The following is a 56,277-nucleotide window of genomic DNA, read 5'->3' as shown; positions in this document are numbered from 1 at the left end:
GCCGCACCATCGAGGGGATCCTGCGCGTGGCCGCCGCCGAACGGGGCACAGGGCAGGGCGAGTTGGACGGCCCGCTGCCGGTCAACCTGCCGGGCCTGAGTATCTCGGTCGCCGACATGCTGGCGACCCTGCGCGAGGTGGCCGGGGACACGGTGGCGGACCGGGTGACCGTCGCCCCCGATCCGGCGATCGAGGCCATCGTCGGCTCCTGGCCCGCCGCCTTCGACTACGGGCGGGCCGCGACGCTCGGCCTGCGGCCCGACGCGGACTTCGCGGCGGTGCTGCGGGACCATCTCGCCGCGCGGCCCGGGGAGTTCAGGCCCGGCTCTCCCTGAGGTTGTCGCGTACGAGTCCCACGACCTCGTCCTCGGTGAGGCCGAGGGAGCGTGCCTGGTCCACGAGCGAGCGCACGTGCTCCAGGAGGCGGGCGCGAGCCGGAGTACCAGCGAGCACCACCGCCCCGCGCCCGCGTCGCAGTTCGATGAGCCCCTCGTCGCGCAGTTGCCGGTAGCCGCGGAGCACGGTGTGCAGGTTGACGCCCAGCGACTGGGCCAGCGCCCGAGCCGCCGGCAGCCGCTCGCCCGGCGCCGCCTCCCCGTCGGCGATGGCCCGCCGGACCTGCGCGGCGATCTGGTCGCCGAGCGGCAGGGCCGAGCCGGTGTCGACACGCAGCAGCACGTCAGTGCGCCTTTCGCCGGGCGATGAGGGTGTTGAGCAGGGCGGCCGCGGTGGCCGCGTCGTCGACGGTGACGGCGAACGCGCGCCCGCCGGTGCGCCGCACGACGAGCGCGGGACCGGAGTGCAGGATCACTCCCGAGGCACCCGGCCGGATGCGATAGCCCCAGCCGCCGAACTCCCCGATCGCATCGACACTGCGCGAGGGCGCGTCGGTCATCGACTCCAACGGCACGTGGATGCGCGGCCAGGGCAGCCGTCCCGGGGTCACGGTCAGCCCCTGGCGGCCCACGGTGACGTACAGACGGGCGAAGGCGAGACACAGCGCGCCGGCCAGGAGGAGCGCGCAGAAGACGGGCAGCCCGGCGAAGGGGAACACCGCGAGGGACACGGCGGTCAGCGTCAGGCCCACGGCGCCGAGCGGCCGGGAACCGGTGGCGTGCGCCCAGGCGGCGAGCTCACCGTCGGCCAGCGCGAGACGGGCACGCTCCTCGGTAACCGACGGCAGCGGGGGGAGGGGTCCGAGTGCGCGGGCGGCCAGACGCCCGACCCCGGCGGCCACCACGGCCACGCCGAGCGCGACCGCGAGGTGCCACACGGGCAGTCGTACGGCGGAGACGTCGTCGGATACGTTGACCACCTGCACGGAGACGAGCACCGAGCCCACGAACCCGGCGATCGCGTACGCGCTCACCAGCAGCCGGACGCGGCCGATCCGCGCCCGGCCGAGGACGACGGCCATCGTGGCGGCGGCCACGGCGAGGACCAGCACGCTCGAAGCGACGAACACACCCCGCCCGGCGAACCGGTCCGCCTCCCCACCGAGCGCGAAGTGCACCGCCATCCGCCCGGGCGTACGGCCGCGCAGCACGACCGAGAGGGCGACGACGACCACCAGAGCGCCTTTCGAGAGCACAGGGCATCCAGCAGGCCGCCGGACCGGCCTTGTTCTGTGGCTGTGTCAGTCGTCCAGCACGGCCAGGGCGTCGATCTCCACGAGGAGTCCCGGCGGGAGCTGCATGTAGACGGTGGTGCGGGCGGGGAAGGGCTCGCCGACGGCTGCCGCGTACGCCTCGTTCAGCTCGGGCAGGTGGGCGGGGTCGGTGAGGTAGACGCGGAGCATCACGACGTCTTCCAGGCCCGCGCCGGCTGCCTTGAGGACGGCGGTGACGTTGCGCAGGACCTGAGCGGTCTGCTCGGCGACCGTCGTGCCGACGACCTCGCCGGTGGTCGGGTCGAACGGGAGCTGTCCGGATACCTGCAGGACGGGACCCTTGCGGATGCCCTGGGACAGCGGGGCCGGGAGAGAGGGGGCGTGCTCGGTGGTGATGACGGTTCTGGTCACGGTGTTCCTTGAAGCGGTGGTGGTCCTTGGAGGGGGTGAGCAGGCGAAACCCGTGCGGGCGTCAGCTCCAGGCCTGTCGTTCCCGGCTGCGGGGGTCGTCGACCTGGGTCCACTCGGCGTCGATGTGCATCGTGGCCCTGCGGTCGGTGTCGTAGGGGTCCCAGCCGGGGTCGCCGGTGGCGGCGAACCGGATCCAGGTCTCGTGCACACGGTCCGCGAGATCCGCCGGGGGCTTGTCGGGGCCGAGCAGGGCGGCGGGGCCGTTCAGCTCGGGCCGGTCCGCGAGGTCGAAGACGAAGGGCAGCTCGACGGCGTGGGTGGCGCCGAGCTCTCCGTCCAGGGCCTGGGAACGCCAGGCGAACTCATACGCGTAGGTGACGGACTTCGGATGGGTGGCATGGGCGCCGGCCAGAGCGCGGGTGCCCGCGCCGAACAGGGCGTCGGCCATGACGGCCGAGCGCAGTTCCGCGAAGGAGGCTTTGGGGCGGGACTTGCGGTAGGTCTCCACGAGCCGCGCCGGAACCGGGTGCGAGCGCGCCGCCGCGTCGTCGACGTCGGCCGCGGTCGAGGTGGCGTACTTGCCCACCGGGACCAGGTAGAGGTTGCCCTCTTCGGTGTTGGTGCCGATGAGCAGGTCGACGTCGGCGGCGAGGCCCGCGGCGACGGCTTCGGCGGGCTGGGTGTCCAGGACCAGGCTGAAGGGGCTGAGGCCGATCAGCGGGTCGTGGTGGGTGGCGGTCTGCAGGTCGATGCCCGCGAGCTTGGAGGCGGCCTCCACCAGACGCTCGTCGGAGATCTCCGCGAAGGCCTCCACGTGCGGCTCGACACCCAGGATCTCGGCGGCCGCGGTGGTGACGCGGGCGGCCTGCTCGGTGCTGAACGCGCCCAGGCCGCTGCCGCTCTGCACGATCGCCCGGCGGAACAGACCCGTGGCCTCCGCGGTGGCGAGGACGCCGCCGACGACGGTGGCCCCGGCCGACTGGCCGAAGAGCGTCACGTTGTCCGGGTCACCACCGAACCCGGCGATGTTCTCCCTCACCCAGCGCAGCGCGGCGACGACGTCGAGCAGACCACGGTTGGCCGGGGCGCCGGGCAGGTCCAGGAACCCGGCGATGCCGAGCCGGTAGTTGAGCGTGACGAGGACGACGCCGTCGCGGGCGAAGGCGGAACCGTCGTACATCGCGGACCGCGTCGATCCGGCGACGAAGCCGCCGCCGTGCACGAACACCATGACCGGCAGGCCGCTCTGCGCGACGGCGGGCGTCCAGACGTTGACGGTGAGGTAGTCCTCGCCCCGGCTCCAGCCGGTGCCGAAGTAGGGGGCCATGTCGATGCTGCCGAGCCTGCGCTCGGACTGCGGCGCGTTGGGTCCGGGGGCGGTGGCGTCGCGTACGCCGTCCCACGGCTCGTGCGGCTCGGGCGGCGCGAACCGGCCCGCGCCCAGGGGCGGGGCGGCATAGGGGATGTTCAGGAAGACGGCGGTGCCGTCCTCCTGGCGCAGACCGCGCACGGCTCCCTGCGCGGTGGTCACGACGGGTTCGGGGTGGTGGTTCATCTCTGGTGCCTTTCCGCGGGCTTCAGCCCTGCGCGGTGTACGGGGCGAAGGGCGCCCAGCCCTGCACGGCGAAGGTGCTTCCCTCGCGTACGACTTCGGTGGCGCCGTGGCCGCCCAGATGTGCCGGGATCACGAGCGCGTTGTTGTCGGCGGCCCAGCCCAGCACCTTGCGGCGGGTGGCACGGGCTTCGGCGGGGTTCTCGCAGAAGCAGCTGTTGGCGTCCGGCTCCAGGATCTGCACCGGGCTGTGCAGCATGTCGCCGACGAACACCGCGCGGTCCGTGCCGGAGGTGAGGGTCAGCACGGAGGAGCCGGGGGTGTGCCCGGAAGCGGCGTCCAGGCGCAGGTTCGCGTCGATCTGGTGGCTGTTCTCCCACAGCTGCGTCAGGCCGGCCTGGTGCACCGGGGCGACGCTGTCCTCGAAGACGTTCTGGTTGCCGCGGCCGATCAGCGGCTGGTGGCCGTTCTCGGGGTTCCAGAAGTCGAAGTCGTCCTTCGACATCAGGTAGGTGGCATTGGGGAATGTCGGCACCCACTGCCGCCCGTCCAGGTAGGTGTTCCAGCCGACGTGGTCGATATGGAGATGCGTGTTGATCACGATGTCCACGTCCTCCGGCTGGACCCCGGCCCGGGCGAGGTTGGCCAGGAAGTCCGTTTCGAGCCGGTTCCAGACCGGGGCGTAGGGACGGTCCTTGTGGTTGCCCACGCCGGTGTCGACCAGGATGGTCTTGCCCTCGCTGCGTAGCAGCCAGGTCTGGATCGCCGAATTCACCATATTGGTCTCGGAATCCAGGAAATGCGGGACAAGCCAGTCGGAACCGTTCTCCCAGACTTCCTTCGTGCTTTCCGGGAAGAAGGTGTCGGGCGTCATTTCGACGGATCCGTAGTATTCCCAGACCCGGGTGATGGAGACATTGCCGAGGGTGATCTGGTCCATGGTATTTCCTTGGAATTCGGGGGATTTACTCAACCGTACGAGCGGCCCCGGTAGGTGCGGTATCCGTCACGTGACTGCAAGGACAGGGGGCTTCGGGGTGGTCACGGTCACTCTCACCGGCACCTGAACACCACTGCCTGGCTGTAGTCGGCCGGCTTGCGGTCGGGGTCCGAGGCAAGTGGGCCCAAGGCTCGTGCGAGCGCGGTCAGGGTCGCGTCGAGGCGATCGATGTGCAGCAGCAGGCGGTGCTCCGGCGACGGCCAGGTGCGGCTCACGCGTTGCTCCTCCGAGAGCAGGGTCAGTGCCCTGATGACCGTGGGGTGTGCCGTTCGTGAGGCGCTTTCGGGCCGATGGCCGGTGACGTGGATCAGGTGGGTCACGGTCTCGTGCGCTCGGTCGGCCGCGGCGGTGAGGCGGGCGGTGCACTCCGGGACGTGGCCCGCCGGGAGTCGTTCGGCCGTGGCGGCCAGGCTCCGTGCGTGGTAAGCGCCGGTCTCGAGGAGTTCCAGCAGGTGCCGGGCGCGGTGGCGGCGCCGGCGTTGCGGAGCAAACGGATGAGTGAGAGGCAGACTGGCCTTGCGGAAGGATTCCAGTGCCTGATCGAGGTCATGTGCCGCGCGGACCCAGGTCGTCGGGGGTTTCGTCTCCGCGCTTCCCGACGCGACGGCCCGCAGGATGCGGTCGAGGACGCGCAGGAGGCCGACCAGTTCCTCGTCGCTGGCGCGGCGGACCGTGGTGGGGAGTACGAGGACGGTTGCAAGGATCCCGCAGGACACTCCCAGTGCGGTCTCCTGGACGCGCAGGAGCAGCACTTGCGTCGAGAAGGTGTCCATCAGCGCGAGCAGCATGCTGAGCGTGCCGGTGATGAAGAACGTCACGGCCCAGTAGGCCTGCGACGGGGTGGAGAACATCCCGAACATGCACAGCAGGAGCAGGGCCAGGAGGACGGGGCCGTCTCCGCCGACCAGGGCGGCGAGGCCGTAGCCGAACACCACGCCGAGGACGGTGCCCGCCAGCCGCCGGAGGCTCTGCAGCAGTACCTCGCCGGTGCTCTCGTTCTTGATGAAGACGACCCATGCGGCCGCGACGGCCCAGTACCACAGGTGCGGCGACAGGAGATGACCGACCGCGACGGCGAGGGCCGAGGCAGCCGTCACCTGAAACGCCTGACGGGTGGCTCTCCGCTTCAGGCTCTCGGTGTCCGTGTCCCTGCGCGGCAGCGCCCCGAAGGTGGGTGAAGCGGGCTTGCGCGGAGGTGTCCGGCGTGCTGCCGGGCGGTCGCGTGGGCCGAGAACCCGCAGGGCTTCGGCGAGTTCGTCGACCGCGGGAAAGCAGTCCAGCACGAGTGCGGAGCCGGTCGGCCGGTTCGGCGGGCCACCTTCGTACCCCTCTGCGCACCGCTCGGCCGCGCAGGCCCTTCCGGCGATGGGCTGGTGCCGGAGAGCCCGGATCCGCTGGGCGAGCCGCTGTCGCGCCGTCCGTTCCGCCAGATCGCTGCGGGCCGTCGGGGTGCGGACCGCGCGGACCGCCAGTACGGCCAGGCGCTGCGCGGCCACCTCCACCCGGCTGAGGTGCGGCAGCAGGGCCTCGGTGTCCTCGTCCACGGCGCGCTCGTCGAGAAAGTCCTCGATCAGCAGCACTGACGCGTGCAGTCTGTCGAGACGGTCCTGCAACGACCGGCTCCGGGTGTCGATGTCCTGCCCGGCGGCAACCATCGCGGCCGTGTCCCGGAGGACGTCGTGCAGACGTACGTCGAATGCGTGGCGCAGCCGCCTCAGGGCCCGGGACGCCGTGACGGGACCGACGCAGCACCACACGGCCGTGACGGCCCCGAACGCGACCAGTACCGATACCCCGAGCTCCGGAAGGCGGTCTGCCCGGGCCTGGGTGAACTGGGACAGCAGGAAGGCCATGAAACCGAAGATCCCCAGGCCCAGCCCTCGCGGGCCGAACCGGCGGGCCTGAACGGCGAGGTGGATCACCGCCAGGAAGACCAGCTGGGCTGCTGTCGGGTACGGCGTCAGCGCGGCTCCGGCGGCCAGGGACGCGAGGGAGAGCGGAACGCCGAGTCCGAGCATGATGAGCTGGTTGCGCGGGTGCAGGTCGCTGACGGCCAGTGACGTCGTCATCGCGGTGAAGCCACCGACCACGAGCGCCGTCTCGGGCGCGCGCAGCGCTGTCAGCACGGCCAGGGTCGCGGCGGTGCCGAGCACGGCGCGTATCGCGGACGTCAGACGTACGAGTCCAGGGTCGAAGGCCGCTAACCGGTCCCACAACGATGTCGTTGTCCTTGGCGCCATGGGGATCTCCGGAGGTCCTTTCGCGTGTGCACGGCCGTGCGGGACCCTTCGGGTGCTGACCGGCCACAGCCCGCGTGACCAGTCTCGGCATGCGCGGTTCCGTCCGGTATGCGTCACGTGACTGCATCGGTGCTGGTCGGCCACCGACGGTGCGGACTGCGTGTCGCCGGCAGACTGCGCTCGGATGCGCTTCTGGCCGCCTTCGATGCTGCTCCCGCAGGCCCTGGCCGCGCTTCTCCCACGCTAGTATCTGGGCTATCTCAATTCCCTGGAGCATCCGTGGAAAACGATGGAAGGGCTCGTGGGGACCGGCGCTCGACGCGGAATTCCGGTCTGGCGCTGGTGGGCCGGGAAAGCGAGACCGCAGAAATAGTCCGGCGGGTCGGCGCCGATCGCTCCCACAGCGACGTGTTGGTCATCACGGGTGACCCCGGTGCCGGAAAGAGCACACTCCTCGGCGTGGCGGCCGATCGCGCACGGAGTGTCGGTGGCCGAGTGCTGCGAGCGGTGGGGAGCGAATCCGAGGCGCACCTCGGATTCGCGGGACTTCACCAGATGCTGCGCCCGGTTCTCGGCGAGGCGGAGGATCTGCCCTCGCGGCAGCGCTCTGCGCTCCGTGCGGTCCTGGGGCTCGACGAGTGTGCCGAGGCCCCCGACGGGATGACCGTGGGTCTGGCGGTTCTGACCTTGTTGTCGGACCTGGCGGAGACCGCCCCGATGCTGGTCGTGGTCGACGACGCCCAGTGGATCGACCGCGCGTCCCTGGACGTGCTCTCCTTCGTGGCGCGGCGCATGGACAGCGAGCCCGTCACGCTGCTGCTCGGAGTCCGCACCGCGGCCGTACTGCCCGGCTTCGACAAGGGATACGAGCGCCTCGAACTCGGCCCGCTGAACGGTGCTGCCGCGGGCCGTCTGCTCGACCGGCAGCCCACACCGCCCACCGGCCGAACCCGCGTGCGGATCCTCGAGGAAGCGGCCGGCAACCCGCTGGCCCTGGTGGAACTCGCCCACGCCACCGCGATCCGCAACGCCGAGGGCAGCAGCGTGGAGGGCCCGCTGCCGGTCACCGACCGACTGGAGCGGATCTTCGCGGGGCACGCGGCGGACCTGCCGGGACCGACCCGCCGCATCCTGCTGCTGCTCGCGGCCGCCGACGCGGCGGACGCGCAGGCAGCCGCCGTGGGACTGCCCGAGGCGGACGACCAGGCATGGGAGCCCGCGGACCGGGCCGGTCTCGTACGCCAGGACGGAACCGGGATCGTCTTCCGTCACCCGCTCGTCCGCTCCGCCGTCTACCATGCCGCATCCTTCGAGGAACGCCGCAGGGCACACCTGGCTCTCGCGGAACTGCTGCGCAAGGAGCCCGACCGCCGCGCCTGGCATCTGGCCGCCGCGACCGTACGCCCCGACCAGGACGTGTCGGCCGCCTTGCAGCAGACGGCCGACCGGGCCCGGCGCCGAGGTGGCTTTGCGGCCGCCGCCGCAGCCCAGGAGCGCGCCGCGGAACTCAGCCCGCACCGCGAGGACCGGGCAAAACTGCTCGCCGAAGCCGCCGCCAGCGCCGTCTTCACCGGTCAGCTCGGCTGGGTGGAGCACCTGGCCACAGCGGTCCGCGAGAGCACCGACGACCCGGCACTGCGGGGCAAAGCCGCGCTGGCCACCGGCCGGCTCATGTCTCTCGGCCCCCATCACACAGCAGCCTTCGCCCTGCTCATGCGCGTCGCCGACGAAGCAGCGAACACCCGGTCACCCCTCGTGCTCGACGCGCTGGCCGCAGCAGCGGTGGTCCGCTACTACTCGGGCGAGGAGTCCCAGCAGCGACAGATCCAGAGCCTGCTCTCCGCCATGCCCGAGGACGCCGCCGGAGCGGCGCTGCACGCCTGGGTCATGGCCGTCTCCGACCCCGGCGGCGCGGGAGCGTCGCTCGCACCGGTGCTGCCCGGGCTCATCGCCGGGGCCAAGGGCGACGCCGAGCGTCTGACCGCGCTCGCCATCGTCGCCTGGCTGCTCGACCGCACCACCCTCGCCGCGCAAACCTTCGACGAGGCCTTCGACCAGTGGCAGGCGCATGGCCCGCTCCCGGACGGACTGGGATGTGCGGTCGGCTGGACCCGCCTGGAGCAGGGCCGATGGGCCGAGGCCCGCTCGGTGGCGGCCGACATCGCGGCCATGGCGTCATCGGCCGGGCTCGACCACGCCGAGGCGTGTGCCCGGGCACTCGACGCCACGGCGGTCGCACTGTTCGGCGACGCGCCCGCCGCACGCCGGCTCGCCGAGCGGGCCCTGTCTCTCGTCGACCCGCTGGAGAGCCGCTCCGTGGCGGTCTTCGCACGCCGGGCCCTGGGAATGGCCGCCGTGGCCGAGGGCGACTACGACACCGCGTACACACAGTTCCGCTCCGCGTTCACCGACGACGGCGATCCGGTCCACTACCACGTCTCCTACACCGTCCTGGCCGACCTCGCGGCGGCAGCAGTCCGCAGAGGACAGCAGGAGCACGCCGCACAGCTGCTGGAACGGTCGGCGAAGCGCCTCGGTACGGGCATGTCGGCACGGGTGGCCGCACTGATCGACCGGGGCCGCGCCCTGCTGGCGGATCCTGAGCATGCGGAGCCGTTCTTCCAGGCGGCGCTCGCGCAGCCCGCGGGTGAGCAGTGGCCGTTCGAACGGGCGCAGACCCGGCTCGACTACGGGGAATGGCTCCGGCGCAGGCGCCGTATCGCCGAGGCCCGTCCGCTGCTGAGCGCCGCGCTGGAAACCTTCCAGCGCCTCGGCGCGCGGCCGTGGGCCGAGCGGGCACAGACAGAACTGCGCGCCGCGGGCATCGAGGCGACCGACGTCGTGCCCAGTGCCTTCACCGAACTCAGCCCTCAGCAGCAGCAGATCGTCCAGCTGGCGGCCCGGGGTCTGACGAACCGTGAGATCGGGGAAAAACTGTTCCTCTCACCGCGCACGGTCGGCTCCCCGCGCAGCGCGTGGACCGGGTGGGCCCCGCGCGCCTCCGGCGGGGCCGGCGGCCGACCGCGCCGCCGCCTGCTGCGTAGCCTGCTGATTTGCCTTGTCGTCGCCGTGCTCGCTCTGGTCGGGCTGGCCGCCGGTGGCTTCTGGTGGGCCACCGACCACTACGGCGACCAGGTCACGCGCATACCGCACTCCTTCCCGGACGGTCCACGGCCCAAGTCCACCGAAGGAGCCACCTTCCTGCTGGTCGGCCTGGACAGCCGTTCCGAGAAGCCGACGACCGGCAGCGATGCCGAAGCCACCCTGTGGAAGTACGGGGCGCAGCGTGGCGACACACTGATGCTGATGCACCTTGATCCCGGCGAGAAGGCGGCGTACATCGTCTCGATACCGCGGGACAGCTGGGTCCCCATCCCCGGCCACGGCTCCGCGAAGATCAACGCGGCGTTCTCCTGGGGCGGACCGGCACTCCTCGTACAAACGGTAGAACAGCTCACCGGTGTCAGGGTCGATCACTTCGGGATCATCGACTGGCACGGATTCAGGTCCCTGACCGACGCGGTCGGCGGTGTGCGGATCACCGTCGGGGAGAACTCCTACGACTCCGCGCAGCACAAGCACTTCAAGGCCGGCACCTACACCATGAACGGCGAGGAGGCGCTGATCTACGTTCGGCAGCGGCATGGACTGCCCGGCGGCGACCTCGATCGGATCAAGCGGCAGCAGCAGTATCTGCGGAGCCTCGTCGGCGAGATCCGCGGCGGTGTGAGCGTCACCCAGCCGCTGAAGACCGACCGCACCCTCGACGCGCTCACCGGTGCCGTGAGCGTCGACGACCGGATGTCCAACGCGGACCTGCGTGACTTCGTCCTCGGTCTGCGCCACTTGGACTCGGACGACGCCCACTTCACCACTGCGCCGGTCGTGCGGTCGGACATGATCGACCGCCAGTCCGTGCTGATTCTCGACCGGGCAGGTCTGCGGAGTCTGTGCCGCGGTATGGAGAAGGGGCACTTTCCCGGCACCGGCGGGTGAGAAAGCCCCGTGAACGACGTCGGGCTGCTGTCGGTCGAGACGGCGTTCGCCCTGTCCTTTCGGTTCCTCAGCACTCCTTGGGTTTGGGCCGCCGGTCCGAACCCGCATAGCCACGTGGATTCAGCCGCTGGAACCGCCAGGCGTCCCGGCACATGTCCGCCAAGGTCAGTGCGGGGCGCCAGCCCCAGGCGCGGGTCACCGCCGTGGCGTCGGCGACGAGTTCCGCGACGTCGCCGGGCCGCCTCGGCGCCATCGCGTACGGCACGGTCCTGCCCGCGGCCTCGGAGAACGCTGCGAGGACCTCGAGGACCGAACTGCCCCTGCCGAGACCGAGGTTGTAGACGTGCATGCCCGGTGCGTCGGTGAGGTGGTCGAGGGCGAGGCGGTGTGCCTCGACCGTGTCCATGACGTGGAGGTAGTCGCGGATCGCGGTCCCGTCACGGGTGGGATAGTCGTCGCCGAAGACGCGCAGGAACTCCTGGTGTCCGGCGGCGACCTGCGCCAGACGGGGCATCAGGTTGTCGGGCGTGCCACGCGGATCCTCGCCGAGCAGCCCGCTCGGGTGGGCCCCGGCCGGGTTGAAGTACCGCAGACACACCACGGTGTACTCGGGCCGACGACGGCAGACGTCGGCCAGGACCTCCTCGCAGAGCCGCTTGGACGCGGCGTAGGGGTTCGCGGGCCTCGGCACGGTGGTCTCGTCGAGGGGGCCCGGGCCCGCCTCGCCGTAGACCGCACAGGAGGAGGAGAACACCAGCCGGTGCACGCCGTGCTCGTGCATGGCACGCAGCAGTGCCGTGGTGCCGCCGACGTTGGTGTCGTAGTACTCGACCGGCCTGCGCAAGGAATCGCTGACCGACTTCAGTGCCGCGAAGTGCACGACGGCGTCCACGTCATGCCGGTCGAAGACCGCCGACAGGGCGCGCCGGTCCCGGATGTCCAGTTCGTACACCGCGCCGACGAACCGCCCCGCGATCCGCTCCACCCGGGTCAGGACCTGGGGTGCGCTGTTGGAGTAGTTGTCGACCACGATCACCTCGTAGCCGTGGTCCAGGAGTTCCACGCAGGCGTGACTGCCGATGAAACCGGCCCCGCCGGTGACGAGGACGGTCGATGGGACAGGGTCGTTCCGTGCCATGGCAGAACGCTCCGGCGCGTACGGTACGGCGTATGTTTACGTCGTATATACGACTGTGCGTCCTGCCCGGGCCCGCGTCAAGCCGTGTCCGTCAAGGCCGTACCAGCAACTGGAAGTCGAAGGCGTACCGCGACGCTCGGTAGATGTGGGTGCCGTATTCGACGGGGCGGCCTGTGTCGTCGTATGCCGTGCGTTGCATCGTGAGGACTGCTGCGCCCTCGTGTTCGTCGAGGCGGGTGGCTTCCTCTGGGGTGGCGGAGCGGGCGCCGATGGACTGGTGGGCGCTGTGGAGGGTGATGCCGGCCGTGCGGAGCAGGCGGTAGAGGCCGGTGGATTCGAGGCGGGTGCTGTCGAGGTCGAGGAGGTGTGCGGGGAGGTAGTTGCAGAGCAGGGCGACCGGCTGGCCGTGGGTCAGGCGCAGGCGCTCCAGCAGCACGACCTCGGTGCCCTCCGCCACGGCGAGGGCCGCGGCCACATCCGTCGGCGCCGGAACCGGCTCGTTGCGGACGACCCGGGTCTGCGGGCCCTGTCCGGCCGCCTCCAGGTCGTCGTAGAGGCTGCTGAGTTCCAGGGGGCGCTTGACCTGGCTGTGCACCACCTGTGTGCCCACCCCGCGGCGGCGGACCAGGAGGCCCTTCTCGACCAGGGTCTGGATGGCCTGGCGGACTGTCGGGCGGGAAAGGCCCAGGCGTACGGAGAGGTCGATCTCGTTGCCCAGGAGGTTGCCCGGGGCGAGCGCCCCGTGCTCGATCGCCGCCTCCAGCTGCCGGGCGAGCTGGTAGTAGAGCGGGACCGGGCTGCCCCGGTCCAGGGCGAAGTCCAGCGAGTCGAGCGCGGGGGCGGACGCGGCACGTGCGGTGTCGCGGGTCTTCGCCATGGACGTACCTCCCTCGGGGGCGGATGTCAGAGGTGGGTGCGGCGGGCGGCCACCTCGCGGTCGTACTCCTCGCGCGCCCGCAGGGCCGCCTCCCGGGACGCGGTCTCGGCCACCGGCACGTCCCACCAGGCCTCGACCGGGGGCGCGGTCAAGGTCGCCGTGTCCGTCTCGACGTAGACGCAGGTCGGACGGTCCGAGGCGCGGGCCTGGGCCAGAGCCTCGCGCAGCTCCCGTACGGTCTTGGCGCGCAGTACGTCCATGCCGAGGCTCGCCGCGTTGGCGGCCAGGTCGACCGGGAGCGGGGCGCCGGAGAACGTGCCGTCGGCGGCGCGGTAGCGGTAGGCCGTGCCGAACCGCTCGCCGCCCACCGACTCGGACAGGCCGCCGATCGAGGCGTAACCGTGGTTCTGGATCAGGACCAGGTTGATCGGGAGGCCCTCCTGGACCGCGGTGACGATCTCCGTCGGCATCATCAGATACGTCCCGTCGCCGACCAGCGCCCACACCGGGGTGTCGGGGGTCGCCTGCTGGACGCCGATCGCGGCCGGGATCTCGTAGCCCATGCAGGAGTAGCCGTACTCCAGGTGGTACTGGCGCGGGCCGCGGGTCCGCCAGAGCTTGTGCAGGTCGCCGGGGAGGGAGCCGGCCGCGTTGATGATCACGTCGGACTCGTCGACGACCGCCTCCAGCGCACCCAGGAGCTGGGTCTGGGTGGGGACGGCGTTCTCGTCGTCGACCCGGTAGGACTCCTCGACGACCGCGTCCCACTGCTCCTGGCCGAAGGTGTACTCGGCGATGTACGACGGCTCCGCAAGGTGGCCGGACAGCGCCTCCGTGAGAGCCGAGAGCCCGGCCCGCGCGTCGCAGACCAGGGTCCGGGCCGCCAGCTTGTGCGCGTCGAAAGCGGTGATGTTGAGGTTCACGAAGCGGACGTCCGGGTGCTGGAAGAGCGTGCCGGACGCGGTGGTGAAGTCCGTGTACCGGGTGCCGACGCCGATCACCAGGTCCGCCGAGCGCGCGATGTCGTCGCTGACCGCCGTGCCCGTGTGGCCGATGCCGCCGAGGTCGCAGGGGTGGTCGTGGCGCAGCGAGCCCTTGCCGGCCTGGGTGGAGGCGACCGGGATGCCGGTGGCCTCCACCAGCGTCTTCAGCGCCTCCTCGGCCTCGCTGTGGTGGACGCCGCCGCCCGCGACGATCAGCGGACGCCGGGCGGCCCGGATCGCCGCGGCCGCCTCCGCCAGCTCCACCGGGTCGGGCGCGGGACGCCGTACCCGCCACACGCGCTCGGCGAAGAACTCCTCCGGCCAGTCGTACGCCTCCGCCTGGACGTCCTGCGGCAGGGCGAGGGTGACGGCGCCGGTCTCGGCCGGGTCGGCGAGGATCCGCATCGCCTGGAGGGCGGACGGGATCAGGGCCTCGGGGCGGTGGATGCGGTCGAAGTAGCGGGAGACCGGGCGCAGGGTGTCGTTGACCGAGACGTCGGCCTCCGTCGGGTGCTCCAGCTGCTGCAGGAGCGGGTCGGCGGCACGGGTGGCGAAGTAGTCGCCGGGCAGGAGCAGGACCGGCAGGCGGTTGATGGTGGCGAGGGCCGCGCCGGTGACGAGGTTCGTGGCGCCGGGGCCGATCGACGTCGTGACGGCCTGCGCGGAGAGCCGGTTGAGCTGGCGGGCGTGGCCGACCGCCGCGTGCACCATCGCCTGCTCGTTGCGGCCCTGGTGGAACGGCATCGCGTCCTCGCCGGCCTCCAGGAGGGCCTGGCCCAGCCCCGCGACGTTGCCGTGGCCGAAGATGCCCCAGGTCCCGGCGATCAGCCGGTGCCGGACGCCGTCCCGCTCGGTGTACTGGACGGACAGGAACCGCACCAGGGCCTGGGCGACGGTGAGGCGGCGGGTGGGGGTGCTCATCAGGACTTCTCCGGGGCCGTGTAGAGGGGGAGGCGGGGGTGGGGCGGCCGATGGGGCCGAGGGGCGCGGATCTGCGTGCGATCGGGGTGGTCGGGGTGGTCGGGGGTCGGTCGGGCTCGCCCGGGCGGCGGGGCGGCCGTTATGTCGAGGAGGGGCGGGTGGTGGCCAGGCAGGGGTGTGGACGGCCCGTGCCGACTGTCGGGAGCGGAGGGCCGGCCGCCACCCGGGGTGCCGAGGTCGTCGACCTGGCGGGATCGGTTTCCGACGGCGCGCTGTGCCAGGCGTACGGCGGAGGGTTCCGGGCGTACGGCGGAGGCGGGGGCGTGAGCTGCGGGCAGCCGTGGGGCGGGGCGCGTGCCGGTGAGGGCGGGGTGCGTGCCGGTGAGGGTGAGTCGTGGGGCGGGGTGCGCGCCGGTGAGGGGGAACCGTCCGCCGTCGCGTGCCCTTCCCGCAGGGAGGGGGCGGGTCATCGAGTGCCTCCGGGGAGCACGTGGGCGGCGGTCGGGTGGGCCGCCTCCTCCACACTGCTCCGGGTCACGGAGAGCGGCGACCGGCGAAGCGACGACGTCAGCGGGGTGCGGGTCACGGACGGGTCCTGTTCGGGGAGGGGACGTCGGCCGCCTGCGTGGGCAGCGCGGAGGCGGCACCGGCCGCGGCGGCGTACCGCACGATCCTCTCCAGCTCCCAGCCGGACAGCAGGCCGTGGCAGAGCCGACCACCGAAGGAATCGCCGGCGCCGAGACCGTCACCTCCGGCGAGGCTTTCGCTCTCGCTGGAGCCCTCGCTGAAGCTCTCGCGGAGGCCCTCGCCCGAGCCGAGTTCGCAGCCGACGCCGACGCCGCCAGAGTCGCTCGCGCCAGACCCGTCGACCCCCTCCGCCGCGTCCACCCCCACCTCGGCGACCGTGCCGTCGCGGTGCGCCGCGAGCACGCCCCGGCCCTGGCGGCCCAGCCGCACCACCGCCACCTCCACACCCGCCGCCAGCAGCGCCTCGGCGCAGGCGTGGGCCCCACGGGCCCCAGTGACGGCCTCGCACGCGTCGAGGTGGCCGACGGCGACCGTCGCGTGCCGCAGGGCCTCGGCGTAGTAGGGGCGGGCCTCGTCCGAGGACAGGGGATGCTGCGGATGCCGGTCGAGGTCGAGGACGGTCGTACGCGCCCTGTCGCGGGCCTTGAGCGCGGCGAGGGTCGCCGAGCGGCACGGCTCCCCGCTCAGACCCGTGCCGGCGATCCACAGGATCCGGGCCGCGCGGATGGCGAAGTAGTCCAGGTCGTCGGTGTGGAAGCCCAGGTCGGGGGCCTCGCTCACCCAGCGGCTGTCGACGCCGGACGCCGTGAGGGTGTCGTGGAGATATGCGGCGAAGGAGTCGCCCGCGGTGCGGGTGATGACCGCGCTGGAACGGCCCAGCCGGGCCGCCGCGAGCGCGACGTGCGCCACCGAACCGCCCGGCAGCCGCTCAAGGGGATCCACCTGCTGCAGGGGCCCGTCCGACTGCATAAGGTGGAGATCAACTCCGATCCTGCCCATAGTGATCAGATCGAAGGGCTGGGCTGATACGGCCATGCGCAACGCTCCTCGAACTGGACGGGGGAGGCGGCTCCAGGGGGCGCCGCCTCCCAGGTGTAGGACGCGGAGGGTGACCCTGTCAATACTTTGTACTTACATTCGGACCTTGATGTGAAATGATGTCTTAACAAAGTATTGACAGCGCGCCCGCCACGGGATTGGATCCCGTCCCAACGCAACTGCCGTGATTTCGCCCCCTTTCCCGACGTTCTCCCCGTCGCACAGTGAGGTGCAAGGAAAGATGGACCGCTCTTCTCTCTCCCGCAGAATCGCTCCCGCCGTGGCCCTGGCCGCGGCCGCAGCGCTGACCCTTGCGGGTTGCTCCAGCAGCTCGGGTGGCAAGAAGGCCGAGGAGAGCGCGGACGGCGCCTCCGCGGGCAAGGCCACCACCCCGCGCATGACCATCGCGCTGGTCACCCACCAGTCCCCCGGCGACACGTTCTGGGACATCGTCCGCAAGGGCGCCCAGGCCGCCGCCGACAAGGACAACGTCAAGCTGATCTACTCCGCCGACCCGAGCGCGGCCGCCCAGTCCAACCTGGTGCAGAACGCGATCGACCAGAAGGTCGACGGCATCGCGGTCACCCTCGCCAAGCCGGACGCCCTCAAGGACGTCATCGCCAAGGCCAAGGCCGCGAACATACCGGTGGTCGGCCTCAACTCCGGTGTCAGCGAGTGGAAGAAGCTCGGCCTGCTGGAGTTCTTCGGCCAGGACGAGACGGTGGCCGGTGAGGGCCTCGGCAACAAGCTGAACACCCTCGGCTCCAAGAAGGCCGTCTGTGTCATCCAGGAGCAGGGCAACATCGGCCTGGAGCAGCGCTGCGCCGGTGTGAAGAAGACGTACGGCGGTTCCGTCGAGAACCTCTACGTCAACGGCACCGACATGCCGTCCGTGAAGTCGACGATCACCGCCAAGCTCAAGCAGGACTCCTCGATCGACCGCGTCATCACGCTCGGCGCCCCGATCGCGCTGACCGCCGCGCAGTCCGTCTCGGAGTCCGGCGCCAAGGCCAAGGTCGACACCTTCGACCTCAACAAGGACCTGACCGGCGCCATCAGCAAGGGCACCGTCGAACTCGCGGTCGACCAGCAGCCGTACCTCCAGGGCTACCTGTCGATCGACTCCCTGTGGCTGTACAAGACCAACGGCAACTACATGGGCGGCGGCGAGCAGCCGGTGCTCACCGGCCCGGCCTTCGTGGACAAGTCCAACGTCGAGGCGGTCGCCAAGTTCGCCTCGAAGGGCACCAGGTGATGAGCATGACCCAGCACGCCGAGCCGGCGGTGTCCGCACCGCCGGCCTCCGGCCCGGGCCGCGAGACCGACGGTCGGACCGCCGAACGCCCGCTCGCCCTGCGGCTGTTGGCCCGCCCCGACGTCGGTGTCTTCCTGGGCGCCATGGCGGTGTGGGTGTTCTTCCTGATCACCGCGCCCCCGGTCCGCGACGGCGGCTCGATGGCGAACATCCTGTACCAGTCGTCCACCATCGGCCTGATGGCCCTGCCGGTCGCGCTGCTGATGATCGGCGGCGAGTTCGACCTGTCGTCCGGTGTCGCCGTGATCTCCTCGGCGCTGACCGCGGCCATGCTCAGCTACCAGCTCACCCTGAACGTCTGGGCGGGCGTGATCGTCGCGCTGATCGTGTCGCTGGCGATCGGCTTCCTCAACGGCTGGCTGGTGGTCAAGACCGGCCTGCCCAGCTTCCTGATCACCCTGGGCACGTTCCTGATCCTGCAGGGCGTGAACCTGGCGGTCACCAAGCTGGTCACCGGCAACGTCGCCACCGACGACGTCAGCGACATGGACGGCTTCGCCGGCGCCAAGAAGGTCTTCGCCTCCTCCTTCGAGGTCGGCGGCGTCCAGATCAAGATCACCATCGTGTACTGGCTGGTCTTCGCCGCGCTCGCCACCTGGGTCCTGCTGCGCACCAAGTACGGCAACTGGATCTTCGCCGTCGGCGGCAACAAGGACTCCGCGCGCGCCGTCGGCGTCCCGGTGACCTTCACCAAGATCTCGCTGTTCATGCTGGTCGGCCTCGGCGCCTGGTTCGTGGGCATGCACAACCTGTTCTCCTTCAACACCGTGCAGTCCGGCGAGGGCGTGGGCCAGGAGCTCATCTACATCTCCGCGGCCGTCATCGGCGGCTGTCTGCTCACCGGCGGTGCCGGCTCGGCGATCGGCCCGGTCTTCGGGGCGTTCATGTTCGGCATGGTGCAGCAGGGCATCGTCTACGCCGGCTGGAACCCGGACTGGTTCAAGGCCTTCCTCGGCGTGATGCTGCTCGGCGCCGTCCTGATCAATCTGTGGGTCAGCCGTACGGCGACCCGGAGGTGACCCCCATGACAGACACCAACGAAGGCACCCACGGCGCCATCCTCGCCGACGAGCCCCCCGCCGACGGCGACGGAGTGATCGTCGAACTGCGCGACGCGGGCAAGTCCTACGGCAACATCCGCGCCCTGCACGGCGTGAGCCTCCAGGTCCGCCCCAGCCAGGTCACCTGCGTCCTGGGCGACAACGGCGCCGGCAAGTCCACCCTCATCAAGATCATCTCCGGGCTGCACCAGCACACCGAGGGCGAGTTCCTCGTCGACGGCGCCCCGGTGCGCTTCTCCACCCCGCGCGAGGCGCTCGACAAGGGCATCGCCACGGTCTACCAGGACCTCGCGGTCGTCCCGCTGATGCCGGTGTGGCGCAACTTCTTCCTCGGTTCCGAGATGACGAAGGGTCCCTGGCCCTTCAGGCGGCTCGACATCGAGGGGATGAAGAAGACCGCGGACGAGGAACTGCGGAACATGGGCATCGTCCTGGACAACCTGGACCAGCCCATCGGCACCCTCTCCGGCGGCCAGCGCCAGTGCGTGGCGATCGCCCGCGCCGTCTACTTCGGCGCCCGCGTCCTCATCCTGGACGAGCCCACCGCCGCGCTCGGCGTCAAGCAGTCCGGTGTGGTGCTGAAGTACGTCGCCGCCGCCCGCGACCGCGGACTCGGCGTCATCTTCATCACCCACAACCCGCACCACGCCTACATGGTCGGCGACCACTTCAGCGTGCTGCGTCTGGGCACCATGGAACTCTCCGCCTCGCGTGACCGGATCACGCTGGAGGAGCTGACCAACCACATGGCGGGCGGTGCCGAACTCGCGGCCCTCAAGCACGAGTTGTCGCAGGTCCGGGGTGTCGACACCGAGGCCCTGCCGGAGGAGGAAGAGCTCACGGTGGCGGCGCCCGGTGAGGGGAAGGCCTGACATGGCCGCCGCCCTGGACCGCATCCGGGTCGGATCGGCGCCCGACTCCTGGGGCGTCTGGTTCCCCGACGACCCGGCGCAGGTTCCGTGGGAACGCTTCCTGGACGAGGTCGCCGAGGCCGGTTACGCGTGGATCGAGCTGGGTCCGTACGGCTATCTGCCGACCGACCCGGCCCGGCTCACCGACGAGATCGCCCGGCGCGATCTCAGGGTGTCCGCGGGCACGGTCTTCACCGGCCTGCACCGCGGCCCCGCCGTCTGGGAGTCCACCTGGGAGCACGTCAGCCAGGTCGCCGCGCTCACCCAGGCCATGGGCGCGCGGCACCTGGTGGTCATCCCCTCCTTCTGGCGGGACGACAAGACCGCCGAGATCCTGGAGCCCCCGGAGCTGAGCCACGAGCAGTGGGCCCACCTCACCAAGGGCATGGAGCGCCTCGGGCACGAGGTCAAGGAGGCGTACGGGCTCGACATCGTCGTCCATCCGCACGCCGACACCCATATCGACACCGAGGACCACGTCGAGCGGTTCCTCGACTCGACGGACTCCGAACTCGTCAACCTCTGCCTGGACACCGGGCATTACGCCTACTGCGGCGGGGACAGCGTCAAGCTCATCGAGACCTACGGCGAGCGCATCGGCTATCTCCACCTCAAGCAGGTCGACCCGGCGGTCCTCGCGGACGTCGTCGCGAACGAGGTCCCCTTCGGACCGGCCGTCCAGCGCGGGGTGATGTGCGAACCACCGTCCGGCGTACCGGAGTTGGAGCCGGTGCTGGTGGCCGCACAGCGGCTCGGCGTGGAGCTGTTCGCCATCGTCGAGCAGGACATGTACCCCTGCGAGCCGGACCGGCCCCTGCCGATCGCGGTGCGCACCCGCAACTTCCTGAGGTCCTGCGGCGCTTGAGAGGATGACCATGACCGGGCGAGGCACCCTGGGCATCGCCGTCGTCGGCACCGGCAAGATGGGTGCCGACCATGTCCGCCGAATCCACGAGACCGTCAGCGGCGCCCGGGTGAGCGCCGTCGTCGACGTCGACGCGGAACGCGCGAAGCAGATCGCCGCCCGCGTCGACGGCTGCACCGCGTACACCGATCCTGCCTCCGCGATGGGGTCGGCCGACGTCGACGCCGTACTGATCGCCTCCCCGGGGCCCGCCCACGAGGCGGCCCTGCTCCAGGCCTTCGAGCACGGCCTTCCGGTGCTCTGCGAGAAGCCGCTCACCCCGGACGCGGCCTCCGCGCTGCGGGTGTTGGAGGCGGAGGTGCGGCTCGGGCGGCGGCGGGTGCAGGTCGGCTTCATGCGGCGCTACGACGCCGAGTACGCGAAGCTCAAGTCCCTGCTGGGGACCGGCCAGTTGGGGCGGCCGCTCATGCTGCACAACCGGCACCGCAACGTCGCGAGCCCGCCCTTCTTCACCAGCTCCATGCTGATCAGCGACTCCGTGGCCCACGAGGCCGACGTGACCCGCTGGCTGCTGGGGCAGGAGATCACCGCGGTCACCGTGCTGCGCCCGCGGCCCTCGGCGAACGCCCCCGAAGACCTCCAGGACCCGCAGTTCGTCGTCTTCGAGACCGACGGCGGCGCGCTCTCGGATGTGGAGATCTTCGTCAACTGCGGCTTCGGGTACCAGGTCCAGGCGGAGGCGGTCTGCGAACGCGGCACCGCGCGCATCGGCGACGGGCACGCCATGGTCACGAACATGGCCGGCCGTTGGGGAGGCACCATCTCCCAGGACTTCGTCGACCGCTTCGCCGACGCCTACGACCGCGAGATCCAGTCCTGGGTCGACGCGACCCGCCGGGGCGAGGTGACCGGGCCGAGCGTGTGGGACGGGTACGCGGCGGCCGCGGTGTGCGAGGCGGGGGTGCGGTCGTTGGAGGACGGCGGGCGGGTGACGGTGGAGCTGGTGGAGCGGCCGGCACTTTACGACTGACCTGAGCTTCGCAAGTGACCGTGGAGCGACCTGAGTTGCCCGAGTGACCTCCCCGAGTGGCCCGACGGCCGTCTGTCCCGGCTTCCGCCCGAAGTTCCCCCGTGCTCGCTACGTACCCCGCGAACCGCCCGAGCGGCGGGCCCCCTTGTGCCACCATGGCGCGGTTCCGGCCCGCCGACGGGGGCCGGCTAGGGGGTGCGTATGGGGCTCGTACGACTGCTGCTGCCGTTGCCGCGCGCGGCGGCCCGGCTGGTACCGGAGCGGGGCGGAGCGCTGCTCGGTGCCAGCCTGCTGCACTGTGTCACACCCTCGTGGGTGGCGTTACGGCCTCCCACGGCCGCCCGCCGCCTGGCATGGGCGGAGGAGGCGGTGGCCGTGTACAGCACGGGGTCCGACAAGGACGCCGACGGTCTGAGCCGCGCCCTCGCCCTGCGCTCCTACGCCCTCCTGCTGTCCGAGCGCTACGCCGAGGCCGGTGAGGCGGCCGACGCCTCCCTCGCCGTACCGGACGCGCGACCGTCCTCCGCGCTGACCGCGTTCACCGTGCATCTGCGGGCGCAGGCGCTGGCGGGCGCGGGGCGGATCGACGAAGCGATCATCGCGGCCGGGGAGTGCGTGGAGCTGTACCGGCAAAGCCCCGCCCCCGAACGCCGGGAGCGCGCGCTCGGCAACCTCCCGGCAGCGCTGCGTACTTACGGGCTGGTGCTCGGCGTGGGCGGCCGTACGCAGGAGTCCGTCGCCGTGTACGAGGAGTGCGCCGCGCTCCTGGCCGCCATGTCCCTGCGGGAGTTGGCGCACGTCGAGCTGGTCCGCCCGCGGGTACTGGCCGAACTGGTCGGCGGACTCAGGGTGTTGGAGCGGTACGAGGACGCGCTGGGCCTGGGCTCCGAGGCCAGGGAGGCGCTGCGCGGGCCCATAGCCTGGTCCGTGCCCGGGATCGTACTGCCGCTCAGGGTACGGCTGTTGGTGGACCTCGCCCACTGCCACCGCGCCACCGGCGACCCGGTCGAGGCGCGCGCCTGCGCCGAGGAGGCGGTCGGCGACGCCCGCAAGCTCCCGACGGGCAGCGGGCTGCCGGAAGCCCTGGACTGTCTCGCCGGGATATTCGGCGAACTCGGCGATTCTGAAAGGGAGTCGACCCTACGGCGCGAACTCGCCGACCTCGACATGGTCGGCGGGGCCGCACCGTAGCAGCCGTAGCAGGCGTAACAAACGCCTAGCGGACCGACCGCGGCCGCGGTTCGAACCCGGCCGCTCGGTAGCACGCGTCGATCAGTGTCATCGTCGTCAGCGCGTCGTCCCCGTCCAGTGGTAGCGGCGCGCCCCCGCGGATCCGGTCCGCGAACGCCTCCAGCTGGTAGGTGTATGACGAGCGGGTGCCGAGGCGCTCCTCGCGCTCGCCGTCCGGAGTCCGCACCACCACCCGGTCGTCCCGGTGCGGGAGGACGAAGTTCGGTGCGTACGCCTCGCCGCGGGAGCCGGTGATCCGGCAGCTCATCTCCAGCCGGTCGTACGCCATGTGGCAGCGCGCGGACCCGGTCGCACCGCTGGGGAAGGCGAGGTCGGCGTCCAGCCACTCGTCGACCCCCGGGGCGGCCGCGCGCTCCCCGCCCCGGGCGGAGACCAGCCGGGGCGCGCCGCCCGCCCAGGGCGCCAGCATGCGCACAGCGTGCAGGCTGTAGCAGCCGAGGTCCATCACGGCGCCGCCCGCGAGCGGCAGCGACCAGCGCGGGTCGGTGTCGGCGGGCGCCTGGATCGCGACCAGCGTCTCGACGTGCCGCAGCTCGCCGATCTCGCCGCTCTCCAGGATCTCGTGCAGCCGCCTGGTGACCGGGTGGAAGAGGTAGTGGAAGCCCTCCATGAAGACCGTCCCGGCCTTCGCCGCGGCCTCCCGGACCTCGACCGCCTCCTCGGCGTTGCTCGCCGACGGCTTCTCCGTGAGGACGTGCTTGCCCGCGGCGAGGGCGGCGAGGTTCCACGGCCCGTGCAGACCGTTGGCGAGCGGGTTGTAGACGGCCTCCACCTCGGGGTCGGCGATCAGCTCCGCGTAGGAGCCCAGCACCCGTTCCACGCCGTGCGCGGCGGCGAACTCCTCGGCGCGCGAGCGGTCGCGGGCGGCCACCGCGACCACGCGGTGGCCGAGCGAGCGGGCCGGGCCGATCAGCGCGGCCTCGGTGATGCGTGCGGCTCCGAGTACGCCGATGCGCAGCGGCTCCCGGCCCTGATCGGTCATGCTTCCCGGACCTCCTGGATCGTGACGGGGCGGTGCTCGTGCAGGGACAGTGTGCACGCCTCGGCGATCCAGCCCGCCTCCAGGGCGTCCGCGACCGTGCACGGCGAGGGCCGGGTGCCCGCGACGACCTCGGTGAACGCGGTCAGCTCGGCGCGGTAGGCGGCGGTGAAGCGGTCCATGAAGAAGTCGTGCGGGGTGCCCGCCGGGAAGGTCACGCCCGGCTCGACGGAGCGCAGCGGCAGCTTGTCCTCCAGGCCCACGGCGATGGAGTCGGCGAAGCCGTGGATCTCCATGCGGACGTCGTAACCCCGCGCGTTGTGGCGGGAGTTGGAGACCACCGCGATGGTGCCGTCGTCCAGGGTGAGGATCGCGCCGGTGGTGTCGGCGTCGCCCGCGTCCTTGATGTAGTCGGCACCCCGGTTGCCGCCGACGGCGTACACCTCGACGACCTCGCGGCCGGTCACCCAGCGGATGATGTCGAAGTCGTGCACCGAGCAGTCCCGGAAGATGCCCCCGGAGGCGGCCACGTACGCGGCCGGCGGCGGCGCCGGGTCCAGGGTGGTCGAGCGCACGGTGTGCAGCTTGCCCAGCTCACCGCTCTGCACGGCGGCGCGCGCGTTGACGAAACCGGTGTCGAAGCGGCGGTTGTAGCCGATCTGGATCGGCACCGAGCTGCCCTCGATGGCCTTGAGGACCTTGACGCCCTCGCTCATGTGCTTGGCGACGGGCTTCTCGCAGAAGACGGGGATGCCCGCCTCGACACCGGCCAGGATCAGCCCGGGGTGGGCGTCGGTCGCCGCCGCGACGACGATGCCGTCCACACCGGCCGCCAGCAGCGCCTCGGGCGAGTCCACGACCTCGCCGCCGAACTTCTCGGCGGCCGACTTGGCGGCGTCCGCGAACGGGTCGGTGAGCACGAGCGACTCGACCGCGTCGAGTCCGGAGAGGGTCTCGGCGTGGAAGGCGCCGATGCGGCCGAGGCCGAGGATTCCGATACGCATGGGGTGACTCCTTGAGACGGGGTGCGCCCGAAGGGGCGCGGGGAACTGCGCGACCAGCCACAGGGGCGCCGCAGCCGACAAACGACAAACCGTGGCAAATCCTTAGTCGAGACCCCCCAGTACGTTCTGGTCCCAGTCGATCACGGAACCCGTGACCACGCCCGACCGGTCGGACAGCAGGAAGACCACGAAGTCGGCGATCTCGTCGGGCTGGCCGAGCTTGCCCATCGGCAGCCGCGCGGCGGCCTCCTCGCGCCAGTCGTCCCCGGCACCGTGGAAGGCCTTCTGGGTGGCGTCCTCGCCCTCGGTGGCGGTCCAGCCGATGTTGAGGCCGTTGATCCGGACCCGGTCGAAGCGGTGCGCGTGCGCCGCGTTGCGGGTCAGGCCGATGAGACCGGCCTTGGCGGAGACGTACGGCGCGAGGAAGGGCTGTCCGCCGTGCGCCGAGGAGGTGATGATGTTGACGATCGTGCCGGGCGCCCCCCGGCCCACCATGTCCGCGACGGCGGCCTGCATGGCGAAGAACGGCGCCTTGAGGTTGATCGCGATGTGCTGGTCGAACAGTTCGGGCGTGGTGTCGAGGAGGGTGCCCCGGGAGGTGAGCCCGGCGGAGTTCACCAGGCAGTCGATCCGGCCGTACGCCTCCACGACCCGGGTCACCGAGGATCCGGCCTGCTCGGCGTCGGCCAGGTCGGCGCGGACGAACAGCGCCTTGCCGCCGGCCGCCTCCAGCTCGGCCACCAGTGCCGCGCCCGGTTCCGGGCGCCGGCCGGTCACGGCGACGACCGCGCCCTCGCGGACGGCGGCCCGGGCGATGGCGGCGCCGACGCCCTGGCTGCCGCCGTTGACGAGGACGACCTTGTCGTCGAGAAGTCCCATGGATGTGCAGTCCTTTCCGCTGGTACGCCGACTCGGCACACGCCGACTCAGCTGGTGCGCCGGTCCGCGGCCGCCCGCAGCCGGTCCCGCAGGACCCTGGGGAGCAGCCCCTCGGCGAGGGCCTGGCGTACGACGTCCGCCTGGGAGGGCGGGGCGAGGCCGTCGACCGGCGGGTCGCTGTCGAGGTTGGTGGGGAAGGGGTAGCCCTCGGCGCTCGCGGCGATCACGTTCTCCAGCCACTCCTCGGAGAAGCCGTCCGCCTTGCGCCGCAGCAGCACCGGGTAGACCGCGTTGGCCACGGCCTCCCGGTCCACGGTCTCCATGGCGCGTCCGAAGGCGGAGGACACCTGGAGCAGGTTGGCCGTGCGCCGCACGTCGGTGGTGCGGTTGGTGCCGGCCGCGTGGAACAGCGCGGGGTTGAAGAAGGCCGCGTCGCCCTTGGCGAGCGGGAGCTGGACGTGGTGCTCCTTGAAGTACGCCTGGAACTCCGGCCGCCGCCAGGCGAGGTAGCCGGGCACGTACGCCTGCGAGAAGGGCAGGTACAGCGTCGGGCCCGACTCCTCCGGCATGTCGCAGTGCGCGACCGCGCCCTGGAGGGTGAGGACGGGGGAGAGCCGGTGCACGTGGCGCGGGTAGGCGGCCGCGGTCTCGTCGGAGAGGAAGCCGAGGTGGTAGTCGCGGTGCACGGTCTGCGCGAGGCCGCCCGGGTTGACCACGTTGACCTGCGAGGTCACCTGGTAGCCGGGGCCGAGCCAGGCCTCGGAGACCAGGGCGAGGACCGGGTTGGCGTAGTAGTCGGCGAAGGCCGAGGGGTCGTAGAGGGCCGCCTTCTCCAGCGCGTTCCACACCCGCTCGTTGGCGCCGGGCTTGGCGAAGTGGTCACCGGCCGTCGTACCCGCCGCGTACTGCTCGCGGATCAGCGAGTCGAACACCTGGGTGGCCCGGTCGACCACCGCGTGGTCGGGGAACGCGCCCCGGAAGACCACCACACCGGGCCCGTCGGTCAGGGCCCGCACCAGCTCCTCCTGGACGTCCCGGCGGTCCTTCGCGGCGAGGACCCGCTCGGTGTCGTACAGCAGGACGTTCCGCTCCACGGCGGACGCGTGCGGGTACTCGGCGGGATCGGCCGTCCGCTCGACGAGGGCGCGGAACGAGTCGAGGTCGCAGTCCTGCGCGGACAGCCAGGCACGGTGTTGTACGGCGGTGAAGGACATCGGCGTCCTCTCGGTGACAGGGGCGACTCAGCGCTGTCATTCTTGTCATGACAAAGGCGTCGAACAACCAGCAGGCGGCCATCAAAAACCCCTCAAGGAGCAGTCAGGTGGGACACCCGTTCCCGATCCGGGAAATCGCACGTCAGGCGGGCCTCAGCGAGGCCACCGTCGACCGGGTCCTGAACGGCCGCGGCGGGGTCCGGGAGAGCACAGCGCGCGAGGTCCAGCAGGCGATCGCCGACCTGGACCGGCAGCGCACCCAGGTCCGGCTGGTCGGCCGCACCTTCATGATCGACATCGTGATGCAGACGCCGGAACGCTTCTCCACGGCCGTGCGCGCCGCCCTGGAGGCCGAGCTGCCCGCCCTGCACCCCGCCGTCGTGCGCTCCCGTTTCCACTTCCGGGAGACCGGACCGGTCGAGGAGCTGACCCGCACTCTGGACCGGATCGCCAGGCGCGGCTCCCAGGGCGTGATCCTCAAGGCGCCGGACGTCCCCGAGGTCACCGCCGCGGTCGGCCGGCTCGCGGAGGCGGGCATCCCGGTCGTCACCCTGGTGACCGACCTGCCCTCCACCGCCCGGCTCGCCTATGTCGGCATCGACAACCGGGCCGCCGGCGCGACGGCGGCGTACCTGATGGGGCAGTGGCTGGGGGACCGGCCCGGCAATGTGCTGACCAGCCTCAGCAGCGGGTTCTTCCGCAACGAGGAGGAGCGGGAGATGGGCTTCCGCGGCGCCATGCGCACCCGGCACCCCGAGCGCGCGGTCGTCGAGATCGCCGAGGGACAGGGGCTGGACGCCACCCAGTACGACCTCGTCCGGGCCGCGCTGGAGCGGGACCCGGAGATCCGCGCGGTCTACTCCATCGGCGGCGGCAATATCGCCACACTGCGGGCCTTCGCGGACCTGGACCGCGAGTGCGCGGTGTTCGTGGCGCACGACCTGGACCACGACAACGACCGGCTGTTGCGCGAGCACCGGCTGTCCGCCGTGCTCCACCACGACCTCAGGCAGGACATGCGCGAGGCCTGCCACATCGTGATGCGGGCGCACGGCGCGCTGCCGCCCGCCGGTCCTACGACGCCGTCGGCGATCCAGGTGGTCACGCCGTACAACATGCCGTACTGAAGGCCGAGTTGCTGGTGGCCTGCCGACAACGGGGTCGGCAGGCCGGTGGGGTGACACAGGGTCAGGTCGTGATGTCCCACTGCTGGCAGGTGTTGTCGAGCTGCGCCCACTCGCGGACCACGGTCCCGTTGGTCGTACCGCAGTTCTTCACGTCCAGCGCCTCTCCGTTGCCGACGTTGGTGATCGTGTAGTGACTGCCGACCTGGGTGACGTCCCACTCCTGGCAGACGTTGCCCAGCGCGGCCCACAGATCGATGGCGGCGCCGTTGTACGCCTTGCAGTTCACGGTGTCGAGGACGGTCCCGCTGTTGACGTTGGTCAGGGTGTAGTGGCCGTTGCCCGCACTGGTGAACTTCCACTGCTGGCAGGTGTTGCCGAGCGAGGCCCACTGGTCGATCGAAGTGCCGTTCGCCGTACCGCAGTTGACCGCGTCGAGGACCTTTCCGCTGTTGACGTTGGTCAGGTGGTACGCGGTGCCGGTGACCGGGAAGGTCGCGGTGGGCGTGGTGTAGCCGACCGAAGTGACGTTGGCCTGTACGGCGTTGTCGGTGGCGTCGCTCGGGTAGCCCGAGGTCATGACGCCCTCGAAGAAGGAGCCGTCCGACCCGTTGCTGTTGTCGCCGCCGGTACCGAGGACGATGGCGCCCTCCTTCTGCATCGGGGCGTATCCGCTGGTGGTCGGCAGTGCCCCGTCGTAGAACGTACTCAGCGATCCCGACTGGGCGTTGCCGCCCTTGAGGGCATAGGTCGTCGTGCCGTTGTTCTTCTCCATGGCCGTGACGTACTCGCTGGAGATACCGGTGTTGCCGGAGTAGGCGCCGTTGGCCCCGAAGAACAGGCCGTTCTCCAGGTCCGCCTCGACCCACGGCCCGGTCCCGGTGCAGGTGAACCAGCACTCCGTACCGAAGTTGAGGGCGTCCATGTGGCCGTTGCCGGTGTCGTCGCCGGAGGTCTCGGCGTTGCCGTAGTCGAAGCAGCAGCGGTTGTTGACGTGGTGGCCGCTGGTCACCATGTAGGTGCCCTCCGGCTGGCTGCCGGTGGCGATGCCCGTGGTGCTGTTGTCGCGGTAGCCGACGCCCGCGGAGACCCAGACGCCGTAGACGTGGTGGCCGCCGGCCGTGACCGGCAGGGCGGTCGCGATCGCGCCGACGTCCTGGCCGCCGTTGCCGCCGGGCCCCTCGATGGTCAGGTCGTTGTGGTTCGCGCTCTGGTCGTAGATCTTGGTGATGACGCAGGTCGTGCCGGAGCAGAAGGAGTCCTGCGCCGCCGCGTTGGCGTAGCCGCCCGCGGTGAGCGTGCCGATGTCGGTGGTGGCGGAGTCCGAGGCGCGTTTCACCTGGTAGAGCGCGCCGCTGTAGGAGGCGTAGAGCGCCCGGGTGGTGCTGTGCGCCGCGGCGCACGGGGTCCCGGCGGCGGCGTAGATGTCGCAGGGCAGCGACGAGGCGGCCTGGGCGGCGCCGGCCGTGCCGACCACCGCGGCCAGGATGCCGGCGAGCAGGGTGAGGACGGCGCCCACGGCGAGTGGGAGCCCCCTCGGATGTCTACGTATCACTGTGAACCTCTTCCGAGCGGGGGGAGGAAATGTGAGCGCTCACACTGTGCGTCGGCATGCCGACGATGATCGTCCGCCGTCGCGGCCCTGACTGTTGTACGGCTCGGCGGCAGGCCGGTCAACACGGTGGGACGGTCAAGGAATTGTTTGCGATCTGTAGAGAACGGCTTGCCTTGTCCCCTCGAAATGTGTGCGTTAACAATTTCTCCATCGGAAGGGGTGAACCATGGATCGCCTGCCAGTGATGGCGGATGTGGCCCGACGGGCGGGTGTCTCGCACCAGACCGTCTCGCGGGTCCTCAACGACCACCCGAACGTGAAGCCCGCCACCCGGGACCGCGTTCTCGCCGCCGTCCGCGAGCTCGGCTACCGCCCCAACGCCGCGGCCCGCAACCTGGTGACCCGGCGCACCCGCACCCTGGGTGTGATCAGCTTCAACACCACGCTGTACGGCCCGGCCTCGATGCTCTACGGCATCGAACAGGCGGCCAGACAGCACGAGTACTTCGTCACGGTGGCCGCCCTCGACGCCCTGGACCGGCGTTCGGTCCTGGACGCCGTGGACCGGCTCCGGGACCAGGGCGTCGAGGGGATCATCGTGGTCGCCCCGCAGAACACGGCCGTCGCCGCGCTGGCGAACGTACCGCCGGACGTGGCCCTGGTCGCGGTCGGCTGCGGCACGCACACCACGCTGCCCTCGGTCGCCGTGGACAACGAGGCCGGTGCCGAGCAGGCCACCGCCTACCTGCTGGACCTCGGCCACCGCACCGTGCACCACCTGGTCGGGCCGCGCTCCTGGCTCGACGCGCAGGAGCGCGAGTCGGGCTGGCGGCGCGCCCTGGAGAAGCGGGGCGCGCCGGTGCCCGAGCCGCTGGTCGCCGGCGACTGGACGGCCCGTACCGGATTCGAGCACGGCCGGCGGATCGCGTCCGACCCCGACGTCACCGCCGTGTTCTGCGCCAACGACCACATGGCGCTCGGTCTGCTGCGGGCCCTTCAGCAGGCCGGGCACCGGGTGCCCGAGGACATCAGTGTCATCGGCTTCGACGACATCCCCGAGGCGGAGTACTTCGGTCCGCCGCTGACGACCGTCCGCCAGGACTTCGACGAACTCGGCCGGCGCGCCCTGCGCGCGCTGATCGGGATCATCGGCGACCCGGCGACGGCCACCCCGGCGCCCGCCGAGACGCCGTACGCCACCATCCAGCCCAGCCTGGTCGTCCGGGCCTCGGCAGCCCGGCCCCGGGCCTGACCTCTCCGTACGACGAACACGGCCGGTCGGCGCCTCGCGTCCGCCTCCGGTCGATGACACGGCCACCGCCTGACCCGGCCCCCACCGGCGGTCCGACGAGCGGCTGACGGTTCGCCATGCGCCAAGCCCGGCACGCCCTTTGTGCACCGACAGCCCGAACTCACCTTCACCGTCCACCACTTGCACACCCGTGCGTCCCGACACCGGTCGGGCACGCCTCCGTCCGCCCTGCCTGAAAGGCGCTGATCCCTCATGTTCGGAACGAAACGAGCCCGCACGGTGGCCGTCGCGGGCACGGTACTCATCGCGCTCACGGCCGTCGGCTGCTCCAAGAACTCCACCGGCTCCGACGCGGGCTCCAGTTCGGCGGGTTCCAGTGCGGCACCGGTCGCGCTCGCCGGGTCGGTCACCTTCAACCAGAAGAACCTCGCCAAGCTCGACGCGGCCCTGAAGTCGGCGCTGGCCGGCAAGGACCTCTCCAAGGTCGACATCGCGATGGTCGTGAACGTGGCCGCCGACTACTGGAAGGCGGGCCAGGTCGGCTTCCTCAAGGGCTGCTCCGACCTCGGCCTCGCGAAGAGCAAGTGCACCTACTTCGCGCCGCCCAACGGCAAGTTGACGGAGCAGAACTCCGAGCTGGAGACCCTGCGTTCGCAGGGCATCACCGGCTACTCGATCTCGGCGATCGACCCGACCTCGGCCGCCGGGACCATCCACACCGACGTCCAGAAGGGCATCGACGTCCTCGCGATCGACTCCCCGCTGCCCGGCACCGACGCCGCCTCGCTCTACCTGGGCACCCCGAACTACACCGCGGGCTTCCAGGCCGGCACCGCGATGAAGCAGGTGCTGGACGGCAAGGGCAAGGTGGCCATCCTGGTCGGCTCGCTCACCGCCTCCAACGCCACGCAGCGGATCGCCGGCTTCGAGGCCGCGCTCAAGGGCACGAAGATCACGGTCGCGCAGAAGGTCAACGACAACCTCCAGGCCAGCACGGCGACTTCGGACGCCGAGACCATCCTGGCCAACAACCCGGACGTCAACGGCCTCTACGGCGTCTACTCCTACGACGGCCCCGCGCTGGCCCAGGCGGTGACCTCGGCGGGCAAGACGGCCTCGGTGCACATCGTCTCCGACGACTCCGACGCCCAGACGCTGAAGTTCATCCAGTCCGGCGTCATCTCCGGCACGGTCGTGCAGATGCCGTACGCCCAGGGCTACACCGGGGCGTACCTCCTGGCCGCGGAGAAGGTGCTGGGCAAGGCCGCCACGATGGCGATCGTCAAGCCCTATCTGGAGAAGGACGGTTCGACGCTCAACTCGGGCGTGGGCCTGGTCACCAAGTCCGACCTGAGCGCCTACCAGTCGCTCCAGTCGCAGCTCGGGATCGGCTGAGCATGACGGGCACACCGAACGCCCCCGGCCGCGCGGTCACCGCGCGGCTGCGGGGGGTGCACAAGTCCTACGGTCCCGTCCGCGTCCTCGACCTGCCCGAACTCGACCTCTACGCCGGGCAGGTGGTCGGCGTCGTCGGCGAGAACGGGGCCGGGAAGTCCACCCTGATGGGCACGCTCGCCGGGTCGGTCCACCGGGACGCCGGCGAGATCCTGATCGGCGGCGAGCCGCTGGCCGCCGGATCCACCGAGGCGGCCGGGCAGCTCGGAGTCGCCATGGTCTCCCAGGAGTTCCCCCTCGTCGGCCAGCTCTCGGTGGCGGAGAACCTCCTGCTGGGCCGCCGGCCGCGGCAGTCGAAGCGGCGGTTCCTGGTGGACGGCGCGTCCCAACGGGCCGAGGCGGAGGCCATGTTGGCGGAGATCGGCCTGTCCGCCGCGACGATCCCGGTGAGCCGGGAGGTGCGCACCCTTCCGGTGCCGACCCGGCAGATGATCGAGATCGCCAAGGCCTGGGGCCGCGAGCCCAAGCTGCTGATCCTGGACGAGCCGACCTCCTCGCTGGGCCCCGTCGAGGCCGCGATGGTGCTGGGCCTGGCCCGCCGGCTCGCCGAGGGCGGCGGCACGGTGCTGTTCATCGGCCACCGCCTCGACGAGGTGCGGGAGATCAGCGACCGCGTCCTGGTCCTGCGCAACGGCAGGCTGGTGGCCGACCTCGAACCGGCCGAGGCCACCGAGGAACGGCTGATCCGGGAGATGGTCGGCGGCGAGGTCGCCCAGGGCGACCCCAAGGCGCCACCGGCCACGAGCCCGGTCCTGCTGCAGGCCGAGGAACTGACCGCGGACGGGCTCGGCCCGGTCGACCTGGAGGTGCGCGAGGGCGAGATCCTCGGCGTCGCCGGGCTGATGGGCTCGGGGCGCAGCCGTCTGGTCCACACGATCGCCGGCGCGCAGCCCTCGACGGGCGGCCGGATGCGGCTGGGCGGCGGGTCCTACCGGCCGCGCGGCGCGGGCGACGGCGTGGCGGCCGGGATCGCGCTCATCCCGGAGGACCGCAAGGAACAGTCGCTGGTCCTGTTCGCCTCCATCCGGTCGAACGTCGTCCTCTCGGTGCTCAGACGGATCAGCCGCCGGGGTCTGCTCGGACCGGGACGGGAGCGCGCCGAGGCACGGAAGATCACCGAGAACGTCAACGTGCGCATGCAGTCGGTGGAACAGCCCATCGGCTCGCTCTCCGGCGGCAACCAGCAACGCGCCATCTTCGGCCGGGCGTTCGCCGCCCGGCCGCGGCTCCTGCTGCTCGACGAACCGACCCGCGGGGTGGACGTGGGCGCGAAGGCGGAGATCTACCAGCTGATCGACCGGGCGGCCCAGGAAGGCATGGGTGTCGTCGTCGCCTCCTCCGAACTGGAGGAACTGCTGTGGATCTGCCACCGCATCGCCGTGATGAACCACGGCCGGGTCGCCACGGTCATCGACCGGGCCGACGCCACCAAGGAACGGATCATGACGGCCGCGGCCGGCACCGCCTCCCTCGACCACCACCACGACGTGACGAACGGAGCCACAGCATGAGCGCGCAGAGCACGCTCGCCCCGAACGAGGTCGCCCCGCCGCCCCGTTCGGCCGCGTCCACCCTCGCCCGCAGGCTCGCCGCCTCCCCGGAGGCCGGCGTGATCATCGCCTGTGTGCTGGTGTTCGCGGGGATCGCCGCCAACGCGGAGACCTACACCGCGGTGGGCAACCTCCAGGTGATGGGCCGGGACCTCTCCCAGGTCGGCATCCTCGCGATCGGCGAGTCCCTGGTCATCCTCACCGGCGGCATCGACCTGTCGGTGGGCGCGCTGGCGGGCCTCGCCGGCATCCTGGCCGCCTGGCTGAATGTCAACGAGGGGCTGCCCGCGCCCCTCGCGATCGTGATCACGCTGGTGATCTGCGGCGCGGTCGGCCTGTGGCACGGCGCCATGGTCACCCGCCTGAACGTGCCGCCCTTCGTGATCACCCTGGTCACCTACACCGTCGCCCAGGGCACCGCCCTCGCGATCACCAGCGGCTCGCCCATCAACAACCTCGACCCGCTGTTCAGCAACCTCAGCCAGTACTACATCGGCCAGGTGCCGGTCCCCGCACTGTTCTTCGTCGGCGCCGCGGTCATCGCCTGGTTCGTCCTCGAACGCACCTACGTGGGCCGCCAGATTTACGCGGTCGGCGGCAACAAGGAGGCCGCCCGGCTGGCCGGCATCCCGACCGCCCGCCGGATCACCTCCACCTACATCGCCAGCTCGGCGCTGGCCGGCCTGGTCGGCATCCTGGTGATCGGCCGTATGAACGTCGCCGACCCCTCGGTCGGCGCGGGCTGGGAGCTGACCGCGATCGCCGCCGCGGTGGTCGGCGGGATGTCGCTGTCCGGGGGAGAGGGCCGGATCGCGGGTATCGCGGCGGGCGCGATCCTGCTGGAGTTCATCACCAACGGCCTGCTCGCGCTCAAGGTCAGCCCCTACGACCAGCAGGTCGTCCAGGGCGCGGTCCTCGGCGTCGCCATCCTCCTCGACCGGGCGCGGGCCCGCTACTTCGGCAGAAGCCGGAGTTAGCGGTCCGGTGTCGGACGCCTTGACGAGTCGGCGTCCACAGAGAGCCGAACATGGATCGAAATGTCGAACGCGAGAGAGGAGCAGCCGGTGAACGCCGAGCACGAGGCAGTCGGGACGCCCGAACCGTGCGTCGTCGGAGTCGACTTCGGGACGCTGTCCGGACGGGCCGTCGTGGTCCGGGTCCGGGACGGCGCAGAGCTGGGGACGGCCGAGCACGGGTACCGGCACGCGGTCCTGGACCGGGAGCTGCCCGACGGCACCCCGCTGCCGCCCGACTGGGCCCTTCAGGTGCCGTCGGACTACATCGACGTCCTGCGGCACGCCGTGCCCGAAGCCCTCACGGCGGCGGGCGTGCGACCGGATCAAGTCATCGGCGTCGGGACGGACTTCACGGCGTGCACGGTGCTGCCGGTGCTCGCGGACGGCACGCCATTGTGTGAGCTGCCGGGCCTCGTGGACCGCCCGCACGCCTACGTCAAGCTGTGGCGCCATCACGCCGCCCAGGCCCAGGCGGACCGGATCAACGCGCTCGCCGCGGAGCGGAAGGAGGCGTGGCTGGAGCGGTACGGCGGCCGGATCTCCTCGGAGTGGGAGTTCGCCAAGGCGCTCCAACTGCTGGAGGAGGACCCGGAGATCTACCGCCGTACCGAGCGGTGGGTGGAGGCGGCGGACTGGATCGTGTGGCGGCTGTGCGGGACGTACGTCCGCAACGCCTGCACCGCCGGGTACAAGGGCCAGCTCCAGGACGGCAGTTACCCGTCCCGGGCGTATCTGGCGGCCCTGAACCCCGACTTCGCCGACTTCGTGACCGGGAAGCTGGAGCACCCCATCGGCCAACTCGGCGACTGCGCGGGTCGGTTGACCGCCGAGGCCGCGGCCTGGACGGGGCTGCCGGAGGGCATCGCGGTGTGCGTCGGCAATGTCGACGCCCATGTCACCGCCCCCGCCGCCGGAGCGGTCGAGCCGGGCCGGATGGTCGCCATCATGGGCACCTCCACCTGCCATGTGATGAGCTCCGACCGCCACGGCGCGGTGCCGGGCATGTGCGGGGTGGTCGACGGCGGCATCCTGCCCGGACTGTGGGGCTACGAGGCGGGCCAGAGCGGGGTCGGTGACATCTTCGGCTGGTTCGTGCGGACGGGATTCCCCGCCGCGTACGCCGAGGAGGCGGCCGCCCTCGGCCGTGACCCGCACGAGCACCTCACCGCCCTCGCGGCCGGGCAGCGGGTCGGCGAGCACGGGCTCGTCGCGCTGGACTGGCACAGCGGCAACCGCTCCGTCCTGGTCGACCACGACCTCAGCGGGGTCGTCGTCGGACAGACCCTGTCCACCCGTCCGGAAGACATCTACCGCGCGCTGCTGGAGGCCACCGCCTTCGGCACCCGCACGATCATCGACGCCTTCGAGGCCGCCGGGGTGCCGGTCGCCGAGCTGATCATCGCGGGCGGCCTGACGAAGAACGCGCTGCTCATGCAGATCTACGCCGACGTCACCCGCCGCCCGCTCGGCGTCATCGGCTCCACCCAGGGCCCCGCCCTGGGAGCCGCGATGCACGCGGCGGTCGCCGCCGGGGCGTACGCCGACATCCGGGCGGCCGCGGACGCCATGGGCCGGGCCGACCGGGGCGTCTACCAGCCGGACCCGGAACGTGCCGCGGCCTACGACCGCCTCTACGCCGAATACCGGCTGCTGCACGACTACTTCGGCCGCGGCGCGAACGACGTCATGCACCGCCTGCGCCGTATCCGCACCGAAGCAACCCCCTCCTCCTGAACAGGAAAGCCCTCATGGAAAGCAACACCACCCCCTACCCGGACAACGAGATCTGGTTTCTCACCGGCAGCCAGGGACTGTACGGCGACGACGTCCTGGAGCAGGTCTCCCACCAGGCACGGCAGATCGCCGAACGGCTCGACGCGGCCGGCCCGATCCCCCTGCGGGTCGTCTGGAAGCCGGTCCTCACCGACGCCGACTCGATCCGGCGGCTCTGCCTGGAGGCCACCGCCTCGGACCGGTGCGTGGGCCTGATCGTGTGGATGCACACCTTCTCCCCGGCGAAGATGTGGATCGCCGGCCTGAGCGCCCTGGACCGGCCGGTGCTGCACCTGCACACGCAGTACAACCTGTCGCTGCCCTGGTCGAGCATCGACATGGACTTCATGAACCTCAACCAGGCCGCCCACGGCGACCGGGAGTTCGCGCACATCGAGGCCCGCCTCGGCATCGACCGCAAGATCGTCGCCGGGCACGCCACCGACCCGCGCGTGATCGGGCGGATCGCCGCCTGGTCCCGGGCCGCCGCAGGCCGCCACGCCGCCCGCTCGCTGCGCCTTGCGCGGTTCGGCGACAACATGCGCGACGTGGCCGTGACCGAGGGCGACAAGGTCGAGGCGCAGATGCGGTTCGGGTTCTCCGTGAACACCTACGGCGTCAACGACCTGGTCGCCGTGGTGGACGCCGTCGAGGACAAGGCGGCGGCCGAACTCGCGGAAGAGTACTGCGCGTCGTACGACATCGTCCCGGCCCTGCGCCCCGGCGGCATCCGCCACGACTCCCTCGTCCACGCCGCCCGCCAGGAACTGGGCCTGCGCACCTTCCTCACCGACGGCGGCTTCACCGCCTTCACCACCAACTTCGAGGACCTCGGCGGACTGCGCCAGCTCCCGGGGCTCGCCGTGCAGCGCCTGATGGCCGACGGCTACGGCTTCGGCGGCGAGGGCGACTGGAAGACCTCCGCGCTGCTGCGCACGATGAAGGTCATGGGCCAGGGCCTGCCCGGCGGCACCACCTTCATGGAGGACTACACCTACCACCTGGGCCCGGGCACCCCGCGCATCCTCGGCGCCCACATGCTGGAGGTCTGCCCCTCCGTGGCCGCCCGCCGCCCCAGCTGCGAGATCCACCCCCTGGCCATCGGCGACCGCGAGGACCCCGTCCGCCTCGTCTTCGACGCCGCTCCTGGCCCCGCCCTGGTCGTGGGCCTGGCCGACCTCGGCGACCGCTTCCGCCTGACCGCCAACGCCGTCGACGTCGTCGCGCCGAGCCAGCCACTGCCCCAACTCCCGGTCGCCCGGGCCGTATGGCAGCCGCGTCCGTCGCTGGCGGAGTCGGCCGAGGGCTGGCTGCTGGCCGGCGCCCCGCACCACACCGTGCTCAGCTCGGCCGTCGACGCGGAGACCCTGAGCGACTTCGCCGCCATGACCGGCACCGAACTCCTGGTCATCGACGAGAGCACCAGCGCGGCCCAGCTCGCCAAGGAGATCCGCTGGAACGCCGCCTACCACCGCCTCGCCCAGGCCCTCTGAGGGGAACGACCGATGAACCTGCACGTGCGCGACGGTCTGCGGCAAGAGGTACTGGACGCCAACCTCACCATCCCCCAGGTCGGCCTCGCCACCCTGACCTGGGGCAACGTCAGCGGAGTCGACCGCGAGGCCGGAGTCTTCGTCATCAAGCCCTCCGGCGTGCCCTACTCCGATCTCACCCTCGACGACCTGGTCACCGTCCGGCTCTCCGACGGCGCGGTCCTCGACGGACACCTGCGCCCCTCCACCGACACCGAGACCCACCGCTGCCTCTACCTGGCGTTCCCGTCGATCGGGGGCGTGACCCACACCCACTCCACCCACGCGGTCGCCTTCGCACAGGCCCGCCGCGACATCCCCGTCCTCGGCACCACCCACGCCGACACCTTCAACGGCCCCGTCCCCTGCACCCCCGACCTGACCCCCGAACAGTGCGCGAAGGACTACGAGTACAACACCGGCCGCGTCATCGTGGACCTCCTCGACGCGGACGACCAACGGGCGGTCGAGGTCCCCGGCGCCCTCGTCGCCAACCACGGCCCCTTCACCTGGGGCGCCACCGCCCGCGCGTCCCTGGAACACGCCATCATCTGCGAGGCCGTCGCCGACATCGCCCTGCACACCATGGCCCTGGCCTCGACACCCCCACCGCCCCGCCACCTCCTGGACCGCCACTACACCCGCAAGCACGGCCCCGACGCGTACTACGGCAACCCGGACATGACCCAACCTGCCGGATGACGAACCCTCGGCTGCGGGCCACGACGCGCCCGCAGCTGCACCCGGACCGTCACTCCGGTGCCTGGACGGAGACCCACGCCCCGCTCTCCGCCGAGCGCGACATCGCGTCCAGCAGGGTCGCGCTGTGCACGGCGTCGGTGAGCGTGGCGCCGTACGGGACGCCCTCGGCGATCGAGCGCAGGAACCGCTGCGCCTCCACGACCTTCAGGTCGTCGTAGCCCATGGCGTTGGCCGCACCCGGCTGGAAGGCGCCGAACTCGCCGTCGCCCGGCCCGACGTAGACCGTGCTGACCGGCTGGTCCTGGTAGCTGGTGCCGCGGCTCACGCGCAGCTCGCCCATGCGGCGGAAGTCCCAGAACACCGCGCCCTTGGTGCCGTGCACCTCGAAGCCGTAGTTGTTCTGCTCGCCGACCGAGACCCGGCAGGCCTCCAGGACCCCGCGGGCACCGGAGGCGAAGCGCAGCAGGCAGTTGACGTAGTCCTCGTTCTCGACCGGGCCGAGGTCGCCGGTGGCGAGGGTGTGGCCGGCGGTGGCGCCGGTCGGGCGGGCGCGCTCCGGGACGAAGACCGCGGTGTCGGCGGTCAGCGCGGTGATGTCGCCGAGCAGGAAGCGGGCCAGGTCCACACCGTGCGAGGCGAGGTCGCCGAGGACCCCGCTGCCGCCGCGCTCGCGCTCGTACCGCCAGGTCAGAGCGCCCTGAGGATGGGCCGCGTAGTCGCTGAAGAGGCGGATGCGGACGTGCGTGACCGCGCCGATCTCGCCGGAGGCGATCAGCTCGCGGGCGGCCTCGACGGCGGGCGCGTTGCGGTAGTTGAAGCCGACCGCGCTCTGTACGCCGGCCTTCGCCGCCGCGTCGGCCACCGCGCGGGCGTCCTCGGCGGTCAGGCCGACCGGCTTCTCGATCCAGATGTGCTTGCCGGCCTCCGCCATCGCGACACCGATCTCGCGGTGCAGGAAGTTCGGGGCGGTGATGCTGACCGCCTGGATCCGCGGGTCGGCGGCCACCTCGCGCCAGTCCCGGGTCGTCGCGGCGAACCCGTACTGCGCGGCGGCCTCCTCGGCCCGGCCCGGCACCTCCTCGGCGACGGTCACCAGCTCCGGACGCAGGGCCAGCCGCGGGTAGTGGTGCGGGATGCGGGCGTACGCCTGGGTGTGCACCCGGCCCATCCAGCCGAATCCGACGACGGCGACACCGAGCGTATCGACCATGGGAGCCCCTCTTTGGACCGTTCCAGAACCTGTCCAGGTCACCTTGTGCGCCGTATTCACCCGCTGTCAAGCCTTTGACAAGCCGTACAGGCTCATGGAACGGTCCATCCATGAGAGCGCCGACGATCCGTGACGTGGCCGACCGGGCCGGTGTCTCGAAGTCGCTGGTCTCCCTCGTCCTGCGCGGTTCCGACCAGGTGCGCCCGGAGAAGCGGGAGGCCGTCCTGCGGGCGGTGCGCGAGCTCGGCTACCGCCCGAACGCCGCCGCGCGCAGCCTCAGCGAACAGCGCACCCGCACGGTCGGTGTCCTGTTGAACGACCTGCGCAACCCCTGGTTCGTCGACCTGCTCGACGGCCTGAACTCCCTGCTCCACGACAACGGCCTGCGGATGCTCCTGGCCGACGCCCGCCTCAACCGCCGTACCGGACAGGACCCCGCCGGGCCCTTCCTGGACCTCGGGGTCGACGGCCTGATCGTCGTCGGCACGCTGCCCGACCCCGACGCGCTCGGCGCGGTCGCCGAGCGGCTCCCGGTCGTGGTGGCGGGTGCGCGCGAGCCGGTGCTGCCGGGGGTGGACGTCGTCGCCAACGACGACGAGCACGGCGCCCGGCTGGTCACCGAGCACCTGATCGGACTGGGGCACCGCCGGATCGCCCACATCGCGGGTTTCGGGGCCGTCGGCGAGCTGCGCAGACGCAGTTTCGAGGCGACGATGCGGGCGCACGGGCTCGCCGCCGATTCCGTCGTCGAGCCCAGCGACATGACCGAGGAGAGCGGCTACCGCACGACGGTCCGGCTGCTGAGCCGCGCGGACCGGCCCACGGCCGTCTTCGCCGTCAACGACATCACCGCGATCGGCACGGTGTCGGCCGCCGAGGAGCTGGGCCTCGCCGTCCCGCGCGACCTCTCCGTCGTCGGCTACGACAACACGAGCATCGCGCGGCTACGGCACGTCTGGCTGACCACGGTCGACAACGCCAGCCACGAGGTCGGCCGCCGCGCGGCCCGCTGCCTGCTCGACCGCTTCGAGGGACGCGGGGGAGAGAGCCGTACCCAACTGGCGGCCCCCGCACTGGAGATCAGGGGCACCACGGCGGCGCCGCTCACAGACTGATCGCGTACGCCTTGCGCAGGGTCTCGTGCACGGTCCATGTCGTACGGTCGCCCTCGCGCAGGACGGCCAGGTCGCCGGGGCCCACCCGGAGCGTCGGGCCGTTCTCGACCTCGATGGTCGCCGAGCCGCTGACGACGACGAACAGCTCGTCCGCCTCCGTGTCGGTGACCACGCCGGGCGTGATCTGCCAGACGCCCCGCACCTGCCGGCCGTCCGCGGACTCCCAGACGACCTTCCCGGTGACCTCGGGGTTCCCGGAGACGATCTGCTCCGGCGCGAGCGGCTCGGGTTCGAGCTCGGCGTCGGGGATGTGCAGTACGAAGCTGTGGTCCATGGGGCGACCCTAGCGGGGCCGGTCCCGGCCGGGTGCCGACACAGTGTGGGGTATCGGCGCAGGTGAGCGGACATGTCGTCGCGGACTGGCGGACCGCCGGGGCCCGGGTGATCGTGGAGGGCATGGCAGACACGCAGGGCACGGGGGAGACCGGGCCCGACGGCGCCCGGCACGACACCCGGGAGGCCGTGCTCTTCGGCGGGGTCTACGGCGCGGTCCTCGCGTGCTCGATGGTCGCCGCGCTCACCCAGTACGGGCACACCTCCCGGGACAGCCGCCGCTACGACGCCGCGTGGCTGCTGGTCACCGCACTCGCCTCCGCCCTCGCGCACGGATACGCCCACTACATCGCCGAGCGCACCCCGCACCGCCGCGGCGACGCCCTGCGCACGCTCGCCGACGAGTGGCCCCTGGTCGCGGCCGTCCTGCCGACCGCCTTCGTCCTCGCCGGTGCCGGGTGGGGCTGGTGGCCGGCCGACGGCGTCGAATACCCGGCCTTCGCCCTCAACATCGCCCTCCTGTTCGCCCTCGGCCTGGTGACGGCCCGCTGGTCCCACCGCCCGTGGACGGTGGCGATCACCATCGGGGCGGTCGACGCGATGCTGGGCGTGGTGGTCGTGGTGGCGAACGCGGTGATCAAGTAGAGCGCGCACGTCGATACGCCGAGCGGCCGCCGCCCACCAGGGGCAGCGGCCGCTCGCTTCGGTGGCCCGGCGTCACGCCTTCGCGGCGACCTCCGCCGGCTCCGTCGGACCGTCCACCGGCGCGGGCTGCGCGGACTGACGGCGGTTCGGGATGAAGGTCGCGACGACGAAGGCGAGGAGTGCCGCGCCCGCCCCGATGGCCATGACGACCTTGAAGCCGTTCTCGGAGGGCAGCGCGGTGCCGCCGAAGTCCGTGGTCATCTGGGCGAGGATCACACCGGCGAGGGCGCTGGCGAAGGACGTGCCCAGGGACCGCATCAGGGTGTTGAGGCTGTTGGCCGCACCGGTCTGGGACGGGTCGACCGCGCCCATGATCAGCGCGGGCAGCGCCCCGTAGGTGAAGCCGACACCGGCGCCGATGATGCAGGAGACCAGGATGAGGTGCCAGACCTCGGACATCAGGACGATGTTGAGGCCGTAGCCGCCGGCCACGATCAGCGCGCCGATCATCAGGGTGACCTTGGGGCCCTTGGCCTTGGTGACGGCCGCGGAGACGGCGGACATGGCCATCATCACCAGGCCCTGCGGGGCCAGCACCAGACCGACGGTCATCATCGACTTGCCGAGGCCGTAGCCGGTCTGCGTCGGCAGCTGGAGCAGCTGCGGCAGGACCAGGGACATCGCGAACATCGAGAAGCCGAGCGCGACCGAGGCCAGGTTGGTGAACAGCACCTGCGGCTTCGCGGTGGTGCGCAGGTCGACCAGCGGCTGCGAGCTGCGCAGCTCCCACCAGCCCCAGGCCAGGAAGATCGCGATCGCGGCGGCACCCAGGCCCAGCGTGGAGCCACTGGTCCAGCCCCAGTCACCGCCCTTGGAGACGGCCAGCAGCAGCGAGACCAGACCGGCCGACAGCCCCAGCGAGCCGACCAGGTCGAACCGGCCGCCGGAGCGCACCTTCGACTCGGGGATGATCAGCAGGACCAGGGCGAAGGAGAGCGCGCCGAGCGCGGCGGAGACCCAGAAGAGGATGTGCCAGTTCCAGTTGTCGGCGATGAACGCGGCGGCGGGCAGGCCCAGCGCACCACCGACACCGAGGGAGGCGCTCATCAGCGCGGTGGACCCGGCCAGCCGGTCGGCGGGCAGCGCGTCCCGCATGATGCTGATGCCGAGCGGTACTACCGCGGCGGCCAGCCCCTGCAGGGCACGACCGATGATCATCGGGACGAGCGAGTCGGCGAGGCCGCAGACCACCGAGCCGGCCACCAGCAGCACGATGCTGAGCAGCAGCATCCGGCGCTTGCCGAACATGTCCCCGAGCCGGCCGACCACCGGCGTGGCCACGGACGCGGCGAGCAGGGTGGCGGTGACCGCCCAGGCGGTGTCCGAGGCCGGGGCGTCCAGGAGCTTCGGCAGCTCAGGAACGATCGGGATGACCAGGGTCTGCATCAGCGAGACGACGATTCCGGCCAGAGCCAGCACCGCCACCACGGCGTTCGGCTTCGGCGGGGACGAGGTCCCCGCGTCGGCGGGTCGGGCAAGGGCGTCGGACATGGCTGGGGCCTCCGTCGAGAAAGGAAGGGGTCGAGAAAGGAAGGGGGTCGGGCAAGGGCGTCGAAAGCAGGGGATTGCTTGACTCACTCAAGTGAATCGCAATTGATTGACTTAAGCAAGTTGAATCGGTTGTGGTCTGGACGACACGGATCAGGCGGCGGCACGCTCCGCGTGCAGCGGCAGCTCCACGACGACCTCGAAGCCGCCCTGGGCGCGATGCCCGGTCCGCAGTCGCCCGCCCGCGGAACGGGCCCGCTCGCGCATCCCGACGATGCCGTAACCGCCGTTCACGGAAAGGGGGTTGGCGGGTCGCGGGGTGCCGTCGTTGCTGACGGTCACCGTGACGGTCGGGCTGGTGGGGGAGTAGGTGAGCCGCACCTCGGCCGCCCGGGTGGCCGCGTGCTTGGTGACGTTGGTGAGGGCCTCCTGCACGATCCGGTACGCCGTGAGGTCGGCGCCGGCGGGCAGCGGCCGGGGCTCGCCCACGGTCAGGAGGGTGACCGTGAGTCCGGCGTGCCGGAAGGAGGCGGCCAGCTCGGGCAGCCGGGCCAGCCCCGGGGTGGGCTCCGGCGGCCGGTCCGCGTCGGCGGGACGGTCGGCGTCGTGCCGCAACAGGCCCACGGTGGACTTGAGTTCACGCAGTGCGGAGGAGGTCGTACCGGACAGCTCGGCGGCGATCGTCCCGGCCTCGTCCGGCCGGGCGGGCAGCAGCCGGGTGACCGCGCCGGCCTGGATGTTCGCGAGGACCAGGTGATGGGCGACGACGTCGTGCAGGTCCCGCGCGATGCGCATCCGCTCGGCGGTGACCCGGTGCCGCGCCTCCTGCTCCCGGGTGCGCTCCGCGTGCTCGGCGCGTTCCCGGACGGCCTCCAGGTAGGCCGCGCGGAGCCGGTTGAGGGTGCCGAGCGCGGTCGGCAGCAACAGCCACGCGGCGGGCCCGAGCAGCTTGAGGACCAGGGGCTCGTCGTCGGGGCCGACCAGGAGGGACGCCGTGACCAGCAGCGCGATCGCCGAGAAGGCGAAGGTGTTGGCGGTCCTGCGGTCGGTGCGCACGGCCAGCGAGTACAGGGCGACCATGAGCGGCCCGAGCAGCAGGACGGTGAGGATGTACCCGAGCGCGGATACGGCGGTCGCGCACAGGGCGGTGGCGGCGGCCGTCATCCGCGGACGGCCACGCCGCCAGAGAAGCGCCGCGCAGGCCACACCGGTGAGTAGCACTCCGGGCCACCAGGGGACCACCGCCTCGCCGCCCGGCAACGTGACGAGACTGCCGGGCAACGCACAGGCGAAGAGCGCGAGAGCGAGCGCCGAGTCGATGAGTCGGGGCCGCCGATGGGGAAGGTCGTACAGATTGTCGATCATGGGGTGGGGGTCCCTGTCCAATTACCGATGACCGCGTTTCCCTAGGGGCGCGGGGCTGTGTCGATGTGCGGCTCCGCCGCGCGGGCGCGACCAGCCCCGACGCGCGACTCTTCAGCCCGACCGTCAGTCAAACGTCACGACGACCTTCTCCGCAGCCCCCGGCGTGAGCGCCAGCTCGAACGCCCGCCCGACCTCGGAGAACGGCACCCGATGACTGATGAGTTTCGCGAACCGCTCCTTGTGCTCCACCAACTCCGGCGTGACCTCGAAGATCTCCGTCGGATACCCCTGCGAAGCGATCAGCGTCAGCTCACTGCGCAGCATGCCGCCGAGATCGATGTCCGCCCCCTTCTTCTGCACGGCGACCATCACCAGCTTCGCGTGCCACTTCGCGGAGTCCACCACCGTCTGGAAGACCGCGGGAGCGCCCGCCGCGTCGATGTAGATGTCGGTCCCGACCCGCGGCTGGCCCAGCGCGTTCGCCCCCGGGCCGTGCAGCTCGGCCAGCCGCTCCGTGACGTTCTCCTGCGCGGAGTCGATCACCGCGTCCGCGCCCACCGCGAGGGCCGTCTCCAGCCGCTCGGGGATGATGTCCACGACGACGACGTTCTCGACTCCGCGCAGCTTCAGCCAGATCGCCGCGCCCAGCCCGATGGGCCCGGCGCCGAAGACGACCACCTTGTCGGAGGGCTTCGCCCCGGACCGGTTCACGCAGTGCCGCGCGACCGCCATCGGCTCGTTGAGCGAGGCCACGTCGAAGGGCACGTCGTCCGGGAAGACCGCGACACTCGTGCCGACCTCGGCGTTCTCGATGAGCAGGTACTCGTCCATGCCGCCGAGCGCGCCCCCGCAGCCGATGATGCCGGTGGGCGCCGCCTGCGGGTTGACGACCACGCGGTCGCCCACCTGGAGCCCGGAGACCTCGGCGCCCACCTCGACGACCTCGCCGGCGGGCTCGTGGCCGAGCGGGATGGGCTGCAGCGGGCCGGTCGGCCCCTGCGGCATGCCGCCACCGATGTGCAGGAAGAACGTGTCGGTGCCGCAGATGCCACAGGCGCGGATCTTCACCAGGGCGTCCTTGGGGCCGGGCGCGGGGCGCTCGACCTCCACCACGTCGACCTTGTCCTTCGCGGTGAGGACGGACTTCATCGTGGCCATGGGGTGCTCACTTTCTTGAGGAGGGGTGTCTCCGGGCCCGGCTTCGGACTGGGGGGAGTCGGCCCGGGTGCCGGGCCCGGAGACCGCGCCGTTCCCCGTCCCCACGGGTTGGGCGCGGGGGTCCTCGTCCGCTCGACGAGGACCCCGCTCTGGGGGTCTTGCTTGACTTAGGCAAGCACATGCGAGTTACTTAAGTCAAGCAAGCATCTCGCATTACTTAAGTTAGGCAACTACCTCTGAGGTGGCGCCCATGCCCGCACAGAATCCCGCGCCGGCAGCACCCGTGTCGGGGAACGTGGTCGAGATCGAGAAGGGTCTCAACCGAATGACCTATCTGGCCGCGCGCGCCCGCCAGCACGAACGGCTGATGAACGTGGCCGGGCTGGACCTGGACCGGGCCGCCGTCGCCATCCTGCGGCACATCGCCGAGAGCGAACCGCTGCGCCCGGGGGTCCTCGCGGTCCGGCTGTCCGTGGAGGCGTCCCATGTGACGCGCCAGCTGCGACAGTTGGAGAGGGGAGGGTACGTCGTCCGGATCGCGGACCCCGACGACCGCCGGGCCCAGCGCGTGCAGCTCACGCAGATCGGCGTCGCGGCGGTGGAGCGGATACGGGAGGTGAGCCGCCGGGGTGTGGAACTGGCCCTGGCGGACTGGTCGTCCGGCGAACTGGAGCTGCTCGCCCGGTACTTCCGGCGGCTGGTCCACGACTTCGTCGCCCACGCCGAGGATCCGATCACCGTTCCGGCGCCCACCGACCGAGCCGGCGCGAGCCTCACGTGAACGGTCTTGCCATGCACCAGCACGTCGTGGAGAAGCCCCTGTCGCCGCCCCGGGGTGACGGGCAGCGGGTCCTGGTCGTCGTCGGCGACCCGCGGGAGGCGGAACTGCTCGCCACCACGCTGGAGTTGGCCGGATACCGGGTCGGCACCGCCCGCACCGGCGCCGACGGCCTGGCCCGTCTCGCGCGGGACCGCTTCGACCTGGTCGTGTGGGACGCCTGTCTGCCACCCGGGGGTCGCAGGCCCGCGGTGCCGGACCGGCCCCCGGTGCTCTTCCTGGCCACCTGCGACGCCCTCCCGGGGCTGACCCCCGAACTCGGCCCGGGCACCGGGGACTACGTCACCAAGCCGCTGCGGATCGCCGAGGTCCTGGCCCGTGCCCAGTTCCTGCTGCGCGGCCGCGGGGCGGGGCGGCCCGCGACCCTGCCGGGCTACGCCGACCTGGTCCTGGACGACGCGACCTGCCGGGCCCGGCGCGGCGCCCGACCGCTCGACCTGACGCCCGCCGAGTACCGGCTGCTGCGCCATCTGCTGACCCACGCGGAGCAGGTGCTCTCCAAGGAGCAGATCTCGCGGCATCTGTGGGGCGAGTACCGCGGTGACCAGGCGATCGAGAAGCTCGTCTCCCGGCTGCGCCGCAAGGTCGACGAGGACGCTCCGGCGCTGATCCACACCCGCCGCGGCTTCGGCTACCGGCTCGGCCGCGCAGAGGGCTGAGCCTCGGTCTGGTGGCGGGAGGTCGCGATGGACAGCCCGTTCGCCGTCACCACGGCGGCCATGCCCGCCCACTCCGTCCAGTCCAGCCGCTGCCCGAGGACGACCAGGCCGACGAGCGCGGCAAGGACCGGGTTGACGCTCATGAACAGCCCGAAGGCCGGAGCCGGGACCCGGCGCAGGGTGAACAGGTCGGCGAGATAGGGCACCGCGGAGGAGAGCACGCCCGCCGCGACGGCGCACCCGGCGGCCGCGAGGGTCGGCGGATGCCGTACGGCGACCAGGATCCCGACCGGCAGGAACAGCAGGGCGGAGACCCCGGCCGCGGCGGCCGACCCCTGCGCGCCGGGCAGCCGTCGGCCCACCGTGCGGTTGAGCAGGATGTACGACGCCCAGCAGACCGCGGCCAGCAGACCGAGCCCCATCCCCGGGTAGTCCGTGGAGGGCCGCGGCCGCATCAGGACGAGGACCCCGGCCGCGGCGAGCAGCGCACAGCAGGCGTCCGTCCGGCGCCGGGTCGCGGCCAGGGCGATGGCGAGCGGGCCGAGGAACTCCAGCGTCACCGCGAGGCCGAGCCCCACGCGGTCGACGGCGGTGTACAGGGAGAGGTTCATCGTCCCGAACACCACGGCGAGCAGCAGCACCGGCCACCACTGCGACCAGGTGAAGGACCGCAGCCGGGGCCTGCCCACGGCCCACAGGACGACCGCGGCGACGTACTGCCGTACCGCCACCACCCCGACCGGACCCAGGACCGGAAAGGCCAGCGAGCCGACCGCGGCTCCGGTCTGGTTGCACAGACCGCTGCCGACCATGGTCGCGACCCCGGCCAGACGGCCCCGGGACACCTGCGGGGCGGGCGCGGGGACGGCGGGAGCGGGGCGTACGGAGGCGGTCGGCATGGTGCGATGGTGCGGCGCGTTCGCGGATACGCAAAATGCATCATCGTAATTATCTATACGATGGAGTCATGGATGGCTCGGTGGACCTCAGGCAGCTGCGATGCCTCGTCGCGATCGTCGACGAGGGCACCTTCACCGACGCCGCCGCGGCCCTCGGCGTCTCCCAGGCCGCGGTGTCGCGGACCCTGGCCTCGCTCGAACGGGCTTTGGGCGTACGGCTGCTCAGGCGCACCTCGCGCGAGGTGACCCCGACCGGCACCGGGCTGCGGGTGGTGGCGCACGCGCGGCGGGTGCTCGCCGAGGTGGACGACCTGGTCCGGGAGGCGGTCTCGGGCCACACACAGGTGCGCGTCGGGTACGCCTGGGCCGCGCTCGGCCGGCACACGCTCGCCTTCCAGCGCCGGTGGAGCACCGCGCACCCGGGGACCGACCTCCACCTGGTCCGCGTCAACTCGGCCTCGGCGGGCCTGGGGGAGGGGAGCTGCGATCTCGCGGTCGTACGGCGGCCCCTGGAGGACCGGCGGTTCGAGTCGGCGATCGTCGGGCTGGAGCGGCGGCTGTGCGCGATGGCCGCCGACGACCCGCTGGCCCGGCGCCGCTCGGTCCGGCTGGCCGACCTCGCCGGCCGCACCCTGCTGGTGGACCGCCGTACCGGCACCACGACCCCGCAGCTGTGGCCGCCGGAGCAGCGCCCCGCCGTGGAGGAGACGCACGACGTCGACGACTGGCTCACCGTCATCTCGACGGGCCGGTGCGTGGGGATCACCGCCGAGTCGACCGCCAACCAGTACCCGCGGCCCGGGGTCGTCTACCGGCCGGTGCGGGACGCCGAGCCGATCGCCGTACGGCTGGTGTGGTGGCGGGACGATCCGCACCCGGCCGCACAGGCGGTGCTGGAACTGCTCACCGCCCTCTACCGAGAGGGATGACAAAATTGTTGACAATCCTGTTTGGCTAGATTTAGGTTCGACAGGCACTCACTCAGGGAGGGCAGCGATGCCGAAAGAAGCCCGTCCGAGCACCGGGGAGCAGGCCAAGCAGCATGCGCTCGCGCAGCTGCGGCAGGCGATCCTGCACGGCGAGATGGCACCAGCACAGCGGCTGGTGGAGAACGAACTCGCCGAGCAGTTCGGTGTGACACGGGCCAGCATCCGTGCCGCGCTCATCGATCTGGAGGCCCAGGGCCTCGTCGAGCGGATCCGCAACCGGGGTTCCCGGGTGCGGGTGGTGACCGTCGAGGAGGCGGTCGCCATCACCGAGTGCCGCATGGTCCTGGAGGGACTGTGCGCGGCGAAGGCCGCCGTCGCCGCCAGCGACGAGCAGCTCGCCGAGCTGACGGAGCTGGGCACGGCGATGACCAAGGCCGTGGCCGACGGCGAGCCGCTGACCTACTCCGAACTCAACCAGACCCTGCACGCCAAGGTCCGCGAGTTCTCCGGCCAGCAGACCGCCGTGGACCTGCTGGAGCGGCTCAACGCCCAACTGGTGCGTCACCGCTTCCAGTTGGCGCTCCGGCCGGGGCGTCCGCAGCACTCCCTGAACCAGCATCTGGCGATGATCGAGACGATCAGGTCCAGGGACCCGCAGGCGGCCGAACAGGCCGTCCGCGCCCATCTCACCAGCGTGATCGAGGCGTTGCGCGACTGACGCGCCGCCGAGGGACGCGGGGGCGGGCGCACACCTGTCCACCAAGGAGAATTCAGCATGACCGAGGCCAACGCGCCCGCCCCTCCACGTTCCACGCTCGTCGTGACCGCCCATGCCGGGGACTTCGTGTGGCGCGCGGGTGGTGCCATCGCCCTGGCCGCCTCGCGGGGCGAGAAGGTCACGATCGCCTGTCTGACCTTCGGCGAGCGCGGGGAGTCCGCGAAAGCCTGGCGCGAGGGCAAGAAGCTCGACGAGATCAAGGCGATACGGCGGGACGAGGCCGAGCGCGCCGCCGCCACCCTCGGCGCCGAGGTCCGCTTCTTCGACGCCGGCGACTACCCGCTCGTCCCCACCGCCGAGCTGACCGACCGGCTCGTCGCCGTCTACCGCGCCACCCAGCCCGACGTGGTGCTCACCCACCCGGTCGAGGACCCGTACAACGGCGACCACCCGGCGGCCAACCGCATGGCCCTGGAGGCACGGGTGCTCGCGCAGGCCATCGGCTACCCGGGCGAGGGCGAGATCATCGGCGCTCCGCCGGTCTTCTACTTCGAGCCGCACCAGCCCGAGATGAGCGGCTTCAAGCCCGAGGTCCTGCTCGACATCACCGAGGTCTGGGACACCAAGCGCAAGGCCATGGAGTGCCTGGGCGCCCAGCAGCACCTGTGGGACTACTACACCGACCTCGCCGTGCGCCGGGGCGTCCAGCTCAAGCGGAACGCGGGGCCCAACCTGGGTCTCGCCCACAAGACCATGGCCGAGGCGTTCATGCGTCCCTACCCGCAGATCGCGAAGGAGCTGGCGTGAGCGGCGTGATCGTCACCAACCCGCCCAAGGCCGAGCTGAAGGACGTCGACGCGCTCGCCGCGTACGGTGTCGCGACGGTGAGCGAGGCGATGGGCCGAACCGGCCTGCTGGGCCCCGAGATTCGTCCCGTCCAGCAGGGTGTACGGGTCGCGGGGACCGCCGTCACCGTGCTCAGCTGGCCCGGCGACAACCTCATGATCCACGCGGCCGTCGAGCAGTGCGGCGAGGGCGACATCCTGGTCGTCACCACCACCTCCCCATGCACGGACGGACTGTTCGGCGAGCTGTTCGCAACCGCCCTCCAGACACGCGGTGTTCGGGGCGTCGTGCTGAACACCGGTGTCCGCGACACCCAGGAGCTGCGCGACATGGGCTTCGCTGCCTGGTCCCGCGCGGTCTCCTCGCAGGGCACCGTCAAGGCCACCGGCGGCTCGGTCAACGTACCGATCGCCATCGACGGCCAGGTGATCCGCCCCGGCGACGTGATCCTCGCCGACGACGACGGAGTCGTGGTCGTCCCGCGCGAACGCGTCCGCGAGACCGTCGAGAAGTCGGAAGCCCGCGAGGCCAAGGAGGCCGCGACGCGCGCCGCCTTCCTCGACGGCCAACTCGGGCTGGACCGCTACGGGTTGCGCGAGACGCTCACCCGGCTGGGCGTGACGTACCGGACGTACGAGGAGTACACCCAGTGACCGGGCCCGCGGAGGTGCGCTGCATGCTGATGCGCGGCGGCACCTCCAAGGGCGCCTACTTCCTGGCCGCCGACCTCCCCGCCGAACCGGCCGTGCGCGACGAGCTGTTGCTGCGGATCATGGGCAGCCCCGACGAACGGCAGATCGACGGCCTGGGCGGGGCACACCCGCTCACCAGCAAGGTGGCCGTCGTTTCTCCCTCGGCCGACCCGGACGCCGATGTCGACTACCTGTTCCTCCAAGTCGTCGTCGACAAGCCGGAGGTGAGTGACCGTCAGAACTGCGGGAACATCCTCGCCGGTGTCGGCCCGTTCGCTGTGGAGCGCGGACTGGTCACGGCGGGGGAGCGGGAGACCTCCGTGCGCATCCGCATGGTCAACTCCGGCGATCACGCCACGGCGACCTTCCCGACCCCCGGCGGCCGTGTCGACTACACGGGCGAGGCCGAGATCTCGGGCGTGCCCGGGACGGCGGCACCCGTGGTGATCGAGTTCCCGCCGGGCGCCAACCCCCTGCTGCCCACCGGCAGGGCCCGGGACGAGATCGACGGCGTGCCCGTGACCTGCGTGGACAACGGCATGCCGACCGTTCTGATCGAGGCCGCCGCGCTCAAGGTCACCGGCTACGAGTCCCCGCAGGACCTGGAGGCGGACACCGCGCTCGCCGACCGGCTGCACGCCATCCGCCTGGAAGCGGGGCGTCTGATGGGCCTGGGTGACGTGTCCGACGCGACCGTCCCCAAGCTCACCCTGCTCGCCCCGCCCCGGGAAGGCGGCGCGGTCAGTACCCGGACCTTCATACCCGTGCGCTGCCACACCTCCATCGGGGTGCTCGGCGCCGCGAGCGTGGCCGCCGGGCTGCGGATCGCCGGCGGGGTGGGCACGGAGACCGCCGCGCTCCCGCCCGGCACCGACCGGGTCCGCATCGAACACCCCACGGGGTTCCTGGACATCGAGAGCAGCCTCGACACCACCCACCAGGGCCTGCCCACCTCCCGTCGCACCGCCGTGGTGCGCACCGCCCGCAAGATCTTCGACGGCACCGTCTTCCCCAGGGCCGCCGCACGACCCCTTGGAGGTCACCGATGACTCCGCCGCTCGGCGACATCGCCCACATCGGCCACACCCAGCTCTTCACCCCCGACCTGGACGCCAGCGTCGCCTTCTTCACCGACTATCTGGGGCTCACCGTCAACGGGCAGGACGGCGACACCGTCTACCTGCGGACCTACGACGACTACGAGCACCACAGCCTCGTCCTCACCGCCCGCGACCGGCCCGGCCTCGGCCGGCTCGCCCTGCGCACCTCCAGCGAGGAGGCCCTCCACCGCCGTATCGAAGCGATCGAGGCCGCGGGCGGCTCCGGCAAGTGGGCCGAGGACGAACCCGGCCTCGGCAGGCTGTACTTGACCACCGACCCCGACGGCCACGAACACGCCCTCTACTGGGAGAGCGAGTACTACCAGGCCCCGGAGGAACTCAAGCCCGCCCTGAAGAACCAGCCCCAGGCCAAGCCCAACAGGGGAGTGGGCGTACGGCGGTTGGACCACATCAACTTCCTCGCCGCCGACGTGCTCGCCAACGCCGAGTTCCAGCAGAACGTCCTCGGCGCCCGGCCCACCGAGCAGATCCGGCTGAACTCCGGGCGGATCGCGGCGCGTTGGCTGACGTACACGAACAAGTCGTACGACGTCGTCTACACCGAGGACTGGACCGGCAGCGAAGGCAGGCTGCACCACATCGCGTTCGCGACGGACACCCGCGAGGACATCCTGCGGGCGGCCGATCTCGCCATCGACAGCGGCGTGTTCATCGAGACCGGACCGCACAAGCACGCCATCCAGCAGACCTTCTTCCTGTACGTCTACGAGCCCGGCGGCAACCGCATCGAGCTGTGCAACCCGCTCACCCGGCTGGTGCTCGCACCCGACTGGCCGCTGGTCACCTGGACGGAGGAGGAGCGCAAGAAGGGGCAGGCCTGGGGGCTGAAGACCATCGAGTCGTTCCACACGCACGGGACACCGCCCGTAGACCGTTGATGAGATTGTTGACAAAAATGTTGACTCTTTGGAGGTGGCTCCTTAGCGTCTAGCGCACCAAGTACGAGAGGTAACCAACGATGTCCTCCTCCCCCTCCCCGACCGCCGCCCGCGTCAGCAGACTGGCTCTCCTGGTCGTCGGCCTGTGCTGGCTGGCCGTGCTCTTCGACGGCCTCGACATGTTCATCTACGGCTCGGTGCTGCCCCACCTGCTGGAGACGAAGACCTTCGGCCTCACCCCCGACCAGGCCGGCGACCTCGGCAGCTACGCCACCTTCGGCATGCTGGTCGGCGCGCTGACCGCGGGCACGGTCGCCGACCGCGTCGGCCGCAAGAAGCTGATGGTCGCCTGCGTGATCCTCTTCTCGCTGGCCTCCGGGATCTGCGCGCTCTCCGGCAGCGTCGAGGTCTTCGGCCTCGGCCGCACGCTCGCCGGTGTCGGCCTCGGCGGGCTGCTGCCCACCGCGATCAGCATGGTCTCCGACTACGCCCCGCGCGGCCGCGGCGCGATCGTCATCGGCCTGCTGATGACGGCCCACCACGCGGGCGGCATCCTCTCCGCCTACGTCGCCAAGTGGCTGGTGGAGCCGGTCGGTTGGCGCTCGGCCTTCTGGGTCTGCGTGCTGCCGCTGCTGTTCGCTCCGGTGCTCGCCAAGTTCCTGCCGGAGTCGCTGAGCTTCCTGGTCGCCAAGGGCCGCGGCGAGGAGGCCAGTGCGCTCGCCGAGCGCTACGACGTCGAACTGCCCGCCGCCAAGGGCGGGAAGAAGACGGCCGCCGACCGCTGGGACGCGCTGGCCGCCCTGTTCCGTGGCGGCGAGTGGATCCAGACCCTGCTCTACTGGGTCGCCTCCTTCGGCGGTCTCCTCCTGGTCTACGGCGTCGCCACCTGGCTGCCCACGCTGATGCGCGCCGAGGGCTACGAACTGACCAACGCGCTCACCTTCGTCGTCGTCTTCAACCTCGGCGGCATCGTGGGCATGCTGGTCGCGGGCCGGGCCGCCGACCGCTTCGGCGCCCCGCGCATCTCGGCGCTGTGGTTCGCGCTCACCGCGGCCGGGGTCTTCCTGCTCAGCGTCCACATGCCGATGGGCGTGACCACCCTGGTCGTCTTCCTCACCGGTGTGTTCCTCAACAGCGCCCAGACGATGATCTACGCGACGGTCTCGATCCGCTCCACCCCGGACAACCGCGCCACCAGCGTCGGCTGGACCTCGGGCATGGGCCGCTTCGGCGCCGTCTTCGGGCCGTGGCTCGGCGGGCAGCTGCTCGCCTCCGGGAACGGCGAGTGGGGCTTCACCGCTTTCGCTCTCGCCGGCCTGTCGTCCATGGTGTTCATCGGGATCGCCGCGCTGCGCAGCTCGAAGGAGGGGACGGACAGCGGCAGTTCGCCGAAGCTGGTCGGCGCGCACTGACCGGACCGCACGCCACGGACGCCGGCCACCGCGAGCACGCGGGGCCGGCGTCCGGCGTTCGTGGGCCCGGGTGTCAGTCCTTGCCCATCTGGTCCTGCGCCGACAGGTGCTCCACCGTCCTGCCCGTCTCCGTGAAGGTCCGGGTGACATGGCCCGAGGAGTACACCCACAGGATCCGCAGCGGGGTGTCGCCGACGTTGCGGAAGAGGTGGGGGACCGGGGAGGGGATGTAGGTGGTGTCGTACTGCACGAGCTTGGTCACCTCGCCGTCGACCCACACCTCCGCCTCGCCCTCCAGGACCGTGACGTGCTCGTCGCAGTTGTGCGAGTGCAGCGGGGCCCCGGAGCCGACCGGGTAGACGCTCATCCCGCTGGTGATCCGGTTCTCCCCGCCGGCCGACGGCGTGGTGATGAGCGGGGTCGTGACGACGGCTCCGCCGCGGTCGAGGAGCGGGACCTCGGCGGCCTTGATGATGGTGGTCATGCTGCTCGACGGTAGGTCGGCGGACGAGGATCGGGGGGCCTCCGGCGTGCAGTTTTACCTTGCAATCCGGGAGGGGTGAGGTTTCCGGACCCGGCTGTACGTTCACTGGCACCGCACACCGTGCGGGACGTGCGCCGGAGAGAGAAGGCAGGTATCGGCCCCATGAGGCTCCCCGTTCTCAGCGATGAGGAAATGACCCCGCGACAGCAGGAGTTGGCCGCCCGAATCGCCGGTCGCCGTGGTGCCGTCCGTGGGCCGTTCCGGGTGTGGCTGCACAGCCCCGAGATGTGCGAACGCGCCGAGTCGCTGGGCGCGTTCGCCCGCTTCGACTGCTCCCTGCCGAAGCACCTGCGCGAGCTGGCGCTGCTGATGGCCGCCCGCACCTGGGACGCCCAGTACTCGTGGAACGCCCACGTCCACCAGGCGGTCGAGGCGGGCATCCCGGAGGCCGCGGTCAAGGCGATCGCAGAGAGGCGCGAGGCCGTCTTCGAGAACCCGGCGGACCAGGCCTTCTACCGCTTCTGCCGGGAGATCCTCGACGAGCACTTCGTCACCGACGACACCTTCGCCGCCGCCCTGGAACACTTCGGCGCCAAGGGCCTGGTCGACACCATCGGCGCGCTCGGCAACTTCACCATGCTCGGCATGTGCCTCAACACCTTCCAG

The 56,277-nt window shown here is 71.5% G+C and carries 51 protein-coding genes (2 of these 51 cut by a window edge); 28 read left to right on the top strand and 23 right to left on the bottom strand.

Annotation, left to right across the window (positions count from 1 at the left end):
• Positions 1-335, top strand: partial view of a D-erythronate dehydrogenase gene (gene denD, locus ABZ896_RS07685; RefSeq protein ID WP_360923499.1) — the 3' end only. Its footprint begins 670 nt before the window's first position; the window shows 335 of its 1,005 coding nt (coding positions 671-1,005); the start codon falls outside the window, past its left edge; its stop codon occupies positions 333-335.
• Here denD and ABZ896_RS07680 read toward each other — a convergent pair.
• The 6 genes from ABZ896_RS07680 to ABZ896_RS07655 form a co-directional block, all read right to left on the bottom strand.
• The gene (locus tag ABZ896_RS07680) at positions 316-678 is read right to left on the bottom strand and encodes a GntR family transcriptional regulator (protein ID WP_360923496.1); all 363 of its coding nucleotides are present in this window, start codon (positions 676-678) and stop codon (positions 316-318) included. The two genes, denD and ABZ896_RS07680, sit on opposite strands and share 20 nt — an antisense overlap.
• Position 679: 1 nt before the next feature.
• Positions 680-1,591 (bottom strand): DUF1648 domain-containing protein, encoded by a 912-nt coding sequence (locus ABZ896_RS07675; RefSeq protein ID WP_360923493.1) that lies wholly within the window; start codon positions 1,589-1,591, stop codon positions 680-682.
• 45 nt (positions 1,592-1,636) lie between these two features.
• Positions 1,637-2,020: a Rid family hydrolase gene (locus ABZ896_RS07670; protein ID WP_234545155.1), complete on the bottom strand. Its 384-nt coding sequence runs from the start codon at positions 2,018-2,020 to the stop codon at positions 1,637-1,639.
• A gap of 61 nt (positions 2,021-2,081) precedes the next feature.
• Positions 2,082-3,575, bottom strand: coding sequence for a carboxylesterase family protein (locus ABZ896_RS07665; protein WP_360923489.1), 1,494 nt, complete (start codon positions 3,573-3,575; stop codon positions 2,082-2,084).
• A 22-nt stretch (positions 3,576-3,597) separates the two neighbouring features.
• Complete coding sequence (locus tag ABZ896_RS07660) at positions 3,598-4,512, bottom strand: MBL fold metallo-hydrolase (protein ID WP_360923486.1); 915 nt, start codon at positions 4,510-4,512, stop codon at positions 3,598-3,600.
• A gap of 113 nt (positions 4,513-4,625) precedes the next feature.
• A complete protein-coding gene (locus ABZ896_RS07655; RefSeq protein ID WP_360923483.1) occupies positions 4,626-6,788 on the bottom strand; it encodes an FUSC family protein in 2,163 nt (720 codons plus the stop codon).
• Between the two features lie 303 nt (positions 6,789-7,091).
• Between ABZ896_RS07655 and ABZ896_RS07650 the strand changes: the two genes are divergently transcribed.
• A complete protein-coding gene (locus ABZ896_RS07650; RefSeq protein WP_360923480.1) occupies positions 7,092-10,808 on the top strand; it encodes an LCP family protein in 3,717 nt (1,238 codons plus the stop codon).
• A 67-nt stretch (positions 10,809-10,875) separates the two neighbouring features.
• Here ABZ896_RS07650 and galE read toward each other — a convergent pair whose 3' ends face one another.
• The 5 genes from galE to ABZ896_RS07625 all read right to left on the bottom strand — a co-directional run bounded on the left by galE (position 10,876) and on the right by ABZ896_RS07625 (position 16,290).
• Entirely contained in the window at positions 10,876-11,946 is a 1,071-nt protein-coding gene (gene galE, locus ABZ896_RS07645) for a UDP-glucose 4-epimerase GalE (protein WP_360923477.1), read from the bottom strand.
• 91 nt (positions 11,947-12,037) lie between these two features.
• Positions 12,038-12,823 (bottom strand): GntR family transcriptional regulator, encoded by a 786-nt coding sequence (locus ABZ896_RS07640; protein WP_360923474.1) that lies wholly within the window; start codon positions 12,821-12,823, stop codon positions 12,038-12,040.
• A gap of 26 nt (positions 12,824-12,849) precedes the next feature.
• On the bottom strand, positions 12,850-14,727 hold the full coding sequence (gene iolD / locus ABZ896_RS07635; protein ID WP_360923471.1) for a 3D-(3,5/4)-trihydroxycyclohexane-1,2-dione acylhydrolase (decyclizing): 1,878 nt from the start codon (positions 14,725-14,727) through the stop codon (positions 12,850-12,852).
• Positions 14,727-15,197 carry a hypothetical protein gene (locus tag ABZ896_RS07630; RefSeq protein ID WP_360923469.1) on the bottom strand — a complete coding sequence of 157 codons (471 nt, stop codon included), beginning with the start codon at positions 15,195-15,197 and terminating at the stop codon, positions 14,727-14,729. Before ABZ896_RS07630 ends, iolD begins: the two co-directional genes overlap by 1 nt.
• Before the next feature lie 112 nt (positions 15,198-15,309).
• Entirely contained in the window at positions 15,310-16,290 is a 981-nt protein-coding gene (locus ABZ896_RS07625) for a PfkB family carbohydrate kinase (protein ID WP_360923466.1), read from the bottom strand.
• Between the two features lie 244 nt (positions 16,291-16,534).
• Here ABZ896_RS07625 and ABZ896_RS07620 point away from each other — a divergent pair, with 244 nt between their 5' ends.
• The 6 genes from ABZ896_RS07620 (at position 16,535) to ABZ896_RS07595 (ending at position 22,666) form a co-directional block, all read left to right on the top strand.
• Positions 16,535-17,548, top strand: coding sequence for a sugar ABC transporter substrate-binding protein (locus ABZ896_RS07620; RefSeq protein WP_360923463.1), 1,014 nt, complete (start codon positions 16,535-16,537; stop codon positions 17,546-17,548).
• Entirely contained in the window at positions 17,548-18,627 is a 1,080-nt protein-coding gene (locus ABZ896_RS07615; protein WP_360923460.1) for an ABC transporter permease, read from the top strand. Before ABZ896_RS07620 ends, ABZ896_RS07615 begins: the two co-directional genes overlap by 1 nt.
• 5 nt (positions 18,628-18,632) lie before the next feature.
• A complete protein-coding gene (locus tag ABZ896_RS07610; protein WP_360923457.1) occupies positions 18,633-19,541 on the top strand; it encodes an ATP-binding cassette domain-containing protein in 909 nt (302 codons plus the stop codon).
• A gap of 1 nt (position 19,542) precedes the next feature.
• Positions 19,543-20,445 (top strand): sugar phosphate isomerase/epimerase, encoded by a 903-nt coding sequence (locus ABZ896_RS07605; RefSeq protein WP_360923454.1) that lies wholly within the window; start codon positions 19,543-19,545, stop codon positions 20,443-20,445.
• A 10-nt stretch (positions 20,446-20,455) separates the two neighbouring features.
• Positions 20,456-21,475: a Gfo/Idh/MocA family oxidoreductase gene (locus ABZ896_RS07600; RefSeq protein ID WP_360923451.1), complete on the top strand. Its 1,020-nt coding sequence runs from the start codon at positions 20,456-20,458 to the stop codon at positions 21,473-21,475.
• A gap of 201 nt (positions 21,476-21,676) precedes the next feature.
• The gene (locus ABZ896_RS07595) at positions 21,677-22,666 is read left to right on the top strand and encodes a hypothetical protein (RefSeq protein ID WP_360923448.1); all 990 of its coding nucleotides are present in this window, start codon (positions 21,677-21,679) and stop codon (positions 22,664-22,666) included.
• Between the two features lie 25 nt (positions 22,667-22,691).
• Here ABZ896_RS07595 and ABZ896_RS07590 read toward each other — a convergent pair whose 3' ends face one another.
• The 4 genes from ABZ896_RS07590 to ABZ896_RS07575 form a co-directional block, all read right to left on the bottom strand.
• Positions 22,692-23,708: a Gfo/Idh/MocA family oxidoreductase gene (locus ABZ896_RS07590; RefSeq protein ID WP_360923445.1), complete on the bottom strand. Its 1,017-nt coding sequence runs from the start codon at positions 23,706-23,708 to the stop codon at positions 22,692-22,694.
• Positions 23,705-24,709 (bottom strand): Gfo/Idh/MocA family oxidoreductase, encoded by a 1,005-nt coding sequence (locus ABZ896_RS07585; protein ID WP_360923442.1) that lies wholly within the window; start codon positions 24,707-24,709, stop codon positions 23,705-23,707. The genes ABZ896_RS07590 and ABZ896_RS07585 overlap by 4 nt, the downstream gene beginning before the upstream one ends.
• Before the next feature lie 102 nt (positions 24,710-24,811).
• Entirely contained in the window at positions 24,812-25,588 is a 777-nt protein-coding gene (locus ABZ896_RS07580) for an SDR family oxidoreductase (protein WP_360923439.1), read from the bottom strand.
• Positions 25,589-25,635: 47 nt separating this feature from the next.
• Positions 25,636-26,802 (bottom strand): phytanoyl-CoA dioxygenase family protein, encoded by a 1,167-nt coding sequence (locus ABZ896_RS07575; protein ID WP_360923436.1) that lies wholly within the window; start codon positions 26,800-26,802, stop codon positions 25,636-25,638.
• 107 nt (positions 26,803-26,909) lie between these two features.
• Between ABZ896_RS07575 and ABZ896_RS07570 the strand changes: the two genes are divergently transcribed.
• Positions 26,910-27,929: a LacI family DNA-binding transcriptional regulator gene (locus ABZ896_RS07570; protein ID WP_360923433.1), complete on the top strand. Its 1,020-nt coding sequence runs from the start codon at positions 26,910-26,912 to the stop codon at positions 27,927-27,929.
• Between the two features lie 61 nt (positions 27,930-27,990).
• Here the strand turns inward: ABZ896_RS07570 and ABZ896_RS07565 are convergent, their stop codons facing one another.
• Positions 27,991-29,445 carry an arabinofuranosidase catalytic domain-containing protein gene (locus ABZ896_RS07565; protein WP_360923430.1) on the bottom strand — a complete coding sequence of 485 codons (1,455 nt, stop codon included), beginning with the start codon at positions 29,443-29,445 and terminating at the stop codon, positions 27,991-27,993.
• A 262-nt stretch (positions 29,446-29,707) separates the two neighbouring features.
• Here ABZ896_RS07565 and ABZ896_RS07560 point away from each other — a divergent pair, with 262 nt between their 5' ends.
• The 7 genes from ABZ896_RS07560 to araD all read left to right on the top strand — a co-directional run bounded on the left by ABZ896_RS07560 (position 29,708) and on the right by araD (position 38,761).
• Positions 29,708-30,733, top strand: a complete 1,026-nt coding sequence (locus ABZ896_RS07560; protein ID WP_360923427.1) for a LacI family DNA-binding transcriptional regulator — start codon at positions 29,708-29,710, stop codon at positions 30,731-30,733.
• Positions 30,734-30,985: 252 nt separating this feature from the next.
• A complete protein-coding gene (locus ABZ896_RS07555) occupies positions 30,986-32,128 on the top strand; it encodes a substrate-binding domain-containing protein (RefSeq protein ID WP_360923424.1) in 1,143 nt (380 codons plus the stop codon).
• A gap of 2 nt (positions 32,129-32,130) precedes the next feature.
• Complete coding sequence (locus ABZ896_RS07550) at positions 32,131-33,699, top strand: sugar ABC transporter ATP-binding protein (protein ID WP_360923421.1); 1,569 nt, start codon at positions 32,131-32,133, stop codon at positions 33,697-33,699.
• A complete protein-coding gene (locus ABZ896_RS07545; protein WP_360923418.1) occupies positions 33,696-34,715 on the top strand; it encodes an ABC transporter permease in 1,020 nt (339 codons plus the stop codon). Before ABZ896_RS07550 ends, ABZ896_RS07545 begins: the two co-directional genes overlap by 4 nt.
• Before the next feature lie 60 nt (positions 34,716-34,775).
• The gene (araB, locus tag ABZ896_RS07540) at positions 34,776-36,488 is read left to right on the top strand and encodes a ribulokinase (RefSeq protein ID WP_360923415.1); all 1,713 of its coding nucleotides are present in this window, start codon (positions 34,776-34,778) and stop codon (positions 36,486-36,488) included.
• 14 nt (positions 36,489-36,502) lie between these two features.
• On the top strand, positions 36,503-38,020 hold the full coding sequence (araA, locus tag ABZ896_RS07535) for an L-arabinose isomerase (RefSeq protein WP_360923412.1): 1,518 nt from the start codon (positions 36,503-36,505) through the stop codon (positions 38,018-38,020).
• Positions 38,021-38,032: 12 nt separating this feature from the next.
• Positions 38,033-38,761 (top strand): L-ribulose-5-phosphate 4-epimerase AraD, encoded by a 729-nt coding sequence (araD, locus tag ABZ896_RS07530; RefSeq protein WP_360923409.1) that lies wholly within the window; start codon positions 38,033-38,035, stop codon positions 38,759-38,761.
• Between the two features lie 49 nt (positions 38,762-38,810).
• Here the strand turns inward: araD and ABZ896_RS07525 are convergent, their stop codons facing one another.
• Positions 38,811-39,971 carry a Gfo/Idh/MocA family oxidoreductase gene (locus ABZ896_RS07525; RefSeq protein ID WP_360923406.1) on the bottom strand — a complete coding sequence of 387 codons (1,161 nt, stop codon included), beginning with the start codon at positions 39,969-39,971 and terminating at the stop codon, positions 38,811-38,813.
• 110 nt (positions 39,972-40,081) lie between these two features.
• Between ABZ896_RS07525 and ABZ896_RS07520 the strand changes: the two genes are divergently transcribed.
• Positions 40,082-41,086, top strand: coding sequence for a LacI family DNA-binding transcriptional regulator (locus tag ABZ896_RS07520; RefSeq protein WP_360923404.1), 1,005 nt, complete (start codon positions 40,082-40,084; stop codon positions 41,084-41,086).
• Here the strand turns inward: ABZ896_RS07520 and ABZ896_RS07515 are convergent.
• Positions 41,076-41,420, bottom strand: coding sequence for a cupin domain-containing protein (locus ABZ896_RS07515; protein WP_360923401.1), 345 nt, complete (start codon positions 41,418-41,420; stop codon positions 41,076-41,078). The genes ABZ896_RS07520 and ABZ896_RS07515 overlap by 11 nt on opposite strands.
• 122 nt (positions 41,421-41,542) lie before the next feature.
• Here ABZ896_RS07515 and ABZ896_RS07510 point away from each other — a divergent pair, with 122 nt between their 5' ends.
• Positions 41,543-42,064 carry a hypothetical protein gene (locus tag ABZ896_RS07510; protein ID WP_360923518.1) on the top strand — a complete coding sequence of 174 codons (522 nt, stop codon included), beginning with the start codon at positions 41,543-41,545 and terminating at the stop codon, positions 42,062-42,064.
• A gap of 72 nt (positions 42,065-42,136) precedes the next feature.
• On the opposite strand, the gene ABZ896_RS07505 is transcribed toward ABZ896_RS07510, so the two are convergent.
• From ABZ896_RS07505 to ABZ896_RS07495, 3 genes are all read right to left on the bottom strand, one after another.
• A complete protein-coding gene (locus ABZ896_RS07505) occupies positions 42,137-43,615 on the bottom strand; it encodes an MFS transporter (RefSeq protein WP_360923398.1) in 1,479 nt (492 codons plus the stop codon).
• Positions 43,616-43,765: 150 nt separating this feature from the next.
• Positions 43,766-44,977, bottom strand: coding sequence for a sensor histidine kinase (locus tag ABZ896_RS07500; protein WP_360923395.1), 1,212 nt, complete (start codon positions 44,975-44,977; stop codon positions 43,766-43,768).
• A 123-nt stretch (positions 44,978-45,100) separates the two neighbouring features.
• Entirely contained in the window at positions 45,101-46,135 is a 1,035-nt protein-coding gene (locus tag ABZ896_RS07495) for a zinc-binding dehydrogenase (RefSeq protein ID WP_360923392.1), read from the bottom strand.
• A 250-nt stretch (positions 46,136-46,385) separates the two neighbouring features.
• On the opposite strand from ABZ896_RS07495, the gene ABZ896_RS07490 reads away from it, so the two are divergent.
• A complete protein-coding gene (locus ABZ896_RS07490) occupies positions 46,386-46,916 on the top strand; it encodes a MarR family transcriptional regulator (RefSeq protein WP_360923389.1) in 531 nt (176 codons plus the stop codon).
• 11 nt (positions 46,917-46,927) lie between these two features.
• On the top strand, positions 46,928-47,632 hold the full coding sequence (locus ABZ896_RS07485; protein ID WP_360923386.1) for a response regulator transcription factor: 705 nt from the start codon (positions 46,928-46,930) through the stop codon (positions 47,630-47,632).
• On the opposite strand, the gene ABZ896_RS07480 is transcribed toward ABZ896_RS07485, so the two are convergent.
• Positions 47,605-48,444: an EamA family transporter gene (locus ABZ896_RS07480; protein WP_360923515.1), complete on the bottom strand. Its 840-nt coding sequence runs from the start codon at positions 48,442-48,444 to the stop codon at positions 47,605-47,607. The genes ABZ896_RS07485 and ABZ896_RS07480 overlap by 28 nt on opposite strands.
• A gap of 155 nt (positions 48,445-48,599) precedes the next feature.
• On the opposite strand from ABZ896_RS07480, the gene ABZ896_RS07475 reads away from it, so the two are divergent.
• The 7 genes from ABZ896_RS07475 (at position 48,600) to ABZ896_RS07445 (ending at position 55,127) form a co-directional block, all read left to right on the top strand.
• A complete protein-coding gene (locus ABZ896_RS07475) occupies positions 48,600-49,460 on the top strand; it encodes a LysR family transcriptional regulator (protein WP_360923383.1) in 861 nt (286 codons plus the stop codon).
• A 67-nt stretch (positions 49,461-49,527) separates the two neighbouring features.
• Positions 49,528-50,178, top strand: coding sequence for a GntR family transcriptional regulator (locus tag ABZ896_RS07470; protein ID WP_360923380.1), 651 nt, complete (start codon positions 49,528-49,530; stop codon positions 50,176-50,178).
• Positions 50,179-50,235: 57 nt separating this feature from the next.
• A complete protein-coding gene (locus ABZ896_RS07465) occupies positions 50,236-50,985 on the top strand; it encodes a PIG-L deacetylase family protein (protein ID WP_360923377.1) in 750 nt (249 codons plus the stop codon).
• Positions 50,982-51,677: a 4-carboxy-4-hydroxy-2-oxoadipate aldolase/oxaloacetate decarboxylase gene (locus tag ABZ896_RS07460; RefSeq protein WP_360923374.1), complete on the top strand. Its 696-nt coding sequence runs from the start codon at positions 50,982-50,984 to the stop codon at positions 51,675-51,677. The genes ABZ896_RS07465 and ABZ896_RS07460 overlap by 4 nt, the downstream gene beginning before the upstream one ends.
• Positions 51,674-52,765, top strand: coding sequence for a 4-oxalomesaconate tautomerase (locus ABZ896_RS07455; protein WP_360923370.1), 1,092 nt, complete (start codon positions 51,674-51,676; stop codon positions 52,763-52,765). The genes ABZ896_RS07460 and ABZ896_RS07455 overlap by 4 nt, the downstream gene beginning before the upstream one ends.
• Entirely contained in the window at positions 52,762-53,715 is a 954-nt protein-coding gene (locus ABZ896_RS07450) for a catechol 2,3-dioxygenase (RefSeq protein ID WP_360923367.1), read from the top strand. Before ABZ896_RS07455 ends, ABZ896_RS07450 begins: the two co-directional genes overlap by 4 nt.
• Before the next feature lie 80 nt (positions 53,716-53,795).
• Complete coding sequence (locus ABZ896_RS07445; protein WP_360923364.1) at positions 53,796-55,127, top strand: aromatic acid/H+ symport family MFS transporter; 1,332 nt, start codon at positions 53,796-53,798, stop codon at positions 55,125-55,127.
• 73 nt (positions 55,128-55,200) lie between these two features.
• On the opposite strand, the gene ABZ896_RS07440 is transcribed toward ABZ896_RS07445, so the two are convergent.
• On the bottom strand, positions 55,201-55,611 hold the full coding sequence (locus tag ABZ896_RS07440) for a cupin domain-containing protein (protein ID WP_360923361.1): 411 nt from the start codon (positions 55,609-55,611) through the stop codon (positions 55,201-55,203).
• A gap of 192 nt (positions 55,612-55,803) precedes the next feature.
• Here ABZ896_RS07440 and ABZ896_RS07435 point away from each other — a divergent pair, with 192 nt between their 5' ends.
• On the top strand, positions 55,804-56,277 hold the 5' portion of the coding sequence (locus ABZ896_RS07435) for a carboxymuconolactone decarboxylase family protein (protein ID WP_360923358.1). 84 nt of this gene lie beyond the right edge of the window; 474 of the gene's 558 nt are visible here — the first part of the coding sequence; it begins with the start codon at positions 55,804-55,806; the stop codon falls past the right edge of the window.

It is taken from the genome of Streptomyces sp. NPDC047072 (genome assembly GCF_040643855.1).
Taxonomy (GTDB): Bacteria; Actinomycetota; Actinomycetes; order Streptomycetales; family Streptomycetaceae; genus Streptomyces.
The sequence above is the reverse complement of the archived record's forward strand: the minus strand, read 5'-3'. Positions and strand labels throughout refer to the sequence as shown.

Bases quoted from the DNA above. Each gene is read 5' to 3' on its own strand.
- ABZ896_RS07665 (WP_360923489.1), bottom strand. From the start codon at position 3,575: ATGAACCACCACCCCGAACCCGTCGTGACCACCGCGCAGGGAGCCGTG.
- ABZ896_RS07660 (WP_360923486.1), bottom strand. From the start codon at position 4,512: ATGGACCAGATCACCCTCGGCAATGTCTCCATCACCCGGGTCTGGGAA.
- galE (WP_360923477.1), bottom strand. From the start codon at position 11,946: ATGGCACGGAACGACCCTGTCCCATCGACCGTCCTCGTCACCGGCGGG.
- ABZ896_RS07640 (WP_360923474.1), bottom strand. From the start codon at position 12,823: ATGGCGAAGACCCGCGACACCGCACGTGCCGCGTCCGCCCCCGCGCTC.
- iolD (WP_360923471.1), bottom strand. From the start codon at position 14,727: ATGAGCACCCCCACCCGCCGCCTCACCGTCGCCCAGGCCCTGGTGCGG.
- ABZ896_RS07630 (WP_360923469.1), bottom strand. From the start codon at position 15,197: ATGACCCGCCCCCTCCCTGCGGGAAGGGCACGCGACGGCGGACGGTTC.
- ABZ896_RS07625 (WP_360923466.1), bottom strand. From the start codon at position 16,290: ATGGCCGTATCAGCCCAGCCCTTCGATCTGATCACTATGGGCAGGATC.
- ABZ896_RS07620 (WP_360923463.1), top strand. From the start codon at position 16,535: ATGGACCGCTCTTCTCTCTCCCGCAGAATCGCTCCCGCCGTGGCCCTG.
- ABZ896_RS07615 (WP_360923460.1), top strand. From the start codon at position 17,548: ATGAGCATGACCCAGCACGCCGAGCCGGCGGTGTCCGCACCGCCGGCC.
- ABZ896_RS07610 (WP_360923457.1), top strand. From the start codon at position 18,633: ATGACAGACACCAACGAAGGCACCCACGGCGCCATCCTCGCCGACGAG.
- ABZ896_RS07605 (WP_360923454.1), top strand. From the start codon at position 19,543: ATGGCCGCCGCCCTGGACCGCATCCGGGTCGGATCGGCGCCCGACTCC.
- ABZ896_RS07600 (WP_360923451.1), top strand. From the start codon at position 20,456: ATGACCGGGCGAGGCACCCTGGGCATCGCCGTCGTCGGCACCGGCAAG.
- ABZ896_RS07595 (WP_360923448.1), top strand. From the start codon at position 21,677: ATGGGGCTCGTACGACTGCTGCTGCCGTTGCCGCGCGCGGCGGCCCGG.
- ABZ896_RS07590 (WP_360923445.1), bottom strand. From the start codon at position 23,708: ATGACCGATCAGGGCCGGGAGCCGCTGCGCATCGGCGTACTCGGAGCC.
- ABZ896_RS07585 (WP_360923442.1), bottom strand. From the start codon at position 24,709: ATGCGTATCGGAATCCTCGGCCTCGGCCGCATCGGCGCCTTCCACGCC.
- ABZ896_RS07580 (WP_360923439.1), bottom strand. From the start codon at position 25,588: ATGGGACTTCTCGACGACAAGGTCGTCCTCGTCAACGGCGGCAGCCAG.
- ABZ896_RS07575 (WP_360923436.1), bottom strand. From the start codon at position 26,802: ATGTCCTTCACCGCCGTACAACACCGTGCCTGGCTGTCCGCGCAGGAC.
- ABZ896_RS07560 (WP_360923427.1), top strand. From the start codon at position 29,708: ATGGATCGCCTGCCAGTGATGGCGGATGTGGCCCGACGGGCGGGTGTC.
- ABZ896_RS07555 (WP_360923424.1), top strand. From the start codon at position 30,986: ATGTTCGGAACGAAACGAGCCCGCACGGTGGCCGTCGCGGGCACGGTA.
- ABZ896_RS07550 (WP_360923421.1), top strand. From the start codon at position 32,131: ATGACGGGCACACCGAACGCCCCCGGCCGCGCGGTCACCGCGCGGCTG.
- ABZ896_RS07545 (WP_360923418.1), top strand. From the start codon at position 33,696: ATGAGCGCGCAGAGCACGCTCGCCCCGAACGAGGTCGCCCCGCCGCCC.
- araB (WP_360923415.1), top strand. From the start codon at position 34,776: ATGTCGAACGCGAGAGAGGAGCAGCCGGTGAACGCCGAGCACGAGGCA.
- araA (WP_360923412.1), top strand. From the start codon at position 36,503: ATGGAAAGCAACACCACCCCCTACCCGGACAACGAGATCTGGTTTCTC.
- araD (WP_360923409.1), top strand. From the start codon at position 38,033: ATGAACCTGCACGTGCGCGACGGTCTGCGGCAAGAGGTACTGGACGCC.
- ABZ896_RS07525 (WP_360923406.1), bottom strand. From the start codon at position 39,971: ATGGTCGATACGCTCGGTGTCGCCGTCGTCGGATTCGGCTGGATGGGC.
- ABZ896_RS07520 (WP_360923404.1), top strand. From the start codon at position 40,082: ATGAGAGCGCCGACGATCCGTGACGTGGCCGACCGGGCCGGTGTCTCG.
- ABZ896_RS07515 (WP_360923401.1), bottom strand. From the start codon at position 41,420: ATGGACCACAGCTTCGTACTGCACATCCCCGACGCCGAGCTCGAACCC.
- ABZ896_RS07510 (WP_360923518.1), top strand. From the start codon at position 41,543: ATGGCAGACACGCAGGGCACGGGGGAGACCGGGCCCGACGGCGCCCGG.
- ABZ896_RS07505 (WP_360923398.1), bottom strand. From the start codon at position 43,615: ATGTCCGACGCCCTTGCCCGACCCGCCGACGCGGGGACCTCGTCCCCG.
- ABZ896_RS07500 (WP_360923395.1), bottom strand. From the start codon at position 44,977: ATGATCGACAATCTGTACGACCTTCCCCATCGGCGGCCCCGACTCATC.
- ABZ896_RS07495 (WP_360923392.1), bottom strand. From the start codon at position 46,135: ATGGCCACGATGAAGTCCGTCCTCACCGCGAAGGACAAGGTCGACGTG.
- ABZ896_RS07490 (WP_360923389.1), top strand. From the start codon at position 46,386: ATGCCCGCACAGAATCCCGCGCCGGCAGCACCCGTGTCGGGGAACGTG.
- ABZ896_RS07485 (WP_360923386.1), top strand. From the start codon at position 46,928: ATGCACCAGCACGTCGTGGAGAAGCCCCTGTCGCCGCCCCGGGGTGAC.
- ABZ896_RS07480 (WP_360923515.1), bottom strand. From the start codon at position 48,444: ATGGTCGGCAGCGGTCTGTGCAACCAGACCGGAGCCGCGGTCGGCTCG.
- ABZ896_RS07475 (WP_360923383.1), top strand. From the start codon at position 48,600: ATGGATGGCTCGGTGGACCTCAGGCAGCTGCGATGCCTCGTCGCGATC.
- ABZ896_RS07470 (WP_360923380.1), top strand. From the start codon at position 49,528: ATGCCGAAAGAAGCCCGTCCGAGCACCGGGGAGCAGGCCAAGCAGCAT.
- ABZ896_RS07465 (WP_360923377.1), top strand. From the start codon at position 50,236: ATGACCGAGGCCAACGCGCCCGCCCCTCCACGTTCCACGCTCGTCGTG.
- ABZ896_RS07450 (WP_360923367.1), top strand. From the start codon at position 52,762: ATGACTCCGCCGCTCGGCGACATCGCCCACATCGGCCACACCCAGCTC.
- ABZ896_RS07445 (WP_360923364.1), top strand. From the start codon at position 53,796: ATGTCCTCCTCCCCCTCCCCGACCGCCGCCCGCGTCAGCAGACTGGCT.
- ABZ896_RS07440 (WP_360923361.1), bottom strand. From the start codon at position 55,611: ATGACCACCATCATCAAGGCCGCCGAGGTCCCGCTCCTCGACCGCGGC.